50 protein-coding genes and 2 pseudogenes (2 of these 52 only partly in view) are annotated in these 57,671 nt (G+C 38.2%); 46 read left to right on the top strand and 6 right to left on the bottom strand.

Going from position 1 to position 57,671, the window contains the following annotated elements; genetic code table 11:
* The 8 genes from ACFO3D_RS07295 to ACFO3D_RS07260 all read left to right on the top strand — a co-directional run.
* Positions 1–96 carry the 3' end of a PA14 domain-containing protein gene (locus tag ACFO3D_RS07295; RefSeq protein WP_390294294.1) on the top strand. It extends 4,407 nt beyond the left edge of the window, so 96 of the gene's 4,503 nt are visible here — the last part of the coding sequence; its start codon lies off the left edge, out of view; its stop codon occupies positions 94–96.
* Positions 97–333: 237 nt separating this feature from the next.
* Positions 334–1,443, top strand: a complete 1,110-nt coding sequence (locus ACFO3D_RS07290; protein WP_390294292.1) for a glycosyltransferase — start codon at positions 334–336, stop codon at positions 1,441–1,443.
* Positions 1,436–1,903, top strand: coding sequence for a PssD/Cps14F family polysaccharide biosynthesis glycosyltransferase (gene pssD / locus ACFO3D_RS07285; RefSeq protein ID WP_390294290.1), 468 nt, complete (start codon positions 1,436–1,438; stop codon positions 1,901–1,903). Before ACFO3D_RS07290 ends, pssD begins: the two co-directional genes overlap by 8 nt.
* A complete protein-coding gene (gene pssE, locus ACFO3D_RS07280; protein WP_390294288.1) occupies positions 1,900–2,382 on the top strand; it encodes a PssE/Cps14G family polysaccharide biosynthesis glycosyltransferase in 483 nt (160 codons plus the stop codon). The genes pssD and pssE overlap by 4 nt, the downstream gene beginning before the upstream one ends.
* Before the next feature lie 17 nt (positions 2,383–2,399).
* Positions 2,400–3,395 carry a sulfotransferase family protein gene (locus ACFO3D_RS07275; protein ID WP_390294286.1) on the top strand — a complete coding sequence of 332 codons (996 nt, stop codon included), beginning with the start codon at positions 2,400–2,402 and terminating at the stop codon, positions 3,393–3,395.
* A 39-nt stretch (positions 3,396–3,434) separates the two neighbouring features.
* The gene (locus ACFO3D_RS07270; protein WP_390294284.1) at positions 3,435–4,253 is read left to right on the top strand and encodes a sulfotransferase domain-containing protein; all 819 of its coding nucleotides are present in this window, start codon (positions 3,435–3,437) and stop codon (positions 4,251–4,253) included.
* Positions 4,254–4,281: 28 nt separating this feature from the next.
* Positions 4,282–5,166, top strand: coding sequence for a PIG-L deacetylase family protein (locus ACFO3D_RS07265; protein ID WP_390294282.1), 885 nt, complete (start codon positions 4,282–4,284; stop codon positions 5,164–5,166).
* A 35-nt stretch (positions 5,167–5,201) separates the two neighbouring features.
* The gene (locus ACFO3D_RS07260; protein WP_390294280.1) at positions 5,202–6,224 is read left to right on the top strand and encodes a Gfo/Idh/MocA family protein; all 1,023 of its coding nucleotides are present in this window, start codon (positions 5,202–5,204) and stop codon (positions 6,222–6,224) included.
* 87 nt (positions 6,225–6,311) lie between these two features.
* On the opposite strand, the gene ACFO3D_RS07255 is transcribed toward ACFO3D_RS07260, so the two are convergent.
* Positions 6,312–7,310 (bottom strand): LCP family protein, encoded by a 999-nt coding sequence (locus ACFO3D_RS07255; protein WP_390294278.1) that lies wholly within the window; start codon positions 7,308–7,310, stop codon positions 6,312–6,314.
* A gap of 304 nt (positions 7,311–7,614) precedes the next feature.
* Here ACFO3D_RS07255 and ACFO3D_RS07250 point away from each other — a divergent pair, with 304 nt between their 5' ends.
* The 6 genes from ACFO3D_RS07250 to cysQ all read left to right on the top strand — a co-directional run bounded on the left by ACFO3D_RS07250 (position 7,615) and on the right by cysQ (position 13,926).
* The gene (locus ACFO3D_RS07250) at positions 7,615–8,730 is read left to right on the top strand and encodes a DegT/DnrJ/EryC1/StrS family aminotransferase (protein ID WP_390294276.1); all 1,116 of its coding nucleotides are present in this window, start codon (positions 7,615–7,617) and stop codon (positions 8,728–8,730) included.
* A 9-nt stretch (positions 8,731–8,739) separates the two neighbouring features.
* Positions 8,740–9,456 carry an acyltransferase gene (locus ACFO3D_RS07245; protein ID WP_390294274.1) on the top strand — a complete coding sequence of 239 codons (717 nt, stop codon included), beginning with the start codon at positions 8,740–8,742 and terminating at the stop codon, positions 9,454–9,456.
* A gap of 90 nt (positions 9,457–9,546) precedes the next feature.
* Positions 9,547–10,716 carry a sulfate adenylyltransferase gene (gene sat, locus ACFO3D_RS07240; RefSeq protein WP_390294272.1) on the top strand — a complete coding sequence of 390 codons (1,170 nt, stop codon included), beginning with the start codon at positions 9,547–9,549 and terminating at the stop codon, positions 10,714–10,716.
* A 16-nt stretch (positions 10,717–10,732) separates the two neighbouring features.
* On the top strand, positions 10,733–12,514 hold the full coding sequence (locus tag ACFO3D_RS07235; protein ID WP_390294270.1) for an SLC13 family permease: 1,782 nt from the start codon (positions 10,733–10,735) through the stop codon (positions 12,512–12,514).
* A 12-nt stretch (positions 12,515–12,526) separates the two neighbouring features.
* A complete protein-coding gene (gene cysC, locus ACFO3D_RS07230) occupies positions 12,527–13,129 on the top strand; it encodes an adenylyl-sulfate kinase (RefSeq protein WP_390294268.1) in 603 nt (200 codons plus the stop codon).
* Positions 13,129–13,926 (top strand): 3'(2'),5'-bisphosphate nucleotidase CysQ, encoded by a 798-nt coding sequence (gene cysQ, locus ACFO3D_RS07225; RefSeq protein ID WP_390294266.1) that lies wholly within the window; start codon positions 13,129–13,131, stop codon positions 13,924–13,926. Before cysC ends, cysQ begins: the two co-directional genes overlap by 1 nt.
* A 49-nt stretch (positions 13,927–13,975) precedes the next feature.
* Here the strand turns inward: cysQ and tagD are convergent, their stop codons facing one another.
* Complete coding sequence (gene tagD / locus ACFO3D_RS07220; protein ID WP_390294264.1) at positions 13,976–14,362, bottom strand: glycerol-3-phosphate cytidylyltransferase; 387 nt, start codon at positions 14,360–14,362, stop codon at positions 13,976–13,978.
* 229 nt (positions 14,363–14,591) lie between these two features.
* Here tagD and ACFO3D_RS07215 point away from each other — a divergent pair, with 229 nt between their 5' ends.
* From ACFO3D_RS07215 to ACFO3D_RS07180, 8 genes and pseudogenes are all read left to right on the top strand, one after another.
* Positions 14,592–15,758 carry a nucleotide sugar dehydrogenase gene (locus ACFO3D_RS07215; RefSeq protein ID WP_390294262.1) on the top strand — a complete coding sequence of 389 codons (1,167 nt, stop codon included), beginning with the start codon at positions 14,592–14,594 and terminating at the stop codon, positions 15,756–15,758.
* Positions 15,759–15,884: 126 nt separating this feature from the next.
* Complete coding sequence (locus tag ACFO3D_RS07210) at positions 15,885–16,061, top strand: sugar-binding domain-containing protein (protein ID WP_390295482.1); 177 nt, start codon at positions 15,885–15,887, stop codon at positions 16,059–16,061.
* A complete protein-coding gene (locus tag ACFO3D_RS07205; protein ID WP_390295480.1) occupies positions 16,058–16,204 on the top strand; it encodes a sugar-binding domain-containing protein in 147 nt (48 codons plus the stop codon). Before ACFO3D_RS07210 ends, ACFO3D_RS07205 begins: the two co-directional genes overlap by 4 nt.
* A 309-nt stretch (positions 16,205–16,513) precedes the next feature.
* A pseudogene (locus ACFO3D_RS07200) lies at positions 16,514–16,690 on the top strand (HAD hydrolase family protein); the annotation flags it as partial.
* 673 nt (positions 16,691–17,363) lie between these two features.
* Complete coding sequence (locus ACFO3D_RS07195; RefSeq protein WP_390294260.1) at positions 17,364–19,826, top strand: ligand-binding sensor domain-containing protein; 2,463 nt, start codon at positions 17,364–17,366, stop codon at positions 19,824–19,826.
* Between the two features lie 340 nt (positions 19,827–20,166).
* On the top strand, positions 20,167–20,628 hold the full coding sequence (locus ACFO3D_RS07190) for a hypothetical protein (protein WP_390294258.1): 462 nt from the start codon (positions 20,167–20,169) through the stop codon (positions 20,626–20,628).
* 145 nt (positions 20,629–20,773) lie between these two features.
* Positions 20,774–21,082: a hypothetical protein gene (locus ACFO3D_RS07185; protein ID WP_390294256.1), complete on the top strand. Its 309-nt coding sequence runs from the start codon at positions 20,774–20,776 to the stop codon at positions 21,080–21,082.
* Entirely contained in the window at positions 21,083–22,675 is a 1,593-nt protein-coding gene (locus ACFO3D_RS07180) for an FAD-dependent oxidoreductase (protein ID WP_390294254.1), read from the top strand.
* 63 nt (positions 22,676–22,738) lie between these two features.
* Here ACFO3D_RS07180 and ACFO3D_RS07175 read toward each other — a convergent pair whose 3' ends face one another.
* The 3 genes from ACFO3D_RS07175 to ACFO3D_RS07165 form a co-directional block, all read right to left on the bottom strand.
* A complete protein-coding gene (locus ACFO3D_RS07175) occupies positions 22,739–25,522 on the bottom strand; it encodes an FIMAH domain-containing protein (RefSeq protein ID WP_390294252.1) in 2,784 nt (927 codons plus the stop codon).
* Between the two features lie 20 nt (positions 25,523–25,542).
* Positions 25,543–27,519 (bottom strand): ligand-binding sensor domain-containing protein, encoded by a 1,977-nt coding sequence (locus ACFO3D_RS07170; protein ID WP_390294250.1) that lies wholly within the window; start codon positions 27,517–27,519, stop codon positions 25,543–25,545.
* Positions 27,520–27,900: 381 nt separating this feature from the next.
* Entirely contained in the window at positions 27,901–28,521 is a 621-nt protein-coding gene (locus ACFO3D_RS07165) for a YesL family protein (protein ID WP_390294248.1), read from the bottom strand.
* 410 nt (positions 28,522–28,931) lie between these two features.
* Between ACFO3D_RS07165 and ACFO3D_RS07160 the strand changes: the two genes are divergently transcribed.
* The 7 genes from ACFO3D_RS07160 to ACFO3D_RS07130 all read left to right on the top strand — a co-directional run bounded on the left by ACFO3D_RS07160 (position 28,932) and on the right by ACFO3D_RS07130 (position 36,278).
* On the top strand, positions 28,932–30,176 hold the full coding sequence (locus tag ACFO3D_RS07160) for a sugar ABC transporter substrate-binding protein (protein ID WP_390294246.1): 1,245 nt from the start codon (positions 28,932–28,934) through the stop codon (positions 30,174–30,176).
* A 157-nt stretch (positions 30,177–30,333) separates the two neighbouring features.
* Positions 30,334–31,275: a carbohydrate ABC transporter permease gene (locus ACFO3D_RS07155; protein WP_390294244.1), complete on the top strand. Its 942-nt coding sequence runs from the start codon at positions 30,334–30,336 to the stop codon at positions 31,273–31,275.
* A gap of 33 nt (positions 31,276–31,308) precedes the next feature.
* Complete coding sequence (locus tag ACFO3D_RS07150; protein WP_390294242.1) at positions 31,309–32,112, top strand: carbohydrate ABC transporter permease; 804 nt, start codon at positions 31,309–31,311, stop codon at positions 32,110–32,112.
* An 18-nt stretch (positions 32,113–32,130) separates the two neighbouring features.
* Complete coding sequence (locus ACFO3D_RS07145) at positions 32,131–33,036, top strand: Gfo/Idh/MocA family protein (RefSeq protein WP_390294240.1); 906 nt, start codon at positions 32,131–32,133, stop codon at positions 33,034–33,036.
* 29 nt (positions 33,037–33,065) lie between these two features.
* Positions 33,066–34,088 (top strand): Gfo/Idh/MocA family protein, encoded by a 1,023-nt coding sequence (locus ACFO3D_RS07140; RefSeq protein WP_390294238.1) that lies wholly within the window; start codon positions 33,066–33,068, stop codon positions 34,086–34,088.
* Between the two features lie 12 nt (positions 34,089–34,100).
* Positions 34,101–35,123: an alpha/beta hydrolase family protein gene (locus tag ACFO3D_RS07135; protein ID WP_390294236.1), complete on the top strand. Its 1,023-nt coding sequence runs from the start codon at positions 34,101–34,103 to the stop codon at positions 35,121–35,123.
* 36 nt (positions 35,124–35,159) lie between these two features.
* Entirely contained in the window at positions 35,160–36,278 is a 1,119-nt protein-coding gene (locus ACFO3D_RS07130; RefSeq protein WP_390294234.1) for a mandelate racemase/muconate lactonizing enzyme family protein, read from the top strand.
* Between the two features lie 77 nt (positions 36,279–36,355).
* Here ACFO3D_RS07130 and ACFO3D_RS07125 read toward each other — a convergent pair whose 3' ends face one another.
* Positions 36,356–37,714 carry a GGDEF domain-containing protein gene (locus tag ACFO3D_RS07125; RefSeq protein WP_390294232.1) on the bottom strand — a complete coding sequence of 453 codons (1,359 nt, stop codon included), beginning with the start codon at positions 37,712–37,714 and terminating at the stop codon, positions 36,356–36,358.
* 242 nt (positions 37,715–37,956) lie between these two features.
* Between ACFO3D_RS07125 and ACFO3D_RS07120 the strand changes: the two genes are divergently transcribed.
* The 17 genes and pseudogenes from ACFO3D_RS07120 to ACFO3D_RS07040 form a co-directional block, all read left to right on the top strand.
* Entirely contained in the window at positions 37,957–38,973 is a 1,017-nt protein-coding gene (locus tag ACFO3D_RS07120) for an NAD-dependent epimerase/dehydratase family protein (protein WP_390294230.1), read from the top strand.
* Positions 38,974–40,029, top strand: a complete 1,056-nt coding sequence (locus ACFO3D_RS07115) for a dihydrodipicolinate synthase family protein (RefSeq protein WP_390294228.1) — start codon at positions 38,974–38,976, stop codon at positions 40,027–40,029.
* 40 nt (positions 40,030–40,069) lie between these two features.
* A complete protein-coding gene (locus ACFO3D_RS07110) occupies positions 40,070–41,074 on the top strand; it encodes a zinc-dependent alcohol dehydrogenase (protein WP_390294226.1) in 1,005 nt (334 codons plus the stop codon).
* A 12-nt stretch (positions 41,075–41,086) separates the two neighbouring features.
* Complete coding sequence (locus ACFO3D_RS07105) at positions 41,087–42,142, top strand: Gfo/Idh/MocA family protein (RefSeq protein ID WP_390294224.1); 1,056 nt, start codon at positions 41,087–41,089, stop codon at positions 42,140–42,142.
* Between the two features lie 26 nt (positions 42,143–42,168).
* Positions 42,169–43,221, top strand: a complete 1,053-nt coding sequence (locus ACFO3D_RS07100; RefSeq protein ID WP_390294222.1) for a Gfo/Idh/MocA family protein — start codon at positions 42,169–42,171, stop codon at positions 43,219–43,221.
* Between the two features lie 9 nt (positions 43,222–43,230).
* Complete coding sequence (locus ACFO3D_RS07095; RefSeq protein WP_390295478.1) at positions 43,231–44,784, top strand: FAD-dependent oxidoreductase; 1,554 nt, start codon at positions 43,231–43,233, stop codon at positions 44,782–44,784.
* 14 nt (positions 44,785–44,798) lie between these two features.
* Positions 44,799–45,794, top strand: coding sequence for an acetylxylan esterase (locus ACFO3D_RS07090; RefSeq protein WP_390294220.1), 996 nt, complete (start codon positions 44,799–44,801; stop codon positions 45,792–45,794).
* Complete coding sequence (locus ACFO3D_RS07085) at positions 45,784–46,626, top strand: sugar phosphate isomerase/epimerase family protein (RefSeq protein ID WP_390294218.1); 843 nt, start codon at positions 45,784–45,786, stop codon at positions 46,624–46,626. The genes ACFO3D_RS07090 and ACFO3D_RS07085 overlap by 11 nt, the downstream gene beginning before the upstream one ends.
* Before the next feature lie 11 nt (positions 46,627–46,637).
* A complete protein-coding gene (locus ACFO3D_RS07080; protein ID WP_390294216.1) occupies positions 46,638–47,339 on the top strand; it encodes a hypothetical protein in 702 nt (233 codons plus the stop codon).
* Positions 47,339–48,313: a Gfo/Idh/MocA family protein gene (locus ACFO3D_RS07075; RefSeq protein ID WP_390294214.1), complete on the top strand. Its 975-nt coding sequence runs from the start codon at positions 47,339–47,341 to the stop codon at positions 48,311–48,313. The genes ACFO3D_RS07080 and ACFO3D_RS07075 overlap by 1 nt, the downstream gene beginning before the upstream one ends.
* 48 nt (positions 48,314–48,361) lie before the next feature.
* Entirely contained in the window at positions 48,362–49,231 is an 870-nt protein-coding gene (locus ACFO3D_RS07070; RefSeq protein ID WP_390294213.1) for an ROK family protein, read from the top strand.
* Positions 49,232–49,252: 21 nt separating this feature from the next.
* Positions 49,253–50,398 carry an N-acetylglucosamine-6-phosphate deacetylase gene (gene nagA / locus ACFO3D_RS07065; protein WP_390294211.1) on the top strand — a complete coding sequence of 382 codons (1,146 nt, stop codon included), beginning with the start codon at positions 49,253–49,255 and terminating at the stop codon, positions 50,396–50,398.
* Between the two features lie 7 nt (positions 50,399–50,405).
* Entirely contained in the window at positions 50,406–51,503 is a 1,098-nt protein-coding gene (locus ACFO3D_RS07060) for a GNAT family N-acetyltransferase (RefSeq protein ID WP_390294209.1), read from the top strand.
* Positions 51,504–51,530: 27 nt separating this feature from the next.
* Positions 51,531–52,340 carry an MBL fold metallo-hydrolase gene (locus tag ACFO3D_RS07055; RefSeq protein WP_390294207.1) on the top strand — a complete coding sequence of 270 codons (810 nt, stop codon included), beginning with the start codon at positions 51,531–51,533 and terminating at the stop codon, positions 52,338–52,340.
* Positions 52,341–52,616: 276 nt separating this feature from the next.
* Positions 52,617–56,147, top strand: coding sequence for an FIMAH domain-containing protein (locus ACFO3D_RS07050; protein WP_390294205.1), 3,531 nt, complete (start codon positions 52,617–52,619; stop codon positions 56,145–56,147).
* A 343-nt stretch (positions 56,148–56,490) separates the two neighbouring features.
* Complete coding sequence (locus ACFO3D_RS07045) at positions 56,491–57,354, top strand: FAD-dependent oxidoreductase (protein WP_390294203.1); 864 nt, start codon at positions 56,491–56,493, stop codon at positions 57,352–57,354.
* A gap of 45 nt (positions 57,355–57,399) precedes the next feature.
* Positions 57,400–57,671 (top strand): annotated as a pseudogene (locus tag ACFO3D_RS07040) (Cof-type HAD-IIB family hydrolase); it runs 508 nt beyond the window's last position.

Here is a 57,671-nt window from a genome sequence, read left to right as displayed (position 1 = left end):
GGATGGGCTTGGAAGCAAACATCTACAATGAACAATATATTTAGTTTACTAGAGTCTTATTCAATTTCATTTGAGATTCCACAATATAAAAAGTAATCGTATTTTCTCTGTAAGAGGATAGAAATTAAATTTAGTGCTACTTCAAAACTTACTAATGTTTTGAGGTAGCCTTTTTTAAAAGATAAGAAAGTATAAAATTTGGCTCTACCACGGGACTTGTGCCTGTGGTGTTTTTATGTCCATTGTAAAAAGAAACGGGTGAAATTTGTTTATTAATTATAGTAAATAAGTTAAAATTATTACGGGTATCTACAGATTGGTAAGGTGATTTATATGCGCAATAAAACTTTATTCATAAGTAATATGTATCCTGGGAAGAAGAATCCCAGTTTTGGTGTGTTTGTAAAAAACCAAATAGATCTCCTCAATGCTAAGGGGGTTAAAGGGGATAACATCGTAATTAGCGATGATAAAAGTGGGAAATTTAACGTTCTTAAAAAATATGGAGTTTGGTTTGCAAAATCCTTATACTCTTTATTATTTAACTATAAAAAGTATAATTTGGTACATGCACATTATGTTTTCCCATCAGGATTAATTGCACTGTTGTTTAAAAAGGTTAGAAATATACCTTATGTGGTTACCGCACATGGTGGGGATATTGATAGGATGCCTTATAAAAATAAGGTAATCTTTATGATTACGGAAAAAATACTCAAAGAAGCAGACGCAGTTATCGCAGTAGGTGAAAAACTTAAGGAAGATATCGTTAAAAACTTTCATATCGATTCGAATAATATATATGTGCTAAATATGGGTGTAAATCGGGACGTTTTTATACCCTTCGACCAAGATCAAATGAGGAAGCAGCTAGGATTAGCCACAGACACAAAAAGATTACTTTTCGTAGGAAATATTATTAGAGCTAAAGGAATCGATGAGTTAATTAAGGCTTTTGCCAATTTGAAAAAATCATTTGATGATCTTCAATTGGATATAATAGGGGCCCAGAAAGATCCCCAATATATTCAGGAAGTTCACAATTTAATTGAAAGGCTGGATGTAGAGGATATTTCCATCCATCCACCCAAGGGACAAAAGGAAATTGCTTCATGGATGGCTGCAGCAGATGCATTTATATTACCTTCTCATATAGAAGGCTTTGGGCTAGTTGCTTTAGAGGCACTTTCGACAAACACGCCCGTAGTGGGGAGTGATGTTGGCGGGCTTTCGTATCTATTACGAAATGACGTAGGAATCCTGGTAGAGCCAAAGAGTGAAGATTCTTTGAAAGAGGGAATTAAAAAGATACTTGAGAGTGACAAAATAAAGACTATGCTTATCAAAAACGGAGAGAATAAAGCTGAAGAATTTGATCAAGAAGTAATTATTCAAAGCATAGTAAACATCTACAAAAACATCGAGGAGAGACATTATGAGTAAAAAGGTATTATTTATATCCTCAATTGGTGGGCATTTAACCCAGCTCTTACAACTTCAATCATTATTTAATAAGTATGATTACCATTTGGTTACTGAAAAATCGGAAGTAACCAAACATCTTAAAGATAAATATTCTATCTCATTTCTTACTTATGGAGCAAGAAACTATCCAGTTAAATATATTTTTAAATTTTCTTTTAACATTATCAAGTCGTTACTAATTTTTTTAAAAAAACGACCGGATGTGGTAGTAACTACAGGTGTACATACCGCTGTCCCGATGTGTTACTTTGCAAAGTTGTTCGGTAAAAAGGTTATCTTCATCGAAAGTTTTGCAAAATCATCAAGTCCTACGCTGTCAGGAAGAATGGTATATCCAATAGCTGATTTATTTATAGTTCAATGGGAAAGTATGAAAAAGGTATATCCTAAGGCTGTCTATGGGGGGTCTATCTATTGATATTCGTAATTTTAGGAACCCACGAGCTTCCTTTCACCAGATTAGTTAAAGAAATAGAACGACTTAAAAAAGAGGGATTTATTAAAGAAGAAATTATTGTACAAAGTGGTCATACCAATTATTCGAGTGATTTGTTAACTATACAGCCTTTCATGAGTTATGAAGAAATGGAAAGTATTTATGATCGGGCAAGACTCATAATAACCCATGCGGGAACAGGTTCCGTTATTACAGGTTTGAAAAAGAATAAGAAAGTAATTGCGGTAGCTCGGTTAAAAGAGTATGGAGAACACAATGACAATCATCAACTCGAATTGGTTGATGTATTCAAGGAGAAGGGGCATATCCTTGAATGGGATGATAGAACTCCTCTACAGGAAGTAATGAAATCAGTTGAAGAGTTTTCACCTAAGCCATTTGTCTCAGGTAAAGAAAAAATGATCAAGTTAATTGATGACTTCATAGAAAAAAACAGTTGAAGTAAGGAGAGATTCGAATGCATCAAAGTCCTATTTTTTTGATAGGTAATCATAAATCGGGTACAAGCCTGTTAAGGTCTTTGCTAGATAGTCATGAAGATTTATTTGTAATCCCTAATGAAATTCATCCATTTAAACACTTGGGATATTGGATAGATTATGATATGAGAAAAAATTATCCCAAGCAACTATCCGTTAGAGAAAAGGTTAGAAACTTTAAAGAATGGATTGAATACTCTAATCAGGCATTCGATAAATATGCCGATAGTGATACAAGAAATATATGGGATTTAGACCTGTTGAACAATTTAGTAAAACAGCGTCTGGAGACTGATCAAGAAATTTCGGATAAAGACCTAGTTGACTTTTTTCTTGAAACTCCTTACCAATTGATTCAGAAGAAACCTATTCCACAGAACAAGAGGATAGTGGAGAAGTCAGTTGAGCATGGAGAATTTGCTGCTGATTTACAGAAGATGTATCCGCATGCTAAATTTGTCCATATTATTAGGAATCCTTACTCAAATTTAGTTTCCATTCGTAAGTACATAGGGAGGAATAAGTTTCCTTTTCTAAGGGACCCAGTTAATGCACTTTATAACTCTTATTATTACCTAGAAAAGAATCAACGAATTATAGATAATTATTTTGTTATTCGATATGAAGATCTCCTCACTAAACCTGATGAGACGATTTCTGAAATTGCTGAATTCCTGGGTATCCCAAATCAAAACTCATTGTACCAACCATCTTCATTGGGGGGAAACTGGGCAGGAAACAGTACGAATAATGTGGAATTTAAAGGCATTTCAGCAAAGAATATAAATTCATGGAAAACCAATATTACTGACATTGAGATCAAGCTGGTAAACAAATTATTCTCTCAAATACTCAGTAAATATAACTACGAAAAACTTGAACCATCAGAGTCTTTCTGGAAAAGGGACAAAGCAGAGGATAATCTAAAATCATATATTGGAAATCGACTGTTTCCTAGGTTTTATCTGAAGTGAAACCTATTATTGTAAATATATAGATGGGAGGAAATAAGCTTGAGGAAGTTTCTTCGGAAAGTGTATCATCTACCCCGTGATATAAAGAGATATAGATTAAATCAGAAATACGATATAAATTTAAGCCCAATTTTTGTACTGGGGAACCAGAAAAGTGGTACTTCAGCAATTGGTGCTTTGTTGGCTGAGATAGCTGATAAAACAGTCACCATTGACTTGCTTGGAATATATGAACCTACTCAATCCAAATTGCATCAAGGTCAAATATCTTTCAAGGAATTTGTTGAGCGAAACAAGTATGATTTCTCCAGGGAAGTTATAAAAGAACCTTCGTTAACATTTTTATATGATGAAATTAAATCCTATTTTAACTCACCTAAAAATGTATTCATCATACGTAATCCTTATGATAATATCAGAAGCATACTAAATCGTGTGGATATACCAGGTAATGTAGATAATATATCGGCTGATTATAAAGAAAAATGGAATCATGCCAATGAAAACTGGAAGAAAGTAATTGATAGCAGATGGTTAGGGATAAACGGTGAAAATTATATTGAATGGATGTCATACAGATGGCTAAGGTGTATAGAGATTTATGAGCAGAATAAAGATGATTTTATTTTAATTAAATATGAGGACTTTAAGAGAGATAAAGTAAATTCAATTAAGCAGTTGGCTAAAGAGCTTAACCTTCCAATCGTAAATGATATCTCTGATAAGGTGGATATCCAATATCAGCCTGCAGGAAATCGGAGTGTAAATAAACTAGATTTCTTTGGAGAAAGAAACATAGAGCGAATTAATAACATTTGTGAAGAGAAAATGAAAGAGTATGATTATAAACTTCTTTAAAGATAGAGATTGCAGGTGATGGGAATATATGGTAAAAAGTTTATTAATGAATATAATGAGACCCATAGTAAATCCAATAACTTCTTTGGTACTGAAAAGTTACTATCAAGATAACCTTGAATTAACAGATATTAGTGCAAATAAAAGAGTGTTAATTTTGGCGCCTCATATGGACGATGAAACTATTGGGCTTGGTGGCACTATAAAAAAACACAAAAAATACGGTGCGGATGTATATTGTGTGTTTGTGACGGATGGTGCGTCCAGTGTTAGTGATATAGAGAAAGAGGAACTCTCCAATATCCGAAAACAAGAGATGACCCTAGTAAAAGATATATTGGGAATCAATCATATTTATTACATGGATCTCCCAGACGGGAACGTAAAGAGCAATAAAGAATCCTTGGCATATTTAAAAGATATAATCCAAGAAGTTAACCCGGACATAATCTATACACCTCCGTTTGTAGATGCGCATAAAGACCACATTGCCACCAATAAAATAGTAGCTGATACTTTAGAAAAATTGGACAAAAAATATTCTATTCGGCTATACGAAGTGAACTGTCCATTGCCAAAAGAAAAAATAAATATAGTAGTAGATGTTACCGAAGAATACTCAGATAAGGTTGAGGCTATAGAAGTATTTAAATCCCAAGTAATTGCATTTGATGGTTTCTTGTTTCTTAACGAGATTAAGAAGCACATGATTCAGAACAAAAAAAGCCAAAAGGTTGAGACATTTTTAGAGGTTAGTTCGGATCAGTATATTAATAAAATGAACCAGATATGGCCTATTCATGAGAATTTTCCTAATCAATTTAAACAAGTCAACAGGAAAGTTACATTACTGTGGGCTATATTTAAAAATATACGATATAAGCGGTCATTATATAAAGATGTGTTAAAATAATTCAACATAAAGCATAAGTAGAGGAGATATATACAATGAAAAAATTTGCGATAGTAGGGTGTGGAAGAATTGCCAAGAAACATGCTGAGGCTATTAGTAATGCTTCGGAAAGTGAGTTATTCGCTTTATGCGATCTGAATGAGGAAAGGCTTAATGAATTGGCTGACTTGCATAACGTTAAAGAGCTATATTCCAGTTATGAGGAAATGTTAAAAAATCCGGAAATCGAAGTAGTAAATATATGTACCCCAAATGCTTTGCATGCTGATATGGCTGTCCAAGCTGCTGAAAAAGGAAAACACGTAATGATTGAGAAACCAATGGCAACTACGATAGAAGATGCAAATCGTATTATAAAAGCTGCTAAGAAAAATAATGTCAAGGCCGCATCTGTTCACCAAAATCGCTTTAATGAGGCAGTACAAAAAACACGAAAAGCCTATGAAGAGGGCAAGTTTGGAAAGATGTCACACGGAGTTGCGAGTATACGGTGGAACCGAAATGAAAGCTACTATGGTTTGGATGATTGGCGTGGCACTGTAAAAATGCAAGATGGTGTATTAATGAATCAATGCATCCATAATATTGATTTACTGATTTGGATGATGGGTTCCGTTAAAAAGGTCACTGGTATTACAAAGACCAGATTTAGAGACATTGAAATGGAAGATGTTGGTGGAGCAATTCTCGAATTTGAAAGTGGAGCAATAGGGATTATTGAGGGGGCGGGTACTGTTTACCCTACAAATCTGGAAGAGACTCTAAACTTATTTGGAGAAACTGGTACTGTTTGCATTGGTGGAATAGCTGTCAACCGTATAGAAAACTGGAGGTTCTCACAGGACTTCCAACAAGAGGAACAGGAGATTATTAAAAGCCAGGAACAGGATCCTCCTTCGGTTTATGGATATGGACATCAATTAATTGTTGAAGACTTTGTAGATGCAATTGAAAATAACAAACAACCCTACGTTACGCTTGAGGACGGTAAAAATGCTGTTGAGGTCGTGCTGGCAATTTATGAATCGTCACGTACGGGAAATCCTGTAATCTTATAGTAATTAATTATAAAAGCTTCTTCCACTTAAAAGGAAGAAGCTTTTATAATTAAAATCTTATTCAGTTGAAGAAACAGATGTTTCGTTTTAAGTTTCAGAGGTTTTAGACTCTGATATCTCAAGGTGCTCTTTCAATAATTGTTTAATTTCCTCTAAGGCAGCCTCGTCTAACTTGTAGTAGTAAGTACCACCTGGCTGATAATCATAGCCCTTTAAAGAATATGTCTGAAAATCCAGAGAATTCCCACCTGTGCCGTAGGAAATAAAACTTTTCATTTCATCAAAGGTAAGGTTTGTAGCCATATTTTTACCAACGGCCTCTATAATTTCATCATATTTCAATACAGAATCCAGTGATAAGCCTTTTCTTACAATTGACTTTATAATTTTCTGTTGTCGTTTGCCACGTTCTATATCACTATCATATTTCCTTGTTCTTGCCAATGCAAGAGCCTCTTCGCCATTTAATTCTTGTTCCCCAGGCAGAAGGTGGATAGCTTTTTTCTGATCACGTGAGTTTTGCTCATAGAGTTCATATGGAACATCTACAGTAATACCGCCTATGGCATCAACAACATCGATAAACGCTTCAAAATTCACTTTAACATAATAGTCTACTGGTACTTCCATGAGATTCTCTACTGTATCGATCGTTGCCTTTATTCCTCCGTATGCATGAGCATGATTAATTTTTGTTTTATAGCCTACTTCCGGGATAAAAGCATAGGTATCCCTTGGAATACTTACCAATTTAACACTTTTATCTTCCTTATTCAGGGTTGCAAGCATTAATGTATCTGTTCTGGAGTGGTCTTTGTTGTTCCGTACGTCGCTAGCATCTACACCTACAATTAAAATGGAGACATTATCTTTATTTGGATTGACTCCTTCTGCTCTTAAATCAGACTTTAACCTTCCGTCATCTTTATAGGAATTGGAGAAGACCGTATCGGCTTTAACGTATAAATACGCTGAATAAGAAAGGCCTATAAATATCAATAAAGCAGGGATTAATACTAGAAATGCTCTTTTTCTCAACTTCCGCCTTTTTGTCTTTCTTAAATTACTTCTGGTATTCTCGTTCATAATATTCCCCTCTAACTGTTTTACTCTAAGGTTCTGCATGTTATGGAGTAAAGGAATGGTATGCAAAAATTATTCTACATATTCACTAAATCAAAAACTAAGATTAATTTTACTATGAATTAGCACCATAGTAAAATTAATATTTTATTACAAAAACATTCCACACTTTATATGCTCTTATTAATTAGACGATTGAAACCCTAAAAAGATTCACCTCTTACAGTTTTTAATACATTTTTTCTTTATATATGTTATAATTCCGAATGTAATGTACCACTTTTCATACAAAGGAGACTTTTTTAAAATGAGAAAAGTTCGTATGCTGGATTTAACCGAGCAATATAAAAATATGAGAGAAGAAATTTTGGAAACTATAGATGAAGTTATAAGTTCATCCCATTTTATTTTGGGGGAGAATGTTAAAAAACTTGAAGAAGATATTGCACATTTAAGTAATGTGAATCACGGAATCGGGGTTGCTAACGGATCGGACGCAATACATATTGCCTTGCAGGCTGCAGGGGTTAAAGAGGGGGACGAGGTAATAGCTCCTACATTCACTTTCTTCGCGACAGCTGGCTCTATCGCAAGATTGGGAGCGAAGCCAGTATTTGTGGATATTGATCCTATTACTTTCAATATAAATACCTCTGAGATAGAGAAGGCTATAACTGACAAGACGAGTGCAATTGTTCCTGTTCATTTATATGGTCAGATGGCTGATATGACAATAATTAAAGATATTGCGAACAAATATGGTTTAGCAGTAATCGAGGATGCCGCACAGGCTATTGATGCTGAATACCAAGGATATAAACCAGGGGAAATTGGGACGGCCGCCACTTATAGTTTCTTTCCAACGAAGAATTTAGGTGCATACGGTGATGGAGGCATGATTGTTACTCATAATGATGAAATAGCTGAGAAAAGCAAAGTAATTAGAGTGCATGGTAGTAAGCCAAAATATCATCATCATGTACTAGGCTATAATAGCAGGCTTGATGAATTACACGCCGCCGTTCTTAATGTTAAATTCAAAAAGCTTTCCGATTATAGTAAACTTCGAAGGGAAAAAGCGGAGTTCTATTCTAATAGGTTGGCCGAACTGGTATCAGAAAATGTTACCATCCCTGTTGAAAAAGAGGGAAATTATCATGTATTCCATCAATATACTATTCGTGCTGAAAAAAGGGATGAATTAAAAGATTATTTAAAAGAAAACGGAATTGATTCAATGGTTTATTATCCAAATTCCTTGCATTTGCAACCTGTTTTTAAATATTTGGGATATAAGGAAGGTGATTTTCCTGTGTCCGAAAAGGCAACTCAGGAAGTATTATCTCTTCCAATGTATCCTGAACTACCCAAAGAAGACCAGGAATATATTATTGAAAAGATAGTGGAATTCTATAATAAGTAGGTGGATTGAATGAACAAGCCTTCTTCACTTGGACAAAATGTAGTGATTGAAGATAATGTAAGTTTTGGTGATAATGTAATTATTGGTAATAATGTAATTATTTATTCTGGTACCGTTGTAGGAGACAATGTGGTAATTCAGGATAATGCTGTTATTGGAAAGCAACCAGTAAGAGCAAAGGCCTCAATCCTTCCTGATGTTAAAACTCTCCCTCCTGCAAAGATAGGATCAGGGGTGACAATTGGTACTTCATCCATTGTTTACGCCAATTGTTCCATTGCAAATAATGTTTTTGTCGCGGACTTGGCAACCGTACGTGAAAGAGTGGAAATTGGTGAGGGAACTATTATCGGCAGGGGAGTTGCAGTAGAGAATGACTGTAAAGTTGGAGAAAAATGCAAACTAGAGACGAATTGCTATATAACTGCATATTCCACTCTCGGTAATTATGTATTCGTAGCACCAGGTGCAATAACTACCAATGATAATTTCATGGGAAGAAGCAAAGAACGATATGAAAAATTCAAAGGCGTTACTGTAAAGGATGGGGGCAGATTGGGAGCTAATTCAACAGTCTTACCTGGCAAAGTAATTGAAGAGGACGGGACTGTTGCCGCTGGTAGCGTAGTGACCAAAGACGTGGGGAAAGAGGATTTAGTAGTTGGCTCTCCCGCCAAAAAAATCAGAGATGTCCCGAAAAGTCAACTTCTAAGAAATCAGGAGTAAAAAGAGCTCTATTAAAATTAATATGCCAACAAAAAAGATTGTGATATCCTGTAATAGGAACTATTGATAACCATTAGGAGTGAAGTTTATATGACTAACACGGAAGTAAAGCAACAGACCCCACATGGTGGTGTTTTGGTTAACAGAGAGTTATCAGATGACAAAAAACAAGAAAAGCTGAAAAACGCTGAGTCATTAAATTCTCTTACAGTATCTGCATGGACCGTATCCGATATCGAATTGATTGGTATAGGAGGATTTAGTCCTCTTAAAGGGTTCATGGGCCAGAAAGATTACGAAAGCGTCGTAAGTAATTATCAATTGGCTGATGGAACTGTTTGGACAATTCCAATTACCCTATCTGTCTCCCAGGAAGAAGCAGAGCAATATAAAATTGGCGAAGAGATTACTCTTAAAGGTAAAGATGGAATTATCTACGGAACAATGGAGCTTGAGGAAAAGTATACTTATGATAAAAAACTTGAAGCTCAGAATGTGTACGGGACTACGGAAGATGCTCATCCAGGTGTAAAGAAGCTTTATGAGCGGGGAGATGTATATCTTGGTGGACCGATTACTTTATTAAATCGCCCTGATCATGGGGGATTTAATGAGTTTTACATGGATCCAAGCGAAACCCGAGCAATGTTTGCGGACTTAGGATGGAAAACTATTGTTGGTTTCCAGACACGTAATCCAGTTCACCGGGCGCACGAATACATTCAGAAGTGTGCATTGGAAGCTGTTGATGGGCTATTGCTCAATCCATTAGTAGGTGAAACAAAGTCTGATGACATTCCTGCTGATATTCGAATGGAAAGTTATCAGACAATCTTGAAGCATTATTATCCTGCTGACCGTACTCGCCTTGCAATTTATCCTGCAGCAATGCGTTATGCAGGCCCGAAAGAAGCGGTATTACACGCAATTGTCCGTAAGAACTTTGGTTGTACCCACTTTATAGTTGGGCGAGACCATGCAGGTGTTGGCGATTATTATGGAACATATGAAGCGCAGGAGTTTATTTCTCAATTTGAAGATGAATTAGGGATACAAATTTTTAAATTTGAACATGCTTTCTACTGCACAGAATGTGGAAACATGGGCACAGCTAAAACTTGTCCTCATGGTAAAGAACACCATGTTCACTTGAGTGGAACAAAGGTACGTGAGAAATTACGTAATGGAGAGCGTCCGCCAAAAGAATTTTCACGTCCTGAGGTAGCTGATATCCTTATCAAAGGAATGAAGCAGGACTAGAAGGGGTAATACTCCCATGACGTTTAATATGATATTTGTTTTATTTTTGATTATAGCCATGCTTGCCGTGCTACTGTTCGATCTCGCACGGCCTGACATGGTTGTTTTTGCAGTTTTGGTTATATTACTACTGACAGGTATACTTACTCCAGAACAAGCCTTAAGCGGCTTTTCGAATGAAGGAATGCTGACTATTGCGTTATTATTCATTGTGGCTGGAGCGGTTCAAAAGAGTGGGCTTATTGACCAGATGATGAAAGGGTGGCTTAAGAACAGTAAAACCCAAACTGGTTCAATGATAAGGTTTTTTGTACCAATATCTGTTTTCTCTGCTTTTTTAAATAATACGCCAATCGTAGTTACATTTACGCCTATCATAAAGAATTGGTGTGAAGATCGGGGCATTGCCCCTTCAAAGTTTTTAATTCCTTTATCTTATGTGACTATTCTTGGCGGGACTATCACCCTTATTGGTACTTCAACCAACCTCGTTGTTCATGGAATGCTTACTGGGACTTATGGTATGCAAGGGTTCTCGCTCTTTACTTTGGCTGTAGTGGGAATCCCTGTAGCGTTAATTGGTTTAGTTTATCTTTTTACTATAGGAAGAAGGCTTTTACCAGATAATAAAGGGTTCAGTCAACGAATTAAAGAAGACTCAAAAGAATATATCGCAGAAATGAAAGTAACTGGTGATTTTCAGCATATTGGTAAGTCTGTAAAAGGTGCGGGGCTCCGTGACCTGAAGGGCCTATATCTAGTGGAGATTATAAGGGAGAATGAGCATATTTCACCTGTTAAGTCTTCCACTATCATTAAGCATGGAGACCGGCTGATATTTACCGGGTTAATATCTACCATAGCAGATTTGGAAAAGATAAAAGGATTAGAATTGGAAACCGGAACTACTATTGGACTAAATGATTTAAAAAATGGTACTTCCAATCTAATTGAAGTTGTTGTTTCTCATGAATCTGTTTTAACTACTAAGTCGATAAAAGAATCACAGTTCCGCTCAAGATACGATGCGGGGGTAATTGCAGTTCATCGCAACAATGAAAGAATTAAAAGTAAGGTCGGTGATATTGTACTTCGGCCTGGTGATACACTTCTTTTATTAGCTGGCACTGACTTCCTTGAAAAATACCAGCAATCAAATGATTTTTATGTTGTATCTTCCCTTGATACACCACCATCACTTAAACAAAACTCTGCCAAAGGCTGGTTTTCGATTGCCCTGTTGGTTGTAATGATTTTGTTAGTAACAATTGGGTTATTAAGTATGTTTAAGGCGATGGCTTTGGCTGTCCTTATACTTATCGGCTGCAAAATTATTACTCCACAAGAGGCTAAGAGATATATTCAATTTGATGTATTACTTTTGATTGCAAGCGCTCTAGGTATTGGGATCGCCATGAGAGAGACAGAACTTGCCCAATGGATTGCGAATGGCCTGGTAAATTTCGGGGAGCCATTAGGGTTGCTTACAATGGTCTTTATGGTATATTTTTTAACGAATTTGTTTACTGAATTGATTACCAATACAGCAGCCGCGGTTCTTATGGTACCAATCGGAATTGCACTGGCCGACCAATTAAACGTAGATCCTATGGGATTTGCAGTAACAATTGCCATTGCAGCATCTGCGAGTTTTGTAACACCGATTGGTTATCAGACGAACCTAATCGTTTACGGACCAGGTGGCTATACTTTTAAAGATTATATAAAAGTAGGTACACCACTTAGCATTCTAGTAATGATCACTGCTGTTTCAATAATTTATTACGTATGGTTTTAGGAGGAAAAGTTTATGTCTAAGTCAGAAAACATCGTGTGGCACGATTCAAAAGTGACCAAGGAACATCGTCAAAACCTGAACAATCATAAGAGCGCCGTTATTTGGTTTACTGGTCTCTCGGGTTCAGGTAAATCAACTGTCTCAGTGGAGCTGGAGAAGGAACTTCATAATCTGGGAGTACGCACATACCGCCTAGATGGGGATAATGTACGGCACGGACTAAATAAAAATTTGGGATTTAGCCCTGAAGACAGGACAGAGAACATTCGCCGAATAGGTGAAGTTTCCAAGCTAATGGTCGATGCAGGGTTATTTACCCTCACTGCATTTATCTCTCCATACCGCGAAGACCGGGATAATGTACGTGAACTGCTAGATGAAGGTGAATTCATAGAGGTTTATGTTAAAGCAAGTGTAGAAACATGTGAGTCACGTGACCCTAAGGGCTTGTACAAGAAAGCACGTGCTGGGGAAATAAAAGGATTCACAGGGATTGACGCTCCTTATGAAGAACCGAAAAACCCTGAAGTTACCGTGAATACAGATAAATTAAGCATAGAAGAATCTGTTCAAACCATAATAGAATATCTGAAAGAGAAAGGGTATTTGGAATAATGACGGGTGTTAATATAAAAAACTTATTGGAAATATCCTTGGTGGCCGGACAGGAAATCCTTGCAGTGTATAAACAAGATATAGAAGTAGAGACCAAAGAAGACAATTCACCCCTTACGGAGGCTGATCAAAGGTCTCACCAGGCTATAATGAAGGGATTGCAGAGTCACCCTAATTTGCCTGTATTAAGTGAAGAGGGCAGAAACATTTCCTATCAGGAACGTAAGGACTGGAATGAGTTCTTTTTGGTCGATCCTTTAGACGGTACTAAGGAATTTATAAAGAAGAATGGTGAATTTACAGTCAATATCGCTGTAATAAAAGATAAATACCCTATCCTAGGGGTAATTTATGCACCTGTTTTAGACACATTCTACTTTGGAAAAGAGGATCTAGGTGCCTTTAAACTGGAGAATGCTTCTAAGAAGGAAATCATGGATGAGAAAGATTTGCTGGTTAAAAGTATTGCTTTACCTCAGAAGAATGATTCTTCAAAAGTCAATGTGGTAGCTAGTCGTTCTCATATGTCTGCGGAAACAGAAGAGTTTATCAATGAACTCAGGAAGAAGCGGGAAGTAGATGTAGTATCAGCGGGGAGCTCACTAAAGTTTTGCTTGGTCGCTGAAGGTAAGGCGGATTACTATCCTCGTTACGCGCCAACTATGGAATGGGACACAGGTGCTGGACAGGCAATTGTAGAAGCATCTGGTGGGAAAGTAACTCGTTATGAAGATAAGGAAAGGTTTTACTATAATCGGGAAAATTTAAAAAATGGATGGTTTTTGGCTGAAAGATAATATTGGCTTTTACTCGATTGGGGTATATCTCCACTGAAGGTTTCGCTTTCTAATCAGATATACCCCTTTTTATCTCTGAAGTAGAAATACCTTTTGTACGAGGTAAATATATTACATTACAATAGCTCTTTAAATAATCAAATTTGCCTATCCAGTCATCACCCATAACCAAAGTATCTATATCGAATTCTTTTATGTCATTAACTTTTTGCTTCCATGAATCTTCAGGGATCACCATATCAACATAGCGAATAGATTCTAATATGAGCTTGCGGTCTTCAAATGAATGATATGCCTGTTTGTTTTTAATCTTGTTAAAATGATCAGTTGATATACCTACAATTAAGTAATCACCCATACTCTTTGCTCGTCGCAGCAGATTAATATGCCCTGCATGTATTAAATCATAGGTACCGTAAGTAACGATTTTTTTCATTTTATGATCCTCCTAATCAATTATATCAATATTAACACAGTATCGTCTTTGTCCAAATGCTTCTTCGCTATTTTGAATAGTTAGTGTTATCATAAAAAAGCCCAGTTCAATAGAAATAGGATACATATATGTTAAAGTCCAAATGACTGCTTTTCAAAAGCTATAAAGGGGTACTATAATAACGATTTAAGAGAATTTAACTTTAAATAATAATGCTGAGGTGTTGAATATGAACATTACCGTTGCGGGCACAGGCTATGTTGGCCTGTCTAACGCAGTATTATTGGCGCAGCATAATAAAGTGACTGCGCTTGATATTGTTCAGACGAAAGTAGAAATGATTAACAATGGTAAATCTCCAATCATTGACCCGGATATTGAAGAGTTTCTAACACACAAAGAGTTACATTTAAAAGCCACAGTCAAAAAGGAAGAGGCCTTTAAAGATGCGGAAATCATAATTATTTCTACGCCTACAAACTATGACCCAGATAAAAACTATTTTGATACCAGTACAGTTGAAGATGTGATAACTAGTGTTCTGGAGATTAATCCAGAGGCATTAATGGTTATCAAATCTACAGTACCAGTGGGTTATACCGAAGATGTGCGTGAAAAGTTTAATACAGAGAATATTATTTTCTCTCCTGAATTTCTACGTGAGGGTAAGGCTTTATATGATAACTTATACCCTTCCAGAATAGTTGTAGGGGAGCAGTCTGAGCGAGCAAAAGTATTCGCGGAGTTGCTTGTAGAAGGAGCAGAAAAGGAAAACATTGACGTTCTCTTTACTAACTCAACAGAAGCTGAGGCAATCAAGTTATTTGCTAATACGTATTTGGCCATGCGAGTGGCATTCTTTAATGAACTGGATTCCTATGCAGAGATTAGAGGCCTTAATACAAAGCAGATAATTGATGGAGTTGGATTAGACCCAAGGATTGGAAACCATTATAATAATCCTTCCTTTGGATATGGCGGTTACTGCTTGCCGAAAGATACCAAGCAGCTTCTTGCTAACTATGAAGACGTACCGAACAATATTATGGGCGCAATTGTGGATGCAAACAGGACTAGGAAAGATCATATTGCAGACATGATTCTAAAACGAAATCCTAAAATTGTAGGGATTTATCGCCTAACAATGAAAACAGACTCAGATAACTTCAGACAGTCGGCCATTCAAGGAGTTATGAAGCGACTTAAAGCAGAGGGTATTGAAGTAGTCATTTATGAACCCGCTCTTAAGGAGAAAGAATTCTTTAATTCAAGAGTGATAAATGATTTTGAGGAGTTCAAACAAACATCTGATATTATTGTGGCTAATCGTTTGTCAGACGAATTAAAAGAAGTTAAGGAAAAAGTATACACTAGGGACCTGTTCAGCAGGGACTAAGTAAAAATGGGGAAATAATGTTTCTTATTGAACATTACTTTCCCTTCTTTAATTCGGATTTTCCTACTTTACACCTCCCCTTGCCACACCCTTTTCCCAACGTCCTTATTAAAACATGAGTAACAAATTTTTGGCTGCCTAGAAGAGAGTGACCTGGCATCATTAAGGAAGGCAGGTGCAGTTGGGGATATCAGTTCCCGGTTCTTTGATACTCTTGGCAGGGAAGTTCACCATCCATTGAATAACCGGGTGATTGGGCTTAATGTGGAGGAAATCCGTAACATTCCACATGTGATTGAATAGTTGAAGGTTTCTACAAGCTTGAAAGTATTGAAGCAGCACTAAAGGTAGGATATTTGAACGTACTGATTACTGATGATCGTACTGCTCAGGCATTAATTGATACATATGTTGAGGAGAGAAATTTTAGGCTCCACCGGGATTGAAAGGGCACAAATTCCGCACTAACTCCTTAAATCGTACACCAGCCTTGGTATCGCGTATCAAAATCACAAAAGGCGCGTGATCCCCCACGACTTGTTGGATATTATAGCACGAAGTGAGGGAAGTCGTGCTAGTCGCTGGACGGTGTAGCTGGATGTGGCTTTTATCGTCATAAAGTAAAACCAAGAAGTAATTTAATATCAATTAGTATAAGAAAATGAAAGCTATTGGAATCGCACCACTGACATGAATACTATGTTACAGCAAGTATTTAAAAGCTAGTCGAGCATCTACAGTTACTACATGATGTTTATGCTTTCGGTAATGGACTGAATGATATCAAAATGCTACGAACTGTGGAAGACAGCATAACAATGGGGAAGGCACCACATGCTGTAAAGGAATCAGCTAAAATGTTTAAGAAAGATGAAGATGTTCATGATGATGGCATTTTGCATGGCCTGAGAATGGGAGGATTAGTTAAATAATGATTTAATGCAGACACGCGGGTGAGTTGTTTGCGTGGTAAATCAAAAACTCGCGTAACATCTCAGCGAACTCGCGTGAAACTATGCTGAAGTCGCGCAACACATACTCAAAATTGAGCAACAAATCACCCCGAGGATGTTGATAATCGGCCTAGACCGAAAATCTTCTACTTTAATTTAAATCCATACAATAAGTTAATTTTCCGTTAAAACAGAAGATGCTCCTCTTATAATTACTTTCGGTTCCCCACCAAGAGAAGTGTCCTATAAATACTTCTTATTTTACATACCACTTTTTTTACTCAAAGTTCGATTGTAGGTTGTAGGTTTAATAAGAATATAGTGGTACTTCTCTAAACGTGTAAATCACTCTTAACCTTTAGTCTCTTAATAAAAAAATTAACTTGAACCTATAATGACATTGTAATATCTAATAAGATCGATGTAATTGTTTAATCAGGTACATGGGCTTTTTGTGCAATAATTTTGAAGGGAGAGTATTAAAGACGTTTTAAGGACTTGTATTAAAAGTTATCTTAATAGTAGTAATAATGGTAACGCTTTCAAGATTGCTTTGAGAAGGGTAGGAGTGATTTCTATAAGCCAAACCGTTTTAACGGAACATGTCATCGATGTTTAACTAGCAAATCTATCTTAAAAGGAGAGTTTGCAATTGAAGAAACAGTCGGGAAAGTTCCTGAGCAGTTTAGTATTTTTATGTTTTTTAATAGGATTTCTAGTCACAAATAATAATACAGATGCTTCCTCGTTGGAAGTAATACTCACCAATCCAGGTTTTGAAGATCCAGTTGTCAACGGAGTAATACCAGGGTGGGACCAAATATATGGTGATGGAGGTTTTGACGTCACGGATACGGTAAGTCACTCAGGGGATTACAGTTTACATGTAAATGTTGATAACGATAGTAAAAGTTATGGTATGGATAGTGAGTTTATTGAAATTGATTCAGGTGAAACTTATACTGCATCCGTTATGACGAATGTAAAAACTGGACAGCCAAAAGTATATATGCGTTTTTACGATAGCGATAAGAACAGAATCAAACAATACTTTTCTGGTTCACATTCTATGAATCAATGGGAGGAGCTTTCTGTAACTGGAAAAGCACCAGAAGAAGCATCTTTTGCATCGATATTAATCTATTCTTCTGTCGGTGCTAATACCGAAGCTTATTTTGATGATGTTACGTTAAATAGAGAAGATGCTATAAATGAGAATAAAATTGAGAAGATCGGTATCCCAATCAGGTCAGTGACTGTTCCAGGTGCTGCATACGGACCTGGACCGAATGGAGAGGAATATATTTACGCTGTAGCAAACGGGAATCCCGCTTCATTGAGTGTGGTAAACGCACATACCGGAGAAAGGGTAAAAACCTTTTCTTTACCTGGCGCTCATAATTCATGGGGCTTAACAGTAGCCCCGAACGGTACGCTTTACATCGCCTCGGGACGTAATGCAAATATGTATCAATGGGTCCCGGGGAGTGAAAGCATAACAACTTATCGTACTCCTATTAAAGATGAATCGTATATCTGGACTGTTAGAGCCGATGAAGAAGGATTAATTTATGGAGGGACATATCCAAGCGGTAAAGTCTTCCAATTTAATCCAAAAGACAACACTTTCAGGGATTATGGACAGCTTATAGAAGGTATTAAATATACCAGAAGTGTTGCAGTGGGTAAAGGGAAAGTTTATGCAGGTTTAGGCACCCCAGCCCATTTAGTTGAGCTTGATACAGTAACAGGGGATAAAAAAGAAATACAGTTGCCTGAAGAATATCAGGATCAGAAATTTGTATACGACTTAAGTTATGAGGGTAATTTATTGTTTGCTAGGTTAACCCCGGCAAACGATACGCTTGTATACGATGTAGTTCAGGAAGAATGGATTGATACAATTAAGAACACCACAGCTATCGGAGACATAGTGTCACCACGGGGGCCGGAAAACAAGGTCTACATTCGAAAAGACGAGTTTATATATTCTTATGACCTAAGAACCCATGAGCTTGTTTCAACTGGTGTACAGTTCATAAATGGCGTGTCAGCCTCCAGAAGCTTTGGATGGATCCATTTGGAAAATTCGGATTACCCTGGAAGAAGCCTAGTAAGTATGACTTCCCGAGGTGAAATTTTTATATACAATCCACAAAATGGAAACCACAAAACCCTACATGGAGATGTCCAAGGGCAACCAACGGACATTCAATCATTGAGCAAAGGTCCTGATGGGCGGATTTATATTGGAGGTTATCTGTCCCCACAGGGGATGGGGGTATATAACCCTGAAACAGGAGAATTAAAGCAGTTAAATGGAATGAGTCAAATCGAGGGAATGGGCAGCCATAATGGCAAGCTGTATATGGGCACATACCCTGGAGCCAATATTTTTGCATATGATCCAACAGAACCGTGGAATTATGGCAATAATCCACGAAAGCTTTTCTCCTTAGACAACACTCACAGTCAGGACCGGCCTTTTGCCTTTGAATCAGCAGGTGATAAATTGGCAATAGGTACGGTTCCGGATTATGGGCAACTTGGAGGCGCATTGACATTTTATGATCCGGGTACAGACCAATTTGATGTACACCGTAACGTTGTAGAGAACCAAAGTATAATTGAATTGAAGTATAAGGATGGGCTTATCTATGGTACGACTTCCATCTGGGGGGGCTATGGTATTGATCCAACTGAAACAGAGGCGAAAATGTTCATTTGGGATGTTGAAAAAGGTGAAAAGGTTTGGGAAGGCGTTCCTGTACCAGGTGAGGAAGCCGTATCAGCTGTTACTTTTGACAATGAAGGATATCTATGGGGATTAACTGCCGGGCACGTGTTTAAATTTGACCCAGTTACAAGAGAGATTATGAAGGTCAAAGAAATCTTCTATCATGAGTCTGGAAGTATGTACTACCATGGACGAGATCTGGTTTTTGATGAAGATGGTTATCTCTATGGTGCAACCTTGGGTAAAGTTTTCAAAATTAATCCAGATACTCTGAAAGTAGATATTCTCGCGGAAAATGCTTCATTGCTTACGCAGGATAGTAAGGGCGACATATATTTTTCACGAGGTACTGAATTATTCAAGTATGATACAGACTAATTAAGGACTGAGGGGGCAGCGGGTTAGCTGTCCCTATCCAATTTACAATAAAAAGGGAGGGGACTTTGCTGGAATCAATTACATACTACCACGACAATCTAACAATTAAATTCGCCACAGAAGAATTAGGAAGACTAATCCTTAAATCAGAAATAGATGTTGAAAACCGCCACATTTTACAGCAGTCTACTCAATCAGATTAACCCATTGATATCCAAATTTTTTCTCCCAAAAATGGTAAACACTATAAAGAGTCGACCTTTCTTCCTTACCTATGATCCAGACATTATCTTTATCCTCAATTACTGCAACACCATCTTCTTTTGTATGCAGGTGTGCCTTGCGAAATGGCGAATCATTGTATTCTCCTTACAACATGATAAAAATGGTTTTGCTTCTATGTAATGGTGGTAATAAACCAATTTTGAATAATGGCTATGAATTTCACGATATACAAGAACCTATATTTGCTAGAAGAGGTAATGTTAAAGAAACCATTAATGACCCTGTTTTTATTAGCAACCTAATTAATTGGGGTACAAAGAACAGATTAAATGAGTTCTGTTTTACTTTTTTTCTGCGGGATGATATTAAAAAGTACATACGAGGGGATTTAGTAAAACCAGATATGAATGTAACGCTGGGTGGACATAGCTTAAATTATCAGCTGGATACAATCAAAAATACTATATTTGAATCAAAAGACCAGTTGAAGTTTTTCTCTCGGGCATATACGAGTTTAGTTGATTGGCGGGGTCAAACAGTTCAAAAGAGACAGGCAATAACAGTTATAGAATACTAGTAGATATCCCTGGAAATGGATTCACCAACTTAATAACTACTTCTATGCTGGTTTAAGCTGGGGTGAGGATTTTGAGGTGTTGTTGGACAAGTATTTTTCTATCTTTGGAGAGGAAAAAGAATAATACTGCTTAATGTTGATGGAATTGGAAAAAATTGTATCAGTACATACGAAATGGAATGTGCCATTGTACTCCGCTAGATTGGTCGATCCAGAGAAAGGAACGAACTCTAATAATAACACTAAGGAAATAACTGAATTCCTGCAAGAGATTATTGATTTTTTTAATAATAAAGAGGTGAATATAGCAGACCGTTTAATAACTATCCAAAATAAAGATAATTATGAATCGTTTTCACCTAAAGAAATGATGCTGTTTTATTTTTACTACTTGAAGGAAGTAGCGTCTACTTGCAAGAAGGAATGGCTTAAAAAGGAATATGGAGGGAAGTAAATGGATTTCAGCAATCTACATTATTATGTGCCATCATCTAACAATGCAAATCCACAAGTTATCACTAAAGATTTAATTGTATACGGAGCAACTCCAGCTGGCATTATGGCTGCAATCCAAGCTGAGAAAATGGGGCTTACAGTTGCTATCGCGGAGTTCGGAAATCATATTGGAGGAATTACTGCTAGTGGACTAGGAGCAACTGATCTTGGAGCTAAAGATGCAGTAGGTGGTCTTTCAAGGGAATTTTATAAAAGATTGGGAAAATACTATGGTGAAGAAGAACAGTGGACATTTGAACCAAAGGCTGCCAAGTATGTTTTCACGCAATGGATAGGGGAGCATAATATAGCAATCTATCTTAGCCAACATCTTAAAGGGGTAAATATGGAAAATAAAGAGGTCAAAGAATTAAAAATGGAAAACGGAAATGTCTTCATAGGGGAGTACTTCATTGATGCCAGTTATGAAGGGGACTTGATGGCGATAGCGGGTGTTTCCAGTTTTGTTGGTCGTGAATCTAACGATACCTACAATGAAACGTATAATGGCATCCGTTTCGGTGAACCCCATCATAAGTTTGAAAAAACGGTTGACCCTTATGTGCTCGAGGGGGATAAGGACAGCGGGGTTCTGCCAGGTATAAGTGAAACAGGGTTTAAAACTATTGGGTTCCAAGGGCAAGAAGACCACCGTATTCAAGCATATAATTTTCGTGTTTGTTTAACAAATAAACCAGAAAATCGTTTCCCGTTTCCAAAGCCTCCTAAGTATAACGCGGATAGATATATGCTTTTATTACGTTATATCAATGCTGGTGTTTGGGATGCTATGAACCTTCATGTTATGATCCCTAATGGAAAATCTGATTTAAATAATTATGGGGCTGTATCAACCGATAATATTGGTATGAACCATCAATGGCCGGAAGGCAGTTATCAAGTACGCGAGGAGATTTTTCAGGATCATGTGAATTATAACCTTGGAATGTTGTATTTCCTAACAAATGACAAACGAGTACCACTACATATCCGTAACGAAGTTTCACAATGGGGATTGCCAAAAGACGAGTTTGAAAATACAGGACACTGGCCACCACAATTGTATATTCGTGAAAGCAGAAGAATGATTTCAGACTACGTCATGACGGATAAGAATTGTTTAGGTGAAACTTTTGTTGATGATTCTGTTGGTCTTGCTTCCTATCAAATGGATTCACACCACTGTAGACGTGTTGTGATTGACGGGAAATGTGTCAATGAGGGGGATGTAGAGGTACCTATTTCACCGTATCCAGTTTCCTATCGATCGGTTCGCCCACGTGAAGATGAATGCACGAACTTATTGGTCCCCGTCTGTTTATCAAGTTCACATATTGCTTACGGTTCTATTCGGATGGAACCAGTATTCATGATTATTGGCCAATCTGCAGGAGCAGCAGCTGCAATTGCGTTCAAAAATAAATCGAGTGTACAGAATATAGACTACCCTGAGCTTAAAAAGGAACTTCTAAATTCCAATCAGGTATTAGAATGGGATGACTCAATAGAAGACAACCCAGTGAAGCGAATGAAAAGTACTTTTGGGAAATAAGACATACGTAAAAAAGGTCAATGCATGGAATACCATACATTGACCTTTTTATTTAGGCTTTAGCTAGTTTTGTTTTGTCCATAGGTTGATATCATCAAAATAAACGGTACCTACTTGATAGCTTGTTGTATATGCGTAGATGCGTACATACGCAGCATTTTCAGGAGCTACACCTTGAGTGTTAACTTCCTCCCATTGTCCGAGCATGCTCTCGAAGTGATTAGCATAGTTAGCGACTTGGTTTCCATCTTTATCGTAAAAACGTAATAGAAAGCTTGCCGAACCTTCTTCAGTATAAGCTCGGGTTGCTGCCATATACTCAACACCAGGTTCAACATCAATTTTATCACTATATAGCGCAACAGATGCAGATCTGACAGTGTCAACAATCTTTAAACTACTATTACCACTAAAACTGCGTTCATCCGAAATTTCATGGTAATGTTCTTCAGATTCTTGAAATGCATGTGTCCATCCAGGTATTATCCCATCTGCTAAAGGTTCTTCAAAGTCGGAATTTAATAGCGGTATGGAATTCGCAGGTGGTTCGTCTTCTCCGGATGATAAGGCTGTTATAAGATTTTCGACCTTAGCATTCAATAGACCCTTTGCTTCATTTGAAATAAATTCTGACAAAGATTCGTTGTTCAGGTGCTTAAGCAGGGCATTTAAATGCTTAACAGCTTTACTTTTATCATCCTTATTTAATTGGTGTTTTGCTTGTTCTAACTTATTAGTCAATTCAGCATAGACTGGTTGCTTAATGTCTTCTGAGGTGTGATAACTGTCAAGGATTTCCTGTATAAGCCCTGTGCTACTTACTTCCACCTTGTAAAGAAGCGTCCGGTTAGACGGAAGAGAGTAGTATATGTTTCCGTCATCTCCTATTGTAAAAGATTTAGCCTCGGTAATTTTATGACTAACAAGTGTTTTGGGGTCGATGGCGGTTAGATTATTATCAAATTTTGCATATAATATATCGTTAGACCATTCAAGAACCACGGTTTGCCAATCAGCGTAATAAAGAGCTCCATCAGGATAAATCTTTTTGCTTTTTACAACATTTAACGTATGGGGGTCCAAAGCAAAAATAATATTATCTACAGCTCCCCATAATAAACCATTTTCACCAAAGGATAAATCGCCAATCGTCTGAGGGTTATTTACCCCTTCGATTGATAGGGAAATTTCTTCAATTTTTTGCTCATTTTCTACATCCCACTTGAAAATTTTAGCCTCTTTAGCAACTGGATCTATCCCTAGGCCACCGTTAACGGACGTTGAACCATAAACAATACCCTCTTTGTAGGCTAAACTGACAACGCTTTGATTTTCTACTATATTACGGTAGACAGTTGGAGTAGTTTGTTCTCCTGTTGGATCATATATAGTTAAAGCACCACCTAATTTTCCATAGTCCGGAATACTCCCGATAAACGTTTTTCCATCTGCGCTAATAATATCACCGATTCTATCTTGGTCCTCACCAATTTGAAATAGTTGTTTAGGATTATTGTTTGCAGGATCTCTCTTCGTGTCATATTCAAAGATCCTAGCTCCAGGATAAACTCCAAATAGCATTTTGTCTCCAAAGGAACTCATACTATCACCCTGTCCTAAATTGAAAGAGACAGTGGAGTTGTCACTTGGACTAAAGATTGCTCCCTCTGTAGCTTGAGTACCACTAATATAAATGTTTCCGTCGGGCCCATTCTTTACTTGATTCATAATCGCCGGCGCCCCTTTAACTAAAGAAGGGCGTTCAATAACTTGGTTTGTCTCGATATTAAATATCGTTACACTGCCACTCCAGTTAATGGTTACAAGACTTTTCCCAGGTAGCTGTGGATCGTTAAATTCAACCCAATCCGCACCTCGTAAGCCACTTCCGTATCTCATACCTGTGTCATTTATCTCTAGTGTGTTTAAATCAATCGACATGAACTTATCATCTGGTGTCATGTAATACACAGACCCATTGTAAGATTCTTCTTCAACATGCAAACCTCTTACATTAGGAACTATGACATCAAGCCACTTTTGCGTTTGCGTGTCGTAAATGTAACCATTTTTGGTGTCGTTATACCTGATAAACAAATAGCGATTATCCACCTTATCCATGTCATATACGGTGCCGGTCTCATCTAAAGAAGCAGCAATATTAGATTTCTCACCGGATGCAATATTGTATTTGATTATTTTATCTTTAGCAGTTCCGGCATAAATGTTTCCGTCGATATAAGCGATTGAGCGAATATATTGCCTTGAAGACTCATCAATCATTTTCCCATAATCTGTTACTTCTTCTCTCTCTGAATTAAACTTATAAACTTTCCCACTTGGATAGGTACCAACATATACATTTCCTTCAGGGTCCGATGTTATCGAATAGGGAAATGTTTGACCTGGGAATGTAGCGACAACCTCTGCAACCTTCGTTTTTGGAGAATACTTCCAAAGTTTTGCTCCCCCGCCAATTGTAGCTATATACAAGTCACCGTCGACCGTCACCTCATGTGCCCATGTACTCTCTGCACCTTCAAGGGTAATCGTCCTTAGCAGTTTATAATTATCTAGGTCTACCACGTTTAGCCTGGCAGGTATTCCTTTTGCGGTAGTGTACATGACGTTATGGCCATCTTCTTTTCCAACTACGCCATCGAAGATACTGACTGTTCCAGTAAGCGGTGCTAATAACTTTTCTGGTTCGCCGTAAGTAGTGTTAGATAGCTCCGTTGATTCCTGTCCCGAGTTAGCCTGGGCAAGCGATGGGAATCCGGCTAAAATGAGTAATAACAAACCTGCCAGTATGTACATCCAATTGTTAATAATAGGCTTTCCTCTCATCAAATATCTCTCCTTAATTATTATCTTTGATATTGATAAAGCTTATGACCTCTGGCAAAGTAGAAGTTTCTGTCAGCATCTTGTGCAAACAATGAAGCATCATCTACGAGTGTTTCTTTTTCCAATGTTTGTGGATTTACTTTAAAAAGTTCATTACGTGTTTGTCCATATAGGTAGCCATCGGCATCGAAGGTTAAGAATCCTCCACGCCATAAATGGCTTACTGCATCCCAATTTATTGAATATAATTGCTTTTTCCGAACTACTTGATTTGTTTGTGTGTCATATTTAAACAAAATCCCTGATGTTAATCCCCATAAATTTCCTTCATCATCAAAGGTTAGCGCAGAAATTGCCTTTTCACCAGGTACCGGAACGGTCTCTAATATTTTTTGTCCGTCCTCCATATCCCAGAGAAATAATTTTGCTTCTTCTTCTGTTGGTTCGATGCCTAAACCTCCCCAAACGGAAGTCCCTCCATAAACTAATCCGTCTTTATATACGAGAGAAATTACGCTTTGATTTTCTACGACGTTTCGATGAAAAGAGTAGTCATTTGTTGCTGGATCAAAGATAGTCAATGCTCCACCTAATTTTCCGTAATAAGGTACTGTACCGATCGCAAGTTTATCGCCAGCAGAAACCATAGCAAAAGGTCGATCTTGTCCCTTATCTTTTAAACTGAAGTGCTCTATCGGGTTGACGCCGAATTGATACGGTTCATTAGGATTATAGGAGTAAAGGTGTGCACCTGAATAAATTCCCATATATAATTTGTCATTATGGGTAACCATACCTTCGATTTGACCCAACCCTTTGTATTCTGTAAGTTGACCATTCTGATAATCATATTCTGCTAGTCCACCAGAAAAGTAACCACCAACAAATATATTTCCATTAGGTCCCTGTGTGAGCGATTGAATGTCTACAGGCTCTCCATTAATTTGGCCTGGTGTGATCGCAGTTTTACCTGTTACAGGATTATACTTACGAATCTCCCCGTTCCACGATATGCTTGCCAATGTTTTACCAGGAAAATCTTTACTACCGATGTTAATCCAACCAAACCCCCGGGCAGAGAAGAGGTCATCAAAGCCAGTTGCCTTCAATTCTAAAGTTTTTATGTTGTAGGAATGGAGTTCTTCATTTCTAATGAGATATACTAAGTTTTTTGGTCCTGCTGAGGAAACATCTATTCCATTCGCATCCTCAATCTCATCGATGACTTCCATTGTTTTTAAGTCATACACAAGAATAGTGCTAACCCCACCTGTAACTCTGGCAAACATTTTATTACGGACAATGTTAATATCGTATACATTTGATGCTTCTGAATATTTGTCAGGTAACGGTATTTCCTTGGTCTCTCCTGTGTTTATATCTAACTCCACTAGATTCGCTCCATTAGTTCCAACACCAACATAGGCCTTGTCTTTATAGATATCTATGCTTCTGGCATATTGCTGCCCTTCAACCATTTGGCCATAATCCCGGAACTCATCCGTTTTTGGATCATATTGAAACACTTTGCCGCTTGGATATGTCCCTCCATAAATACGTCCATCCTCATCGGAGCTTAGTCGCCAAATAAATGATTCCCCTGGCAGAGGTGTTCCAAGATTTTCAATATGGTCACTACCTGGTACGTAACGGTACAATGTGCCATTTGAGTAGGTACCCACATAAACATTACCATCTGGATCTACTGTAAGTGCCCAACTGTTGCTTGCACCTTCCAATGAGAAACTATCAACTAGTTCACCGGTTTCAGCATCAACCACATTAAAAACAGCAGGTGATCCACCGGCAACTGCATAAACCCAATCTTCTCCATTAGGCCCTTTTCCATAAGCTCCTCCGGGAATAGATACAGCATTTAAAGCTGTTCCAAGTTCACGAACATTACTTTCATCAGCTTCCACACTTTCAGTTTCAACAGTACCTAAATAAACAGTGAACATGAAAACTAATGCTAAAAAATAGGTTAATTTGCGCATCTTAATTTTCGCCCTTTCTTTAAGTCAAATTTCAAGAATAAAGGAAAATAAGCCAAAGTCACCTCCGATTTATTTTGAGTAACCTTTTATTAATGATGTCTTCATTTTAAAAAGAGTTTCCAATATTCTCTATATTATTATTTTTAGAATAGTAACGCACGATAAACAAGTCTTTTAAGGGTCCTTATGTCATTTGGGAAAATTGTCCTATGCAAAGAATCGAGGGAGAGGGTATAAGTTCATGAAACATTGAAAAAACTTGGCTTGTCGACAAGCCTTAGTTGATCTTATGCAGTAAGAAAGTATTTACACTTAACTGATAAAAAAAGGCTTAACCTCAGCAGGTTAAACCTTTTGTTAAAAAAAAAACAAAAGCCTTGTTTAATTTAAGCCTTTTCTTCGCTCAACTTTCTTAAAGGCTCTAAAACTAATCCAAGTCATAGCCATTGCTAGTACACTACCACTGAACAATGGAATTATTCCTGGTAAGAATGTGATTGCAAAGTATAATAAGACAATCGATATGGCAATTAGTATTGTTTCTATAGGGGAGGTTATTGCGATTAAAAAAGATTGTTTAAGATATTGAAAGAATTTCAAATCGAAATGTACGAACACAGGAAAGAAAAATAACAAAGTTACAGCATAGGAAACGAGAATAAACAGTAAAACAGGAATAAGGTAGAATAGCTTACCATTATTGAGCTGCAGAAAAGTAAAATCATAATAAAGGATGTAGCCAATGGTAAGGAACAGTAAACCTAGACCGTTTGCCTTTATAAAATCAGTTCGATAAACTTTCCAAAATTCAGGAAAGATTTTAAAGTTGTATTCTTTATTCATCCATTTACGGACAATGGTGAACATGGCTACAGTAGAAGGAAATAATCCAAAAATAACTAACCCGATTATTGTAAACAGTATCCAAAGTAAGTTTATGTAAGCTAACTTGATCATCCAAAATGCAATTTTATTAAATTTTTCCCAACCATCGAACGTCATGATGTTTCCTCCTCAAACAAAAAGCATTCATATGTCCTTTCACATAAAATTACTAATATTAATTCACTTTATTATATTGGCAGTAAAATAGCCTGTCAACATGCTTAAGCAGGTACGTTTCTCCAGGGTAAGAGTAATTAGTTTTATTAAAGACACTTTAGAGACTTGTCTCTCGATGGAAATAAACATAGAATAATAGCAAGGAAATGAATATTTAGATAATTTTTAAAAGCTGGTATAAAATATCCTGCATTCCATTCATTCTACATACATATAATAGCGCTTTCTCAATCAAAGCAGTAGTTATACATAGAAATACATGCAGGGATTCTAAGGGGGGCTGTCAAGCTCGATACAATGTCTCGTAGATTATTTAACAAATTAATCAAAAAGAGAGGGGTTTAATTAAGATGATGAAGAAAAACAGCATTCTTATACTACTGATTATCTTGGGAACTTTGTTAGCTGCCTGTAATTCGGATGATGAGGCAACTGCAACTGATGGAGAAGTATCTGGGGAAATAACTGTATGGGTTCATCCATATACATCAGATGCAGAAGCTGAAAGCGCTATGTGGGATGAAATCGTAGCATCTTATGAAGAAAAGTTTGATGCAACTGTAACAATTGAAACAATTCCGTGGGGTAATCGTGACCAAAAAATACTTACTGCCTTAGCAGCAAATAATGGTCCAGACGTATTTTATGCTATTCCAGATCAAATGCCACAATATGCCGATGAGGGTATGTTATTAGAACTTGATCCATATTTGGAGGACAATAATATGGATGACTTCGTTGATAGTGCTCTTGTTTCAACCAAATGGCAAGGTAAATCATATGGGCTTCCAATTCTGCAGGAAGCATATACGCTTTTCTACAATGTTGATGTAATTAAAGCGATTGGTAAAGATCCTGAAAACTTACCATCAACTTGGAGTGAATTTGAAGAGTGGGCAAAAGCAGCAAAAGAGGAAGGATACTATGCATATAGCTATCAAGGAGGAGGATCGATGAATGGAACATTATATCCTTTCCTTTGGCAAGCGGGTGGAAAAGTTATAACACAGGATGATGAAGTAATGATAAATAATGCTGAAGGTGTAGAAGCATTTAAGTTTATCAATAAAATGTATGAAAAAGGGTGGATTCCTGAAGATTCAATTACCGCTATGAATCACGACGCAATATGGAATGCGGGAGAGATGTTAGCAGTACAAGGTTCAGGAATTTCATTAACTAATTTACAGGAAAGTGGTTTGAATTTCGTTATTGCACCACCTCTTAAAAATAAAGAGCAAGCAACATATGGTACAACAGGAATGTTCGTTGTTCCTTCAAATACTGATAATCCGAATGCAGCAGCTGAGTTTGTAAAAACAGTTACCAATGCAGAAAATCAAAGAAAATTTAATACCGTAACTCAATATATTCCAACCAGGAAATCAGCAAAAGATATCTTCGATGATCAAAAGTATTTAAAGCAGCTTGCACAATACACACAATATGCATTACCGGGAGTAATCCATCCACAGGGGCGTAATATAATGCCGATGATTCAAGCTGAAGTTCAGACAATGATGGAAGGCAAAAAAACTCCACAAGAGGCTGCAGATGCGGCGGCAGAAGCTATTAAGGGTGAAATTGATAAATAGAAAAGTATAGATTGAGCAGAGAGTTTGGCCGGTACTTCAGTCAAGCTCTCTGTTACTAACTTACATATGAAATAAGGTGATTACACTGAATAATGCAGACAAAATTAACGAAGAAATGGAATCTCATTATAAAGGGAAGGTCCCTTTAAGGAATCGTATGAAGAGAAATAGAGGTAATGGTTCATATACCAAAAAGCCAAAATTGCCTTTTAAAGAAAGAGTAAAAAGGCAATGGGATCGAAATGCAATTGTGTATATTTTCCTCATACCTGCATTGATCCACTTTATAGTTTTTCAGGTATACCCATTTGCATTCAGCTTTGTTCTGACATTTATGGATTGGAAAGTTATTGGGGATCCAGAATTTGTAGGATTTAAACATTGGTTGGCTTTTTTAAATGATGAATTAGCTTGGAGGGCAATTTGGAATACAGTTTTATTCTCCATTTATTACATTGTACCTACTATGGCGTTAGGACTGGTTTTAGCATTAATCATTAACTCAGGTGTAAAAGCATCAGGGGTGTTTAAAGGAATCTTTTTCTTGCCAGTAGTAACATCATTTGTAATCATAGCAGGAATCTGGGGCTGGCTATTCAGAGGAACAGATTCCGGGATGGTTAACTACCTGTTAAGTCTCTTTGGGGTTGAACCACAATTATTTTTAGCAGATTCTGAGCAAGCGCTTTTGGTGCTTGCTGGCTTAAGTATATTTAAGGTTGCCGGGAGTACAATGGTCTATTATTTTGCAGGGCTTCAATCAGTAGATAAACAATTATATGAAGCTGCACGCATTGATGGGGCATCTCCTTTTCGAATATTTTGGTCAATAACCTTTCCGTTACTAAAGCCGATACATTTTTACGTAGCGATTATTACAACTATAGGTTCGTTTCAAATTTTTGATTCAACATTTTTACTTACAGGTGGAGGACCAAATTATTCAACGACGACAATTGTGTTCTACCTATATCAACAAGGGTTTGCAGGGCTTAACTTAAGCTATGCTGCTGTTCTGTCCTATGTATTATTCTTTATTATTTTGGTTATTTCGCTTATACAAAGAAAGTATTTGGGTCAAGAGACGAACCACTATTAATCATCAGGCCTTTCTGGAAGGGAGATTAGAAAATTGAGAAAAATAATCACATATACAGCTTTACTTTTATTAGCCTTAAGTTTTCTCCTGCCGTTTGTCATTATGGCTCTAGGATCGTTTAAAGATATGAAATATGCATTACTGGATCCGCTTTTTTGGATACCAGAGGACCCTACTTTTAGTAATTATATATTTCTGTTTAATGATGGGATTTTTCTAAGGTGGATTTTTAACTCTGTAGTTATTACCATCATCCCTGTTTTTAGTCAGATGCTATTTTGTGCAATATTGGGTTATATCTTTGCCAAGAAGAAGTTCCCGGGTCGAGAAGTAATATTTTGGGTATTTATGGCAGTGATTATGATTCCGCAACAACTATTAATTATTCCGAAGTATATTATGTTCGCGGACTTTGGATGGATTAATACTTACTGGGCTTTAATTATACCTGAACTATGGGGGATTATGGGAGTATTTTTAGTACGCCAATTCCTGCAAAATATCCCAAATGATTTGGAAGAGGCGGCGCGTATTGATGGTGCTAATGATATTAAAGTATTCTTTAAAGTTATTTTGCCCCTATCGATACCAGTAGTTGCAACAGTGGGAACCTTCTCGTTTATTTCAAACTGGAACGATTTATTTCAACCGTTGATTTATATGACAAAAGAAGAGATGTTTCCCGTGACAGTTGGTTTAGCATCGTTACTTGGGAAGGAAGGGGATTTTGGAATTGAAATGGCGGGATCGACACTTTCATTTATTCCAACCTTTATTATTTTCTTGTTCTTCCAACGTTATTTCACAGAGGGGATTCAGATGTCCGGGCTTAAGTAAACGGAAAGGCGGCAAAATATGACAGATAATCTGAGGGTAGGCATTATCGGTTTAGATACTTCGCATTCTGTAGCTTTTACAAGACTATTAAATGATGCTAGTGACAAATATCATGTGCCAGGTGGAAAAGTAGTGACAGCTTTTCCGGGAGGATCACCTGATTTTGACCTTAGTATTTCACGTGTAAAGGGATTTACAAATGAACTCAACGATAATTATGATGTGAAGATTGTTGATTCCATTGAAATTGTTGCAAAAGAAGTTGACGCAATCCTATTAGAATCAGTAGATGGAAGAGTCCATCTGGAGCAAATAAAGAAAATCATTTCATATAAAAAACCTATTTTTATCGATAAACCGTTTAGTTTACAGAAAGATGAAGCTGAAGAAATGGTCCAACTAGCCAAAGAATATCAGACGCCAATTATGAGTACATCGGCACTGCGATTTGCTGAGGCGTTAACGGATGTTTTATCTAAGTCTGATAAAGGAGAAATAATAGGTGCTGATTGTTTTGGTCCAATGGAACTTCAGGAGAAGCAACCAGGATTTTTTTGGTATGGAATTCATGCCATTGAAATGTTATTTGCTATCTTAGGTGAAGGAGCCCGAGAGGTAACTGTAACAACAAACAAAGAACATGACATCATTGTCGGACTATGGCAAGAGGGTCGTCTTGGGATGGTTAGGGGCAACCGTAAAGGTAATGGACAGTTCGGGGCAGTAATACATTTTGAACAGGGATCTGAATATGTCGATATAAATGCCCACGGAAAGCCTTACTATGCTAGCTTATTAGACCAAATTATGGCTTTCTTTCAAGATGGCATCCCTAGAGTATCGATAAACGAAACGATAGAGGTTATTCGCTTTATCGAAGCGGCCAATGAAAGCAGAGTTACAGGAAACACAGTTTTAATCTAGTGTGGAAATTTGTTTAAGTAGGTGAAAATGTGAAAACGGTAAAGTTCGGAATTATTGGTGCCGGTGTATTAGCTCCTTTGCATGCCAAAGCAATTACATCTAACCCGCAGGCTAAGCTTGTTGCCATCACGGATATCGACCAACAGAAGGCCGATACATTGTCTAAGGAATTTGGTGTGGAAAAAACATTCACCAATTACGAAGAAATGCTGCGTGAACCGATTGATGTTGTGTGTTTATGTGTGCCCAGTGGTATGCATGCAAAGTTTGCTGTTACGTGTGCTGCCATGGGAAAACATATTTTGTGTGAAAAACCACTGGATATTAATTTTCAGCAGATGGACCAGATGATTGAAGCTTGTAGGGTCGCGAACGTTAAGCTGGGTGCTGTTTTTCAACGAAGAACGTTACCTCAATTTATTGCAGCCAAAGAAGCTAAAGAGCGTAGATTAATAGGAAATATGATGATGATCCACGCTTATTTAAAGTATTTTCGCGATGACGACTATTATGCCAGTGCAGGCTGGCGTGGTAAATGGGAACTTGATGGCGGAGGAGCACTGATGAACCAGGGTGTTCATGGAATTGACCTATTACAGTGGATAGGCGGAGAGATCGAAAGTGTGTTTGCCTATAATGCCACACTAGCTCGAAAGGATATTGAAGTAGAGGATACAGCTGTTGCGGTTGTGAAGTTTAAGGATGGCGGGTTTGGCACAATTCAAGGTGCTACCTCCGTTTTTCCGGAACAGCAAACGTCAATTGAAGTTAATGGCGATAAAGGAACGGTGAAGGTTTCCGATACCACGGTGGATATTTGGGAATTCCTGAATTCTAATGGTGAGATTGAGAAGCCACAATTGCCTCATCCTGATCATGACGGGCATTCAATTATTATTGGGGACATGGTCGAAGCTATTTTGGAGGATCGTGATCCAATTATATCTGGAATTGAAGCGAGAAAGTCAGTTGAGATTATACTAGCAATCTATGAATCAGCACGTTCAGGCCGAGAGGTTGTGCTGACAGATTTCCATCCTTTTAAATCGTAAGGAGGTATTTTATTGACTTATAAGTTGCATACATTAAATGAGCAAGGCATACCTTCCCTTATTGATGGTGTAAACTCCCAGGAAGATTGGGAAAAGAAAAGAGCAGATATTTTAAAACGTTGGAAGGGTATGATCGGTGAGCTTCCTGATAAAGTTCCATTAGATTTGAAAATAAACTCGGAATCCAGTAAAGAGAGGTTCGTGAGACAGCATGTTACGTATAGCACGGTAGATGGCGATAGTGTCACGGCCTATTTACTGATTCCAGAGGGAGCAGAAGGGAAAAAGCTTCCCGCATTAATTGCGTTGCATGGAACTGACGAAAAAGGTAAGGATTCGATAAGTACTAACAAAGCTAAGCATAACCGTAATTTCGCGGCGGAACTTGTTCAAAGAGGTTATGTCGTCTTGGTTCCAGATGCTTTAACCTCTGGAGAAAGAATTAAAGCAGGTGAAAAGACTTTTCATAATGCATATCTCTATCGGGACTTCCCGCAGTGGTCGTCAATTACTATGAAGAATCTAACTGATCACAGACAAGGATTAGATTTACTTGCGCAACATGATTGTGTTGATGAAAGCCGTATCGGAGCTATTGGTCATTCTTTCGGTGGTTATAATGCTTTTTATTTAGCTGGAGTAGACGACAGGGTAAAGGCCGTCGTAAGCAGCTGCGGATTTTCTATGTTTACTGGGGATTACCGGCCACATCGCTGGGCTGACCGTGATTGGTATACACACTTTCCAAAGTTAACGCCGATGATTTCAGAAGGAGATATCCCATTTGAATTTCACGAAATTTTAGCTCTTGTTGCACCTAAGCCATTGTTCAATTGGAGTGGACAAAGTGATTCTATTTTTCCACACTGGAAAGCAATTGGCAGTGGTCTGCACAGTGTTTATCAACTGTATGAAAAACTGGGAGTTCCTGAACGAATCACTTCCTTGCTAGGAGCCGAGGGGCACGATTTTCCGCCACATATAAGGGAGTGTTCCTATCAATTTATGGATAAATGGTTGGAGAGAGAGTCATGAGATCTAAAAAGTCATGTCTAAAGGAGTTACCAGTATATGCTTATTAGAAATATTGATGTTTTTCCTTTAAATTTACCTATGCTTCAGAATTTCTCAATTTCAGGTGGGCAAGTAGGGAGTAAAAACATAGGTGCGCCTCATGTATATGTACGTATAACAACAGACGACGGTACTATGGGCTGGGGAGAAGCACGACCAAGTCACAGGTGGAGCTATGAAACACAGGAATCTGTAGTCAGCACAGTAAGGAATTACCTTGCTGATGCATTGAAGGGTATCGAATTACTAAATCTAGAAAGAATTCACAGTGTAATGGATCAGCAGATATCTTCAGGAATAACACGCGGGCAACCGATAGCTAAAGCGGCTGTTGACATGGCTGTACTGGATGCTATAGGGAAGAAATCAAGACAGCCACTTGCTCATGTATGGCTTTCACCGCAACATAATAAAATTGCTCTTTCCTATTTAATAAGTGTTACGAATGTGGAAGATGCTGCTGAAAAGGCACGAATTGCCAAAGAACAGGGCTATACAGGTGTTGACGTTAAAATAGGATTAAACCCTCAAGAAGATATTGAAATTATAAAAACAGTAAAGGAAATTATTCCTGATGCGTATTTCCGTGTCGATGCTAATCAGGCCTATCGTTTAAAGGAAGCGATGCGTCTAAGTAGGGCAATGGAAGAAGTCGGGGTAAATATATTTGAACAACCATTGTCGGCTGGTGATTTATTAGGGCATGCAAAGCTTCGCGAGTTTACAACCATACCCATTGCTCTGGATGAAAGTATATGGACACCCGAAGATGTGGTTAGAGCAATACAGTTAAATGCTTGTGACGCTATTGTCATTAAAGTGACTAAAATGGGAGGACTTTCACGTGCGAAACGATGTGGTGAGATTGCACAGGCTGCAGGTATGGAGCTGATAGGTGGGGGGCTGACAGAATCTTCATTAGGGCTTTATGCAAGTGCACACTTATTTCACATGTTAGGCATTTCAACACCGGTGGATTTGAATGGACCCTTATTTTTGGAAAATGATCCATCTAAGGTTAAGGCAGAGATTAACAAAGGTGAAGTAACCCTGCCTGATGGATTCGGAATAGGATGGGAAGTTGACGATAGGAAACTGGAGGAACTATCGGTCTAGGGATGATTTGGATTATTAGAGAGTGATCCAGAATGCTCCGTTTCACGCGGGTCCCAACTTCAACCGGTCAAGTAGGGTTATTTTAATTGCTCGTCCATGATGAAACTTAGACGATAAATACGACGTGGTCTGCCTTTATGCGTTACCTTTTCCTCGCCGACTATTTCGACTAGTTCAGCATCCATCCACTTTAAAAGGATTCTGTGGGCGCTCCTATTCGTTATCTTAAGAGTTGAAGCTAATTCTTGTGCAGTATAATCAATGATTCCGTAGCGGCCAACACGCGCCATCAGCTTTGTCATATACGACGCAGACATACCAGCCTTCTCAGCCCGGTCCAGCAGTTGTGCATCGGTTATAGCTAAATCGTACATTTCGTATTGTGTGTGGGTAGTAATGTCAACGGGACCCAATACACTTCTATCCTCGCGGACAATATAGCAAACATCGCCACCAGATTCTTTCGATTGGCGTAAAGCTAACCGTGCGTGGCTACCTGCTTCGGCAGCGGTGCTTCCAAAGCCAACACCAATACTTAAGGTTATCCCGATAGCATTGTTGGTTTCTTGAAGCAAGGGTATAAACTTATAGCCCCTGGTTTCTCTTTCAAAAATGCCGCGTGTAGTAATAAATGAGTATTCTTCCCCGCCGAGGCTGATGAGATGTCCATCAAGCTGTTTTATGTAATCTAGAAGCATTTGCTGGATGTTTAACTTTAATAATTGCACATCATGTTCTGACGTATATTTTTCTGTGATGCTTTTAAAGTCATCAACGTTTATTAAACCGAAAACTATTTGTGACTCTTTGTTTCTGCGCGTTTTCGTTGCCAGTAGGGCGCGTTCTAAGGATACAATCATGTCTTGTTGTGTTGGTGTCACCCATTCATTAGGTATATTCTCTTCCGTCAATCTTATAGACACTTCTTGTATACCAGTGAGTGCAATTGATCCATCACTATTGTAGTTTTCAACATGGAAATTGACAATGTCCTTGATTAATTTTGGTTTGGAGTGGTTATGAAATACTTTAATTTGATAATTTTCTTCCACCAATTCGACGAGTGTTTTCTCGACGTATTTTTCCTCAATTGTATCAATGGATAAACGTTTTAGACTATAGTTATTTTTGATAAGAAATAATGATTTGTACAAACCTGTTCCCATTAGAGGGACGTGATGTACAGGTATTGGGAAATCCAAAGATTGCTTAGCGAGATTATATAAATGAAATTCAGTAAACACCAGAACGTCGACATCATACATTATTTTTGATGCTACATCGGTTATCACGCTGTCTGGTTCAATAATACCAAAGACGGGTTTAAAGTTTGGAAAAGATTTTAACGTTTCTCTCGTTTGATCCAGGAGAATCTTTGATCCAATAATGCCAATATTGATTTCTGAGGTATCATGAATACGTTTATTGATATGCACAATATCATCTCCTTAAAAGACTAGTGTATAGACATGTCTTTTAGTAACGTTTCCATTTATAATACTTTTTATAGTTGGAATTGTCAAAAATCAATTAGTTATTGATATTTCAGAGTCGTATATAAAGACACGTTCAAGACTTGTCTTTTAATAAAATCGTCCATAAAATATAAATAAATATCTGAAATTTCAATCGAGATGAAGTTAGAATAGAATAAAAATAAATAGGTAGGAGTGGTTAAATGAGAACGGTTGCAGAACTTGAAGAATTTATGACAAAGCCATCCCCAGAGTTAATAGAAAACCTTTCAAAATTGGAAGGCGATATTATGATTTTAGGAATTGGCGGAAAAATGGGACCTTCAATGGCAAAAATGACTAAAAGAGCTATTAATGACGGAGGTTTAAATAAAAAGGTAATTGGTGTATCAAGGTTTTCATCAGGTACATTAAAAAAGGAGCTAGAAGACTTTGGTATCGAAACAATCTCAGCTGACTTGTTAAATGAGTCCGATTTACAGTCACTCCCAAATGTTAAAAATGTCATTTATATGGCCGGGAATAAGTTCGGGACTGTTGGAAACGAACATTTCACTTGGGCTATGAATGCATACTTACCTGGGAGACTAGCTGAAAAATTCGCTAATTCACGCATTGTGGCATTTTCAACTGGAAATGTATATCCATTCGTAAATGTTTTAAGCAGTAATTGTTCCGAGGACACACCTGTTAATCCAGTTGGTGAATATGCCCAATCCTGTTTAGGGAGAGAGCGTGTGCTTACCCATTTCTCACACAAGAATCAGACGCCGATGCTTTTATTCAGACTTAATTATGCAATTGATCTCAGGTATGGTGTTTTACTTGAAATTGCAAGACAGGTATATAACGGGAAAACCATCGATCTGACAATGGGAAATGTTAATGTGATTTGGCAAGGCGATGCAAATGAATATGCCATTCGGTCATTATTACATACGGAAGCCCCATCAAAAGTATTAAATGTAACTGGTCCGGAAACCGTTTCAGTTCGCTGGCTTGCTGAAGAGTTTGCCAAACGCTTTAATAAAGACGCCCGTTTTTCTAACGAGGAACAACCTACAGCATTATTAAATAATGCTTCCCAAGCACACAAATTATTTGGCTATCCAAAAGTAACCATACAACAGATGATTGATATGACGGCAGATTGGTTAATGCATGATGGTTCTACATATGACAAACCAACTCACTTCCAAGAGCGACAAGGAGCATTTTAAATGTTAAAACCAGCCGTTAAAAGATACTTACATGAAGGCGCATTTATTCCAGCCCATCCATTAGCATTAACAGAGGGCCGGGAGCTTGATGAAACGAGTCAAAGAGCACTTACCCGGTATTATATTGATGCCGGCGTAGGGGGGCTGGCTGTTGGGGTACATACAACTCAATTCGAAATTCGTGACCCTAGATTCAATTTATTTGAAGAAGTTTTAACACTCGCAATCGAAGAGATGGAAAAGGCACAAGTACCGGATTCATTTATTAAAATTGCGGGAATTTGCGGTCCTGCAGATCAGGCTGTTAAAGAGGCGGAATTTATTAAAGAAGCCGGTTACGATCTTGGATTGTTAAGCATGGGCGGACTACAGAATCTCTCAGAAGAAGAATTACTGGAGAGAACGAAAAAGGTAGCTGAAATCATACCTGTTTTTGGGTTTTACCTGCAGCCATCTGTGGGTGGAAGAGTCCTTACGTATGATTTCTGGAGAAGGTTTGCCGATATTCCTAACGTGCATGCGATTAAAATTGCTCCATTTAATCGTTATCTATCTTTAGATGTGGCAAGGGCAGTATGTAATTCAAAAAGGAATGAAGAGATTGCTTTATATACTGGAAATGACGACAATATCTTAAATGACTTATTAACGACTTACAAGATAAACGTTGAAGGGAAGAGGATAGAAAAGAATATTGTAGGTGGTTTACTTGGGCACTGGTCCGTATGGACAAAGAAAGCAGTAGAACTATTTAATGATGTAAAAAAGGTTCAGAATGACGATTATATACCACGTCAGTTATTAACGCTTGCACAGGAAGTAACGGATGCAAATGCTGCCTTTTTTGATGCTAACAATCAATTTAAAGGCTGTATTGCAGGGATTAACGAAGTGTTAGCCAGGCAAGGCCTGCTAAAAGGCCGTTGGTGTTTACTTGAGAAAGAGGAGTTAGGTCCTAATCAGTTGGATGAAATAAACCGTGTATATTCAGAATATCCGCATTTACATGATGACGAATTCGTCGAAAAGAATCTTATGAAATGGCTGGATAACTAATGGTTGGATGAAAGAGATTCATGGAAGGAGCATACTAATTATGCAAAAGGTTATTGCAAACAACAGAACCGTTGAAATAGTTGAGGATGATTCACCTACAGTAAAACCTTCCTATTTATTAATAAAGACAATGTACTCGATTATTTCACCAGGTACAGAGTTATCAATCATAGAAAACAGTACAGATAAACAAATAACGTTGGGCTATAGTGCGATGGGAGTTGTCGAAGAATGCGGCAGTGATATAACAGATGTGAATAAAGGGGATTTTGTTGCCGTTTACGGCGCGCCATATGTTCAGCATTCAGAGTATTTATTAGTTCCTAAAACGCTTTATACAAAAGTACCGCCAAATGTTGAACATAAGGAAGCGGCTTTGGCTGGTATTGGTGCAATCGCCATACATGCACTTCGGACTGCGAACCTGCAGTTTGGCGAAACAGTTGCAGTTGTTGGATTAGGATTACTTGGTCAAATGATTGCCAAAATTGCAGACGCTGCTGCTTATAACGTTATTACATATGATCTTCATGAAGAGCGAGCAGCTATGTTAAAAGAAGAAACGAATATAAAGTCATTTTCTACTGTAAAAGAGATGGAAAATGACATAAAAAGCAGTACAAATAATAATGGTGCAGATGCTGTTCTTTTATGTGCAGGCGGAAAACGATCACCGCTGACAGCACAAAGTCTGGAATGGGTTAGAAATAAAGGGAAAGTTGTTATTGTAGGTGATATCGAGCCAGATTTCCCAAGGCATTTGATGTTCAGTAAAGAAGCAAAGATTCTAATTTCCAGAGCAGGAGGCCCCGGGCGGTATGACAAGACTTATGAAGCACAAGCTATTGATTATCCGTATGGATTCGTCCGGTGGACAGAAGGTAGAAACATAGAAGAGTATATTAGGTTAGTTAGCGAAAAACGAATTAATGTAAGTTCATTTATCAAAGAAGAAGTTAACTTTAGTGATGTATCTGATGCATTTAATGATTTAGTGAATAAAAAGTCAACAATGCTAACAAAGGTAATAAATTTTTTGAAATAAGGTGTTGACGAAATGAAAAATATAAACATAGGAATAATTGGACTGGGTGCTATTGCAGAAACCAGTCATATCCCTCATTTAAATGATACAGAAAATGCAACTATAGCTGCAGTGGTGGATTTGGATAGAAACAGAGCACAAACTATCGCTGAAAAATATCAAGTCCCTCATTTTTTTCAGGATATGGAAGAGATGTTTAAACAAGTGAAGGTGGATGCAGTCATGATCTGCACGCCGAATCAAACCCATATTAAGCTTGCTAAACTGGCGGCGGAAAAGGGAATACATGTATTTATGGAAAAGCCAATAGGCACTGATTTACAGAATGTAAAAGAATACTTGGAGTTTGCTGAGGCAAGAAACGTATTGACGATGGTTGGAATGCCCCATCGTTTCCGTCGTGATGTCAGTATTTTAAAAGAATATGCTGAACAAGAGGCGTTCGGAAATATCTATTACGCAAAAGCCAAGCTGTTTAGACGCAGGGGTACGCCAAAAGGATGGTTTACGAATAAAGCATTAGCTGGTGGGGGTGCGATGATGGACATCGGCGTCCATGCCCTTGATTTGGCATGGTGGCTTATGGGAAACCCCGAGGTACAATCTGTTACTGGAAAAACACTTGCTGGATTAGGGAATTATCAAACGAAGTATACTGCAAGCTGGGAATCTAAGAATAAACAATTAAATGTCGAACAATTATTTGATGTAGAGGATTTTGCTTCGGCTTGGATCCGGTTTAAAAATGGTTCGGTATTATCACTGGAAGTTGCCTGGGCTATGAATGGTGAACAGGACGGTAATATTGATATCGAATTACTGGGAGATAAAGGCGGTGCAACGTTATCACCACTTACTATTTTTAAGGAGGAAGATGGATTACTCAGTAAAACAAATCCAATATATGAAAATAACGCTCTGTTCAAGGCCGAAATTGAACACTTCATTGATTGTGTTCGAACTAAAACCACCCCTTTAATTGATGGCAATGATGGATATGAGGTTTTGAAAATGATTCACGCAATTTACGATTCATCTAATCTGAATAAGGAAGTCAATTACAATTAAAGATTTAGTAGAAAGGGGCTTGTAAAATGTTGAAGGTTGGAGTAATTGGGATAGGATCGATATCTGAATTTCATATTAAGCCGTATCTCGAAAATGAGGACGCAGAATTAGTTGCATTGTGTGATGTTAATCAAAAACGTCTTAATGAAAAAGGTGCATTATATGGCGTTACCCAATTGTACAGCGACTACCAGCAACTATTGCAGAACAAAGAAATCGATGCTGTCAGTATTTGTACGTGGAATAACAGCCATGCAGAAATTGCTATTGCAGTGTTGGAAGCTGGTAAGCATGTATTAGTGGAGAAACCGTTAAGTATGACTACAAAAGAAGCTTTAGCTATAGAAGATGCAGTCGAAAAATCTGGAAAGGTTCTACAGGTTGGATTCGTCAGACGGCATGGTGATAATAATAAGCTACTAAAAACATTTATCGATAATGGTGAATTAGGCGAAATCTATTATGCTAAGGCTTCTTGTTTAAGAAGACTTGGTAATCCTGGTGGCTGGTTTAGTGACATTTCAAAATCAGGCGGTGGTCCACTAATCGATTTAGGTGTACACATGATTGATATTTGCTGGTACTTAATGGGAAAACCACGTCCGATTTCAGTTAGTGGTAATACATATTCAAAGTTAGGAAATCGCAGCCACATTGAAAATCTATCATTCTACAAGGCTGCTGATTATGATCCGACATTGAATGATGTAGAGGATTTAACCAATGCATTAATCCGGTTCGAAAATGGCGCATCCCTTTTTGTAGATCTTAGCTTTACCTTGCAGGCAAAAAAAGATGATGTAAATGTCAAGTTGTACGGAGATAAAGGCGGAGCCGAAATTGAGCCTGAACTAGCTTTAGTGACTGAGAAGCATAATACAATTTTGAACGTTACACCACAGCTGGATACGCTTAAATTTGATGTTCATAAGGCTTTTGTTAACGAGATAAATCATTTTGTTGAATGCTGTAAAGATGGTAAGGAAACGATTGCTCCGGTAGAAGATGGTGTTCAAGTGATGAAAATGCTCAATGCTGTATATGAATCAGCGAAAACTGGCAAGGAGATTTACTTGTAAGTGAACGGCATGAACCCGGAACTTGTAATCGTCGGAGGCGGATTAGGTGGCTGTGCAGCAGCACTTTCCGCTTGTTCAAAAGGAATAAAGGTACTGTTAACAGAAGAAACAGAATGGATTGGAGGTCAGGTGACATCACAAGGTGTGCCACCTGATGAACATAAGTGGATAGAGGAATTTGGTTCAACAAAGAGATACCGTGATTACCGCAACAGAGTAAGAGAAGTCTATTCAAGAAATATGGCTGTTAAGTCGGATGAAAACATATTAAACCCTGGAAATGGACTAGTGAGTAATATTTGCCATGATCCACGTGTTACTTTGCACGTTTTAAATGAAATGTTAATGCCTTATGTACTGACGAACCAACTAACAATAGTGTTAAACACCAAGGTTACATCCGTAAAAAAAGTCTGCCGAACCATACATGAGATGGAGTTTGAACATGCGCAGACGGGTACAAAGGAACATTTTACTGCACCATTCTTTATTGATGCCACTGAAGTAGGGGACGTATTGCCTTTGTCTGGAATGGAGTACGTAACTGGTGCAGAAGCAAAGGCCGATACAGACGAACCGCATGCATTAGAAATAGCAAATCCGCATGATATTCAGGCGTTCACATATGTTTTAGGTATGGAATATCGGGATGGGGAAGACCATATTATTCCGGAACCAGAAATGTATGGTTTCTGGAAGGAGTTTCACCCACCTATTTGGCCGGATAAATTACTTAGCTTTTTTGCACCACACCCAATTACAAAAGAAAAGCGTCAATATACATTATTCCGTGAAGAGACTGGATTTCCGTTATGGGAGTATCGCCGGATATTTGATAATAATCAATACGAGACTCCTTTCAAAACGGGGGATATTTCATTAATGAACTGGCCGCAAAACGATTATTTTCTAGGCAATGTATACGATGTTCCTGAGTCAGACAAAGAAAAGAATTTGCACCAGGGTAAAGAGCTGAGTTTATCCCTTTTATACTGGCTGCAAACCGAGGCACCAAGATCTGATGGTGGAAAGGGTTATCCTGGATTAAGACTTCGAAAAGACATTTTTGGCACAGAAGATGGATTAGCAAAAGCTCCGTATATTAGAGAGTCAAGAAGAATAAAGGCAGAATATACCGTAACAGAGCAAGATGTTTCCCCAGATTTTAATGACGGCCATACAGGGAAAAAATATGAGGATAGTGTTGGAATCGGTTCATATAGTATTGACCTGCATCCAAGTATGGCAGGAAAAACATATCTTGATATAAAAGCGCTCCCATTTCACATACCATTAGGTGCGCTTATCCCTAAAGATGCAGATAACCTATTGGCAGGATGTAAAAATATTGGTGCTACTCACATAACAAATGGTTGCTATCGTCTTCATCCAGTGGAGTGGAATATTGGTGAAGCGTGTGGAGCATTGGTGGCATTTTGTATCAGAAAGAATACAAAGCCGAAAGCAGTTCGTGAAGACAGTCAGTTACTTGCTGAATTTCAGAATGAGTTACGCGAGAGCGGATTTGAGCTTGAATGGCCCAAGGAATTTTACCAGGAATAATGAGGTGACCTACTATGGGGAGACATATAGGAGATTTTCCACTTGATAAGTTGCGAGATTATCGTCCGGAATTAGTAGATAAACCAGACAATTTTGATTCGTTTTGGTTTGAGCAAAGTAATAAAATGAATGACATTCAGCCACAAGTAACATTTGAACCGAGGGTATATCCTGTTCCAACTATAGATGTAGTAGATATTACGTTTAAGAGCTGGGATGAAACGCCGCTAAATGGGATTCTAGTTACACCAAAAGCCACTAAGGCTTGTCCGGTAATCGTTTGTTTTCCTGGATATACAGGAAGTTGTGGGCTGCCCGTTGACCACTTAAAATGGACGTCTCTTGGATTTGCAGTCTACGTATTTGATGTTCGCGGTCAGGGAACTTCACCTGACTTTGGAAAATATCAGAATGGAAGTAGGATTCCCGGGTGGATGTTACAAGGGATTCATAGTCATGAAAACTATTACTATACGAATGTATACAAGGATATTCTAATGCAATTAAAGTGGATCAGGTCCGAAGACTCCCCCGTCCATCAAACTAAGCTAGGCGTTATGGGTTCCTCACAGGGGGGCGGATTAGCGCTTAGTACAGCAGGCTTGGATAGGGAAGTGGATTTTGTGCTGGCTGATTGGCCGTTCCTGGCACATTTCAGGCGGGCATTAGATGTAGCGCTGTCCGGTCCGTATATGGAAATAGTAAACTATTTTAAATGGAATGACCCACAATATAAAACTCATAGCCAGGTTATGGAGACATTGAGTTATATTGATAGTTTGCATTTCTGTGAAACGATTACTTGCCCTGTATTGATGGCAGCGGGATTAGAGGATGCCATTACACCGCCATCGACTGTGTTTGCGGCCTTCAATCATATTCGGTCCACAAATAAAATGATTGAAATATACCCGCAATTCACCCATGAACTTAATCCGTTTCACGATGAAAAAAAGCTGGAATTTTTGATGAAACAATTGGAAAACAAGGAGGATATTTATGAATATTAGTGTAAGCATGTACAGTTTAGCTTCAACAATCAAAAAGGAAAACTGGTCGACGCTTGATTTTATTAACTATGCCAACAGTATTTCATTGGATGGTGTTGAGTTACTCGATATTTTTTGGGAAAACAAAGATGATATAAGTAACGAGCTTGCACAGGTAACAGACGCATTGAAGAAAAATAATTTAAAGGTTTCCGCTTATGACGTTACCAATAATTTTGTAAAAGAATCAAGTGACGATCGTGCTAAAGAAGTTAAGAAAATAAAAGATGCTATTCAGGTGGCAAAACAGTTGAACACCAATATTATCCGCGTATTTTGTGGGGACTTACATGATGACCTAACGTATGCGGATGGTCAGGGCTGGATTGTGGATGGCTTGAAGCAATGTGCTGAAACTGCTGAGAAGGAACAGGTTTATTTAGCAATTGAAAACCATGGATTATTAGCCGGAAAAAGTGAACAAGTTGAGGAAATTATTTATAAGGTAGATAGTCAATACGTTAAGTCCACATTTGATACAGGAAATTTTTTATTAGTACATGAAGAACCGCAGCATGCATTCGATCGATTGAAAGATAAGATTGTACACGTACATTTTAAGGACTTTCGTGAAAAGGACCCATCCGAAACAATTAAAGGATTCCGTTCTGCACAAGGTGTTGAATTAATTGGTACGGTTCCGGGAGATGGACAGGTAAATCTATCCTATATTGTTCAGGGGTTAAAAGAATCTGACTATCAGGGATGGCTTTCGATTGAATATGAAGGTAAAGATGATGCTAAGGTTGCGAATGAAGAAGCGGTTAATCGCCTGAGGAATTTACTGAAGTAGGAGGGACGATATTGGGGAATATTGTATTTGCTGACCTTGAAAATATAGATTTGCGAACAACATCATTAAAAGTAGTGGAATCGACTGACCATTTGACAGATGAAACGGTTTTACTATCTTCTTCTGATACGTATCCTGAAGCTGAACTAAATAAAGGTCACAACGTGTTTGTTCCGTCGGATTTACTTGATAATGGAAGTGCAGCAGCGGGTGTATATGTTTTCTTCGACCTGGAAATATATCCATTTTTCCAAAAGGTGAAAGAAAACATTCAAAAACAGGATAAGCCCAAGGGAGTCTTCCGGTTTAGGAGAATCGTAGGGAAAGATGAAACAACATCGTTAGCAGTTGGTGATTTGTTCATTATAGCTTCATTACTTGGTGAGCCAGAAGCTGTTAAAGTGAAGCATACAAATCATACTGTTACTCCTTATCATATGATTGTTACGGTGAATTTCGGCGAAGGTACAATGGCGCATATGGAGTATACATTCGGCAATGATGCTGAACGGATTGAACTTGAGTGGAGCGGGATAAAAAATATTATTGAGTTCAATAGTCAGGAAATGGCACCAATTGATCCAAGTAGCAATACCAACCTTCCGTTAGCTTACTCAGTAGATTCAATTCTGAATACTGCCCGTAATGCTGATTCGGTTTTAATCAAACGGTTGAACAAGTACTGCCAGCTTATAAATGGAGGTGCTGATTAATGAAGATTGGAATGATGAGTTTCGCGCACATGCACGCATATAGCTATGCGGATAGTCTAATGAAATTGCCCAATGTAGAGTTAGTTGGGATCTTTGACGACGACCTGCAGAGAGGAAAGGAAGTGGCTGGAAAATATAGTACAAAACATTTTGATGATCAGGAAACCTTTCTAGCTATGGAGATGGATGCCGTAGTTATTTGCAGTGAAAATATTCGTCATAAAGAAATGGTATTAAATGCAGCAAAAGCCAACAAACATATTTTATGTGAAAAGCCAATCGCAACGACTGTAGAAGATGCAGAAAAAATGATTAAAAGCTGCGAAGAACATGGTGTGACTTTGCAAATAGCGTTCCCGGTACGGTTTAGCTCCCCGATCAAACAGCTCAAAAAAATGATTGATGACGATGAACTAGGTAATATTGTTGCTCTTCGTACAACAAATCGAGGTCAAAATCCGGGTGGCTGGTTTATTGATAAAGAGCAATCAGGTGGCGGTGCGGTTTTAGATCATACGGTGCATATGGTTGATATTATGCGCTGGTATTTGGGTAAGGAAATTACCGAAGTACATGCAATCGTGGACTCTTATTTTCATGATATTGACATAGATGATGCCGGCATTCTTACATTGGAATTTGAAAATGGTGTTATTGCCACACATGATGCAAGCTGGTCACGATTTTCAGAATACCCGATATGGGGTGATGCAACAATTGAAGTGATTGGTACAAAGCAAACAGTTAAAGTTGATGCTTTTAAAGAGCACTTTAGACTGTTTACTAGCGGTGCGAAGTCATTAAGTCATGTTTTTTATGGTAACGATATGGATTTCGGATTAATTCAGGACTTTGTTGAATGTCTGGAACAGGGCAGAGAACCATCTATCACTGGAATGGACGGTTTAAAAGCCCTGGAAGTAGCATTAGCAGCATATAAATCAAGTGATAAAAAATTGGCTGTAAACGTTTAATCAAGGCGGGCACCTAAATCAGGTGTCCACTTTTCTAGGGGGGTTGTTATGTACACGATTGGAATCGATATAGGCGGGACTAAAATTAAATTTGGAATGTTTGAGGAAGATGGTCAACCTTTTAAAGTACAAGAAATAAAAACCCCAAAAGAACTGATTGCGGAAAGTATGATTAAAACGATAATCGACATGGTTCAAGAAAATGATATCCAAGGTATCGGTGTTGCAACAGCAGGGATTGTTGACTATCAGAATGGAATAATAACCAGTGCCGCTAACCTGCCCTCATTGGTGGATGTTCCTTTAGGCAAAATGCTGGAAAAAGCATTTCATGTGCCTGTTGTTGTAGATAACGATGCTAATAGTGGGGCAGTTGCTGAAGGGGCTATAGGAGCTGCGAAAACTGTTCGGAGTTTTATTTGTGTAACAATCGGTACAGGAATTGGCGGTGGAATTATTCACAATAATGAATTGGTTCATGGACGTAGCGGATACGGGGGAGAAATTGGACACATGACAATTGTCCCTAAAGGCTTACCGTGTGGATGTGGGAGAAAAGGCTGTTGGGAAGTGTACGCTTCAGGAAAAGCATTGGAACGAATGATTTCCAAGAATCCCTACTTGAAAGACTACCGTCCTCAAGATGTATTTGCGAAGGGTGCAGAAAAGGAGCCATGCAAACAAATTGTTAAAGAATATTTAGAATACCTGTCAATCGGAATTATCAATCTTCAATACATGTTTGATCCAGAAATGGTTGTTATTGGAGGTGGGGTGATAGATTCCAGTACGTATTGGTGGGATGAATTAGTAGAAAAAATAGCCTCCACATCTTCCATACCGATAAATTTGCAACAGGCACATTTAAAAAATAATGCGAGTATGATTGGCGCTAATTCATTAGTAAAACAAATGTAGTGAAAAGAGTGTGGAAATGAGATGTATTACTTAAAGGGCGATGTAATAACGGAAGGAAATATATTAAAAGATAAGTTTGTAGAAATAGTAGGGGACAAGGTTACATATGTCGGAAATGAAAAACGTTATAGCGACGTCATATTCTATGAGGTCGCGAGTGGTTTTATTTGTCCCGGATTTACTGATATTCATATTCACGGAGTTAATGGGTTTGATTTTATGGACAATGAGGAAGCATTTGAAAAAATTGCAAATCTATTGCCGCACTATGGTGTTACTTCATTTTTGGCAACCTCAAGGACAGCTCCAATTCCAGACACAAAACAATTCCTTGAAGCTGCCAAATCCTTCAAGCATAGCAAACCTGTTGGGTCACAATTATTAGGTGTTCACATGGAAGGTCCCTGGATAAGCACCATCTATTGTGGTGCCCAAAGTAAGTCAAGCATCCGTCAGTTGACATGGGTCGACGTTAACGATGTCATCACTCCTTTCTCAGATATAATTTCTATCATTACGTTAGCACCTGAAGAATTAGAAGATTACTTGATACTGGAATATTTAGTTTCACAGGGTATTTATACATCAGCAGGTCATTCAAATGCAACCATGGAGGAAATTGGACTTGCAATAGATTATGGCCTAAAGAAAGTAACGCATACGTTTAATGCGATGAGTCCATTACACCATCGCACTCCCGGTACTGCTGCGGCTGCATTATACTATGATGAGTTAATCTGTGAAATTATTACGGATGGGATTCATATTGACCCAAAGATTATAGAACTTTTATACAAAGTGAAAGGTCACGATTGTATGGTTCTTATATCTGATTGCACTGGCTATAACGAGTTATCTGATGGGGGTTATTATTTCCGGAATAAAAATATCAGGAAAAAAGGAAATGAAGTAACCTTGGAGAATGGCAAATTAGCAGGGAGCGCTCTAACGCTGGATAAAGGGATAAAATATGTTGTGGAACATTGTAATATTCCAATTGAAGAAGCAATTTATATGGCAACCCAGGCACCTCTTAACTCTATAGGTGAATTGGAATACAGAGGTAAAGTCAAAGCAGGGCATCAAGCGGATCTAGTTATACTGGACAGTGAATTAAATGTAAAGAAAACGATTATAAAAGGTAATGTTGTTTATGAAAGGGGTTAAACGGAAAGTGGAAATTCGTCGACTCCAAGCAAATGAATTAAAACAAGCAATACAGCTGTCAGATCAGACATTCCGAAAAGAGGAGCATACATCAATGGGAGAAGCCTTCCCACAGGTTTTTTCTAAACAACTGAGCCAATCATTTGGTGCTTTTGATGGAGAGCGTTTAATAAGTTTTATTGGAGTAGTCCCATCAAAAATGCAGGTTGGTGAAGCAGAACTGAACACGTTTTCCATTGGATCAGTTTGTACACATACAGATTACCGGAAACAGGGGATATCAACAGCCATTTTAAAAGAAGTCTATGATTTCATTGACCAGGCTAAATCATCACTATTGTTTGTGTCTGGTGACCGTGGATTGTATAAACGGAATCATTGCTATCACTTCGGGAGGGTGAACAAGTATAAAATTGATAAGGTTTCAATTGAAAGTAAATATGAAGGGTCAATCAGGGAAGGGTCTAGCGCCGATGTTTTCCTAATTGACGATTTAATACAAGCTAAGGAAGTTAAGTACAAAAGCAGCATATGGGAATGGTCTATGCTATTCGATGCAAGTGGCTATGCAAGTATTTTTATGATGAAACAAACATTGTACGTTGCTGAGAATGATGGAGTTGTTGAAGGTTATGTGGTGTTAGGTGTGGATGAGAATAGTGCTGCGAAACGAGCTATCGTGACGGATTGGGGAGGTAATACTGCATCATTGCGTGCGATATTTATGGAACTGCTGAAGAAGAAAGTAGTTTCGGAAATAGAGATAGCAGTCCCATGGCAGGACTCTCTGAATGACGAGTTAAACGATCTTCCATTCGAGTTGGAGCAAAATGGTGGAACAATAAATATTGTTGATGCTGAGAGATTGATAGAACAGCTTAAGCCCTACCTGGTGAAGAAGAACCCAGGGCTGGCTAAAAGTCTTAAGATTTATAACACTGACAATTCAAATGTTACCTTAAACTATAATGAGTCCAAAATCACTTTGTCGCCTGAAGAACTAGTGAAATTCTTGTTTGATTTTCAGGATGATGCTGAATTAGGTGAGATGCAATCACTGTTCCCAGTTCCGTTACCGAGTACGATAGGGATGTTTTATGTGTGAACTACATTTAAATGAGGTGGAATAAAAATGAATATTCGTTTGCTTGGTAGTGCTGCAGCTGAAGGATTTCCTGCTATTTTTTGCCGATGTAAACATTGCGAGAAGGCAAAAAGATTAGGTGGAAAAAACATTCGAACACGTACGTCAGCATTAATAGATGATAACTTGAAGATTGATTTCCCTCCAGATACCTTTATGCATGTACTGCGCGCTGGAGATGCGATTTCAGAGTTTGAACATTTAATTGTTACCCATACACACCACGATCATTTTTACCCGGAAGATATTAGAATGCGTACACCTAATTTTGCAAAAAACTATGGTGATGTTCTTAATATATATGGGAACGAAAGAGTAGTTCAGCGTTGTAACGACATATTTGAGAATGAGAGTGAGAGCTTTAATATTATTCCATTTCAATCTTTTACTACTTATGAGGTTGGCGGTAAATTAATTACACCTCTCCCTGCGGATCACAAACCGGATGAGAATAGTTTTATCTATTTTATTGAAAAAAACGGTGAGACTTGTCTGTATGGTCACGATTCAGGGGTCTACCCTGAGGAAACATTTAATTGGTTGTCTAAACGTGTATTGGACGTGGCTATTATGGATTGCACAAATGGACTAAAAGATGAAAAGACTATTCACATGAATATCGAGGCGGTTAAGGAAATGAAAACAAAATTTGTTAAGATGGGTATGCTTCATGAAAAATCAAAAGTTGTAGCAACACATTTTTCTCATAACAGTGGATTGTTACATAATGATTTAGAATCATTGCTCGTTCCATTTGGAATTGACGTAGCATATGATGGGATGGAGATAAAGATTTGAGGGGAGAAAAAAGACTAATCTATACAGTCACTAAAAATATAAGGCTGTCTCAATAAGGTTTAATAGGACCTTTTGAGACAGCCTTTTACTATGCCTGTAATCCATTAAAAGATCTGATAAATTAGGCTAACTAGTTCTTTAGTACTTACTTAAGTCTTTTAATAGAGTATAAATATTTAGATTAAAGGAGATTGGAAGAGCACAGCAGAAATTTAAATAGGAGTAACTATAAAAAGGGGGAATAGTTTCTTCTAAACACTTGAAAGGAGATTAATAATGTATAAAACTTGTTTGTGCGCATTTTCTATTGTGCTTTCAATGCTTCTGGTTTTTTCCCTATTTCCACCTTCCCTATTTAACAGTGCTTCAGCTGCTGAAACTAATGAAGCGTGGAAACAATTACAAGTCGAAAATGGAGATTTTGAAGCCGCAACAAATTCAGAAAGTGATTTGCCTTCCTGGGATTATTGGAGCGGAGGCCATAAAGAAGGCATGAGCATAACGAATGATTTCGCTTTTGAAGGTGATCAAAGTCTTAGGGTTGATAATAGTGGTGTAGTTGGTCTTTTTAGTCAAGCAATTAAAGTAGAAGCGGGTAATACGTATCGGATGTCAGCTCAGATATACGTGGAAGAACTGTTGGAAGGAAACCCGGGTATATGGTTACGATGGCTCAATGATGAAGGTGAAATTATTCAAAATAACGCCAAATACTTTGAAGATCTTTCACTTGAAGAATGGCAAAATGTAACCGCCGAAGCTGTTGCCCCACCAAAGGCGACTGAAGTTAAAATTTTCATTTACCAAACATCTAATACGAAAACGAAAGGTTATTATGATGACATCCAATTATTAGAAAAGTCATCGGTGGATGCATTAGATCTGGGGAATCCTAGCTTTGAAGAAAATTCTGGTGATGGAACGATACCAGATTGGGACATGTACCCAGCCTCACCCCGGGATGGAACATCGATTTCTCTTAGTGAAGAACAGGTCTATGATGGGCATCAAAGTGTAAAGATAACAGATGAGACATCCGGAGCATCGGTTGGCTTATACAGTCAGGCCGTAGAGATAGATTCAAATAGAGTCTATACACTATCGGGGAAAGCTTATATCAATTCAGGAAGTATTAGTCTCTACATGAAGTATTATGATGGCGCTGGAAAAGAAGTAGGCAGTTATCGAGCGGGTTATGAGAAACCAGCGAATGAATGGATAGATATCACTACTGAAGCAAAAGCTCCTGCAGATGCAGTGTCAGCTAAAATTTTCTTATATGCTGGTGTGGCAGGAACAAGTTCAGTTTATTATGATGACTTTAAATTAACTGTTAAAAAACAACTGAACCTGCCTTTTGAATATGGTGATCCTATTAACATGGGTCCTGCTGCTTTGGCGGCAAAGACACAAGGTGCAGCAATCGGTGACAAAGAAGTTTACTATGCTACGAACGGTTCCCCAGCAACGTTCTATGCTGCTGATGCCAAAACTGGAGAAAAGATTTTTTCTCAGGCATTGCCGGGTAGCGATGTAGTATGGGGAATGACAGTTGGATCCGACGGTAATGTTTATTTTTCTGGGACCTATGATGGTATATTATATCGGTACCTGGTTGATGAACAAAGAATTGAGCAAATAGGGAAAAACCCATCCGATGATTGGGTCTGGGAATTAGAGTCTGCTGAAGATGGTAAAATCTATGGGGCAACCTATCCGAATGCTAAAGTGTTCCAGTACGATATAGAAACAGATGAATTCACAGACCTGGGAACCTTCCATGAGGGACAAAAATATGCAAGAGGGCTGGGTGTGACTGAGAAAAATGTTTATGTAGGAATCGGCACGACAGCATATTTATATCAAATGAACCGTGAAACAGGGGAAAAGAAAGAGGTTGAATTACCTATTACCGGCACACAAACGTCAGTTTCGAACATTTGGGAGTATGGCGGAAAGCTGTTTGTTGCCTATGGAACATCTCTTCTAACTATAGATGCTTCAACTGGTGAATTATTAAACGAAATGAACTGGGAAGATGAACATACGTACGACGGCTTGATTTCATCTCCTTCTCCTTATGACGAAAGTATTGTATATTTTAGAGACAAACGTACAAGCGAGTTATGGACGTATGATTTAGATACTGATGAAGCAAAGCCCGTGGAACCGCGCATAAAGTTGCCTGCTTCATCGTCGAAAGCAATGGAATGGACTACGAACGAAGATGGAACAAAAGTTCTTTCGATTCTGCACCATCAAATCGAATACTCAGTTTATAATCCACAGACAAATAAAGTTGAAATAAGCTATCCAGAAGTCGAAAAGCAAGGGCTAAACATTCAAAGTTTAGAAATAGGCCAAGATGACAACGTATATATGGGGGGATACCAAGGATCAATGGGAGTGTTCGATACCTCTAAGGAAGAATATATCGTACGTGAACGAGATCCACATCAAATTGAAGGAATTGGTTTCCTCAATGGAGATGTATATATGGGGACTTACGGGGGTGCCCGCATCTACAAATACGATACGGACCTTCCATATCAATATTCCGACGGTGGTGAGGGCGATAACCCTGAAATGGTATACGATATCGGGGACGAACAGAGCAGACCTTTCACCTTTGCATCAGGTGATAACAAACTATTTGTTGGAACGATTTCAGACTACGGGAAGCTTGGCGGTTCTTTAACCATATATGACTCCAAAACCGATGAATGGAACAGTATGCGTAACATCATCCAGAATCAAAGTATTATTGGACTGGCATATCAAGAAGGAATTGTATATGGTGGTTCCACTATTACAGGTGGATTAGGAATCGATCCAACAGCGACGGAAGCAAAAATGTTTGCCTATGATACAAATAACAAGGAAAGTAAAGTATTTGAATTAAATGTAGATGGACTAGAAACCCCTGAAATGATTGGAGAACTATCCATTGGTCCCGATAAAAACCTATGGGGAACCGCCTGGGGCTATGATAAGGAAGGGATTGCTAATACAGTAATCTTTGCAATGGATCCAGCTACAAAGGAAATTATCAAAAGTACGGAGCTATATTCAGGTGTCCACAGAGGAAGTTCATGGCGCCCATTCTTCATGCGATGGGATGACCAAGGATTACTCTATACGACAGCAGGACGTAAGCTAACCGTAATAGATCCGGAAACCATGATGACTAAACAAATAATTGGAGATACAGTTAACTTAATGGATCTGGACAGTGAAGGGAACATCTACTACGCCAATGGAGAGAATTTATATAAAATGCCTGTTCCATTAGAGGATGCATCCATTACAACAGAAGATCAAACACTTCTCCAAGGTGAAACAACTAACCTGGATCTATCAGTCACACTTGCAAACGGAAATACCGTTAACCTAGATGGTGCAGACGTTGAATGGATAAACAGTTCTCCACAAGTTGCGACTGTTGATGATGGTAAAATTACAGCTATAAATGCAGGAAGTACTGAGATAGAGACAAAAGTCTCCTATAATGGTGAGGAAATTACTTCGAATAAAATTACCATAAACGTCATAGTCAGTCCATCATCATTAGCTGCTCAAGTAAAAGAACTTGAAACAACACAGCAGATTGAACATTCATTGTCTCAACAGCTTGTGAATCGACTTGAGCAAGCGAAGCATCATTATAAGAAAGGCAATACAGATCAGGCTATTAAGCATTTAAATGATTACCTGAAGCACCTTGAGAATAGTGATACTGAAGAAGACTTAAAAACTATTCTTGAAAATAATGCAGAGTCTATTAAAGATTCTTTTTTAAAAGACTAGCTAGGAAGATTTCTGATAAGAGAGTAAGCAATTTTATATTGCTTGCTCTTTTATTATGCAACTACCGCCAATTAGTTATACGCAATCGTTATCGCCTTAGCATCATTGCAAAAGTGGATTCTAGCAGAGAGTATTGATAATGTAAAAATCTATTAACTTAATGAAGACACGAAAGAATGGGAACTGATTGACGACGTCTATGTAGAGGGTGTTGTAACTGATGAAGAAACGCACTTCAGTATCTACACAAACCTTACCAACCGAGAAAGAACAAAGATGAAAAATACGAGAAAGAAATTGTTGAACAGGCCAGCACTTCTGGTGATGACCTGGGCAATAAAGTATGGTTATTGTCGGTGGCGGAGTGATTGGACTTGAGATCGCATGTATCTTCAACAGTTTGGATACCAAAGTCGAGGTCGTCGAAATGGCTGACCGTATTTTGGCCAATGAAGATCCTGATGCATCGGAATATCTTTCACGTGAGCTTGGCAAAAAGGGAATCACGTTCCATACCAGCGCCAAGATAACTGAATTTGCTGCTTCTGAAAATGGCCGTACACTTGTGACAATGGAAAAAAACGGCGAAAATGAAACACTGGAAACGGACAGCGTTCTTGTCGCTGTTGGAAGGACCCCTAATCTGACTGGCATCGAGGACCTACCTGTTGATTTCGACGGTCGCTTTGTCAAAGTCGATGGCAATATGCGTACTTCACTCGAAGGCGTGTACGCTGTGGGTGATTTGATCGGTGGGTTTCAGCTGGCACATGCAGCGAGTGATGAAGGACTTAAAGCTGTCGACCACATTTTGGGTAAAACAGTTAATAAAGAAGCAATTATCCCACGTGGTGTTTACACGTTCCCTGAGATTGCCAGTGTCGGAATCACCGAGGAACAGGCAAAACAACAGGGGTATCGCGTGAAAACAAAGAAAGTGGATATCGCGGCAAATGGTAAAGCAATCGCGGCTGGCGAAACAAGTGGTTTTATGAAAATCATCGCCGAAGAAAAATACGGTGAAATACTTGGTGTCGTTATGGTTGGTTCTCATGTAACGGAAATGATCAGCCAAGCGACAGCCTTCATGCACCTGGAAGGAACCGTTGAAGAAATTGAAAGCATGGTATTCCCACATCCAACTGTATCAGAATCATTATTTGAGGCAGGAAGTGCTTGGATGGAAAAAGGAATACATTTTAATTAATAAGGTTGGCCATCATGTTGACGTGATGGCCAATTGGAGGAAACTATGAACAAAAAGCTTATTTTCTTTGATATTGACGGGACATTGCTTGATGACGAAAAAAAGCTTCCTGACTCTACGAGGGAGGCAGTTGCCAGGCTTAAAGAAGAGGGACACATAGTCGCGATTGCAACCGGGCGTTCTCCTTTCACCTTTCGAACTCTCATGGAGGAGCTGGGCATTGATACTTATGTCAGCCTGAACGGACAATACGTAGTCCACCAGGGTAAGGCAGTTTATCAGAATCCACTGTTAACGGAAGTGCTCGAACAGCTTGA

Source organism: Virgibacillus kekensis (genome assembly GCF_042654125.1).
In the GTDB taxonomy this organism is placed as follows: Bacteria; Bacillota; Bacilli; order Bacillales; family Amphibacillaceae; genus Lentibacillus; species Lentibacillus kekensis.
The sequence above is the reverse complement of the archived record's forward strand: the minus strand, read 5'-3'. Positions and strand labels throughout refer to the sequence as shown.

Excerpts from the sequence above, each read along its gene's own strand:
- cysC (WP_390294268.1), top strand. The coding sequence starts at position 12,527 with ATGTCTAAGTCAGAAAACATCGTGTGGCACGATTCAAAAGTGACCAAG.
- ACFO3D_RS07250 (WP_390294276.1), top strand. The coding sequence starts at position 7,615 with ATGAGAAAAGTTCGTATGCTGGATTTAACCGAGCAATATAAAAATATG.
- cysQ (WP_390294266.1), top strand. The coding sequence starts at position 13,129 with ATGACGGGTGTTAATATAAAAAACTTATTGGAAATATCCTTGGTGGCC.
- ACFO3D_RS07165 (WP_390294248.1), bottom strand. The coding sequence starts at position 28,521 with ATGACGTTCGATGGTTGGGAAAAATTTAATAAAATTGCATTTTGGATG.
- ACFO3D_RS07115 (WP_390294228.1), top strand. The coding sequence starts at position 38,974 with ATGTTAAAACCAGCCGTTAAAAGATACTTACATGAAGGCGCATTTATT.
- ACFO3D_RS07110 (WP_390294226.1), top strand. The coding sequence starts at position 40,070 with ATGCAAAAGGTTATTGCAAACAACAGAACCGTTGAAATAGTTGAGGAT.
- ACFO3D_RS07085 (WP_390294218.1), top strand. The coding sequence starts at position 45,784 with ATGAATATTAGTGTAAGCATGTACAGTTTAGCTTCAACAATCAAAAAG.
- ACFO3D_RS07120 (WP_390294230.1), top strand. The coding sequence starts at position 37,957 with ATGAGAACGGTTGCAGAACTTGAAGAATTTATGACAAAGCCATCCCCA.
- ACFO3D_RS07130 (WP_390294234.1), top strand. The coding sequence starts at position 35,160 with ATGCTTATTAGAAATATTGATGTTTTTCCTTTAAATTTACCTATGCTT.
- ACFO3D_RS07170 (WP_390294250.1), bottom strand. The coding sequence starts at position 27,519 with ATGCGCAAATTAACCTATTTTTTAGCATTAGTTTTCATGTTCACTGTT.
- ACFO3D_RS07095 (WP_390295478.1), top strand. The coding sequence starts at position 43,231 with ATGAACCCGGAACTTGTAATCGTCGGAGGCGGATTAGGTGGCTGTGCA.
- ACFO3D_RS07290 (WP_390294292.1), top strand. The coding sequence starts at position 334 with ATGCGCAATAAAACTTTATTCATAAGTAATATGTATCCTGGGAAGAAG.
- ACFO3D_RS07155 (WP_390294244.1), top strand. The coding sequence starts at position 30,334 with ATGAAGAGAAATAGAGGTAATGGTTCATATACCAAAAAGCCAAAATTG.
- ACFO3D_RS07045 (WP_390294203.1), top strand. The coding sequence starts at position 56,491 with ATGGTTATTGTCGGTGGCGGAGTGATTGGACTTGAGATCGCATGTATC.
- ACFO3D_RS07275 (WP_390294286.1), top strand. The coding sequence starts at position 2,400 with ATGCATCAAAGTCCTATTTTTTTGATAGGTAATCATAAATCGGGTACA.
- ACFO3D_RS07055 (WP_390294207.1), top strand. The coding sequence starts at position 51,531 with ATGAATATTCGTTTGCTTGGTAGTGCTGCAGCTGAAGGATTTCCTGCT.
- nagA (WP_390294211.1), top strand. The coding sequence starts at position 49,253 with ATGTATTACTTAAAGGGCGATGTAATAACGGAAGGAAATATATTAAAA.
- ACFO3D_RS07265 (WP_390294282.1), top strand. The coding sequence starts at position 4,282 with ATGGTAAAAAGTTTATTAATGAATATAATGAGACCCATAGTAAATCCA.
- ACFO3D_RS07245 (WP_390294274.1), top strand. The coding sequence starts at position 8,740 with ATGAACAAGCCTTCTTCACTTGGACAAAATGTAGTGATTGAAGATAAT.
- ACFO3D_RS07050 (WP_390294205.1), top strand. The coding sequence starts at position 52,617 with ATGTATAAAACTTGTTTGTGCGCATTTTCTATTGTGCTTTCAATGCTT.
- ACFO3D_RS07215 (WP_390294262.1), top strand. The coding sequence starts at position 14,592 with ATGAACATTACCGTTGCGGGCACAGGCTATGTTGGCCTGTCTAACGCA.
- ACFO3D_RS07235 (WP_390294270.1), top strand. The coding sequence starts at position 10,733 with ATGACGTTTAATATGATATTTGTTTTATTTTTGATTATAGCCATGCTT.
- ACFO3D_RS07145 (WP_390294240.1), top strand. The coding sequence starts at position 32,131 with ATGACAGATAATCTGAGGGTAGGCATTATCGGTTTAGATACTTCGCAT.
- ACFO3D_RS07070 (WP_390294213.1), top strand. The coding sequence starts at position 48,362 with ATGTACACGATTGGAATCGATATAGGCGGGACTAAAATTAAATTTGGA.
- pssD (WP_390294290.1), top strand. The coding sequence starts at position 1,436 with ATGAGTAAAAAGGTATTATTTATATCCTCAATTGGTGGGCATTTAACC.
- ACFO3D_RS07255 (WP_390294278.1), bottom strand. The coding sequence starts at position 7,310 with ATGAACGAGAATACCAGAAGTAATTTAAGAAAGACAAAAAGGCGGAAG.
- ACFO3D_RS07175 (WP_390294252.1), bottom strand. The coding sequence starts at position 25,522 with ATGAGAGGAAAGCCTATTATTAACAATTGGATGTACATACTGGCAGGT.
- ACFO3D_RS07075 (WP_390294214.1), top strand. The coding sequence starts at position 47,339 with ATGAAGATTGGAATGATGAGTTTCGCGCACATGCACGCATATAGCTAT.
- ACFO3D_RS07100 (WP_390294222.1), top strand. The coding sequence starts at position 42,169 with ATGTTGAAGGTTGGAGTAATTGGGATAGGATCGATATCTGAATTTCAT.
- sat (WP_390294272.1), top strand. The coding sequence starts at position 9,547 with ATGACTAACACGGAAGTAAAGCAACAGACCCCACATGGTGGTGTTTTG.
- ACFO3D_RS07105 (WP_390294224.1), top strand. The coding sequence starts at position 41,087 with ATGAAAAATATAAACATAGGAATAATTGGACTGGGTGCTATTGCAGAA.
- ACFO3D_RS07260 (WP_390294280.1), top strand. The coding sequence starts at position 5,202 with ATGAAAAAATTTGCGATAGTAGGGTGTGGAAGAATTGCCAAGAAACAT.
- ACFO3D_RS07160 (WP_390294246.1), top strand. The coding sequence starts at position 28,932 with ATGATGAAGAAAAACAGCATTCTTATACTACTGATTATCTTGGGAACT.
- tagD (WP_390294264.1), bottom strand. The coding sequence starts at position 14,362 with ATGAAAAAAATCGTTACTTACGGTACCTATGATTTAATACATGCAGGG.
- ACFO3D_RS07180 (WP_390294254.1), top strand. The coding sequence starts at position 21,083 with ATGGATTTCAGCAATCTACATTATTATGTGCCATCATCTAACAATGCA.
- ACFO3D_RS07090 (WP_390294220.1), top strand. The coding sequence starts at position 44,799 with ATGGGGAGACATATAGGAGATTTTCCACTTGATAAGTTGCGAGATTAT.